The sequence below is a fragment of the Microcella putealis genome (assembly GCF_004216575.1).
Lineage (GTDB): Bacteria > Actinomycetota > Actinomycetes > Actinomycetales > Microbacteriaceae > Microcella > Microcella putealis.
Genome location: NZ_SGWW01000006.1, coordinates 1 through 55,339, shown reverse-complemented (window position 1 = coordinate 55,339; position 55,339 = coordinate 1). Strand labels below are relative to the sequence as shown.

The following is a 55,339-nucleotide window of genomic DNA, read 5'->3' as shown; positions in this document are numbered from 1 at the left end:
CGTCGGGGTAACAGGATTTGAACCTGCGACCTCGTCGTCCCGAACGACGCGCGCTACCAAACTGCGCCATACCCCGTGAGGTCATCGCGGCCGGGGCCGCAACCCGTCAAGCGTACCCGATATCGTCGCCCACCAGCGTCACGACGACGGCCTCGGGCGGGCAGGCGAAGCGCACGGGAGCGTAGATCGAGTGGCCCAAGCCAGCCGACACGTTGAGGTAGGCCGCCCGGTGTGCGTGGTACCAGAGGCTGAGGCCGCGCGCCTGCTCGGCCGGCAGGTCGCAGTTGGTGACGAGGGCCCGGCCGCCGGGCAAGCAGACTTGGCCGCCGTGCGTGTGTCCGGCAAAGATCGCGTCGGCGCCCTGCGTCGTGAAGGTGTCGAGCACGCGGCGATACGGGGCGTGAGTGACGCCGATCGTCACGGCGGGGTCGTCGCTGTCGTCGTCGTCTTGCTCACGCAGGGCGTCGAGTAGCGCTGGCAGGGCGTCGAGCCGGTCCCATCCGCGGTGGGCGTCATTCACGCCGACGAAGTCGAGCGTTGACCCGTTGACGTCGAGCTGCGCGACGTCGTTGTTGAGCGAGCGCCAGCCGAGACGGTCGGCGAGCAGTCGCTCAAGAGCATCGATGTCGAGGCGCTCGACCGCGTCGCCGTCGCCTTTCGACGGGCCGGCGAAGTAGCGGAAGGGGTTCTTCAGCTGCGGCGCGAAGTAGTCGTTCGACCCGTGCACGAAGACGCCGGGCACGCCATCGAACGGCATGAGCGCCTCGGTCAGCGCGGGCAGGGCGTCGCGGTGGCCCATCAGGTCACCGGTCGTGATGATCAGATCGGGCTTCAGTGCGGTGAGCCCCCGCAGCCAGTCGATGCGATCGCGCTGCCACGGGGCGAGGTGCAGGTCGCTGAGGTGCAGGATGCGCACGGGCTCGGCTCCGGGAGAGAGCACCGGCATGAGTTCGGTGCGTACGCGGTACGCGCGCCGTTCGATCGCGACGGCGTACACGGCGGCGGCCGCCGCGAGCGCGATGCTCGCGACGGCCGCCGTGCGCACGGGGTGCGTCATCGACATACGTCTCGCTCGACGGTGATCTCAATGATCGTGTTCCGCGTGGCGTTCTCACCGGCGCCCGGTGTTTGACCGATCACCACACCGGGGCCTCCTCCGCCCGAGTTGCCGGGAGGAGTGGGCGCGTCGTCGTCGTCGCCCGGCGGAATACTGGGGCTCGGGCTGGGAGCCGCGGCTTGACACCTCTCGCTGATGTTGGTGAAGCCAGCTCCTCGCAGAACGTCTCTCGCCTCGTTCGGCGTCAGCCCACCGCTCGAGACGTCGGGCACCGCGATGAGGTTGCCGTTGCTGAGCTGCACCCGCACCGGCGTGCCGAGGCTGACGAAGGCACCGGGTCCTGGCGACTGAGTCGCGATGATTCCGGCAGGAAGGGTTGAGTCGACCTGCGCCTCCTCAACGCGGAAGCGGAAGCCGAGGCCCTCGACGATGCCGCGCGCAACCTCGGGCGTCTGACCGGTCAGGTCGGGCAGGGTCACGCCCTGACCGCGCAGCAAACGCTCGGGCGCCTCCGGAATGGCGTCGCCGCCGTAGGACGCGTTTGCCGCTCCGAACACCGTGCGCGTGATCTCGTGCCGGAGGTTCGAACCGCCCGGAAGCGTCGTGATGTTTCGGGTGCCGACGACGTTACCGACCCATGTGGCGGTGGCAACGCGCGTCGACCCGCCGACCATCCAGGTGTGCAGGGCCTCGTCAGCGGTACCGGTCTTGCCGACGACGGGAACATCGCCGCCGGGGTTCGACGCCCGACCGGTGCCTCGGGTCACGACCTCGCGCATCGCGAACGTTGTCGCCGCCGCAACCTCGGGGTCGATTGCCTGGCGGCACTCGGAGGTCTGTCCCGGCAACTCGCTGCCGTTGCGGTCGACGATACGGTCAACCGCGATTGGCTCGCAGAACAGTCCGCCGCTCTGGATCGCGGCAAAGGCAGCGGCCATCGTCACGGGCGCGATCTCGTTCGTGCCGAGGATCGCCGACGGGTTGGTTTGCAGCGGGCCCCCGTCGGCGCGGTGCACGCCCAGGCTCTCGGCAGCGTCGCGAATGCCGCACTGGTCGAGTTGCTGTGCGATGGCGACGTACGTGGTGTTCACCGAGTTGACCGTGGCGTTGAGCACGTTCATCACGCCGCCGCGACCGTCGGCGAAGTTCTTCGGGTCGTAGGGGCCACCCCACGGGCCGTTACAGCTGTCGACGAAGTCGGCCTGCTGGAACACCCGGGGCGTGCCATCGACGAACTCCTGCAGACCGCGACCCTCTTGCAGCCACTCGATGAGGCCGAAGATCTTGTACGTCGAACCGACACGGAAGCCGATTGATCCGCCGTAGTCGCGGTCGGTGTTGTAGTTCACTGCGGTGAAGCCAATGTCGGTATTGCCGAGCGAGTTGTTGAAGCGCTTGTTCTGCGCCATCGTCAGGATGCGGCCCGTGCCGGCCTGCACCGACGTGGTCGCCGCGCCGATGTTGTACACCGGCACGCCCTCGGCGTTGAGCTCAGCGATGTCGGGCGCGACCGTGTTCCAGACAGCGTCCTGAGCCACGCGCTGCAGCGACAGGTCGAGCGTCGTGTAGACCTGGTAGCCGCCCTGGCGCCACGCCGCCTCGCGCTCCTCCGGCGTCGAGCCGAGCGTCTCGAGCTCGGGGATCAGTCGCGTGACGTAGTCGCACATGAACTGCGAGTAGGCCTCGGCCGCGATACAGCCTGACCGGGGCGCCTGCAGCGTCACGAAGTTCTCATCGACCGGGATAGCGAGCGCCTCATCCCGCTCAGCAGCCGTGATGAAGCCCTCTTCCGCCATCGCGCGGATGATGAAGTCGCGGCGCGTTTGGTTGTTTTCGTAGTTGTCGGGGCTGAGCAGCGATCGGGTACCCGGTCGCTGCACGATCGCGATGAGGCTCGCGGCCTGCGCCACCGACACCTCAGACGCCGACACTCCGAAGTACTGCTGAGCTGCCGCCTCGACGCCGTAGGTGATGCCGCCGAAGCCCGCGATGTTGAGGTACGAGAGCATGATCTCGTCCTTCGTGTACTCCTTTTCCAGAGCAATCGCGAACTTGGCCTCGTTCAGCTTGCGCTCAAGTGTCGACTCTTGCGCCTCGCGCACCGCGTTGTCACGCTCGTCGCCCGGGGGGAACTGCGTAATCGCCTGGTTGATCAGGATGTTCTTGACGAGCTGCTGGGTGAGGGTCGAGCCACCACCCGTGATGTCGCCCTCAGCCACGTTGCCAATCGCGGCACGAATGATTCCCTGCGGGTCGACACCGCCGTGCGTGTAAAAACGGCGGTCCTCCGCCGCGATGGCGGCATTGACAAGGTTCGGGGAAATCTGGTCGTAGGCAACCTCTTCGCGGTTCTCGCTAAAGACGTCGGCGATCTTCGTGAACCCGTCTTCGGGGTTCGCGGTGTTCTGGGCGTACAGCTCGTTGCGCTGCGACAGCGGGTCGATGCGAATGTATTCCGGCAGGCTGTCGAAGATGCCAATCGTGTTGTTGGCGGCCATGCCGGTGACGGCGAGTGCGGGGGTCACCATGACGGTGGCGAGCAATCCGACGATGGCACTGAGGCCGATCATGCCGGCGAACGCCCCCAGTGCGCCGGCGGGCGTGGATTTCTGGGCAGACATAGACTCAAGGCTACGGCAGAGCGCGCTATGACGTCTCTGAACGTGATCCATTATTGACATTTCGAGGAGCCCGCGATGACCCGCTGGGAGTACATCACCACCCCGCTCATGATCCACAACACCACCGCGATCTTGAACACCTGGGGTTCCGAGGGGTGGGAGCTGGTGCAGATCGTCACCGGCCCCGAGGGTGGCCTCGTCGCCTACTTCAAGCGTCCGGTCGCGGGCGAATCCGCCTGATGAGCGCTCTGGATGCTCGCCTCGCCGAGCTCGGAATCACCATTCCTGAGGTGGCCGCCCCCGTCGCCGCCTACGTGCCGGCGACGGTTTCGGGTCAGTGGGTGTTCACGGCCGGCCAGTTGCCTTTCGTGGACGGCAGCCTGCCCGCCACGGGCAAGGTCGGCGCCGAGGTCAGCGCCGAGCGCGCCGCCGAACTCGCTGGCACCGCCGTGCTGAACGCACTCGCCGCCGTGAAGAGCGCGATCGGCTCGCTCGACCGCGTCACCCGCATCGTCAAAGTCACGGGCTTCGTCGCCTCCGACCCCAGCTTCTCGGGCCAGCCCGCCGTCATGAACGGCGCCAGCACGCTGCTCGGCGACATCTTCGGCGACATCGGTGTGCATTCGCGCAGCGCCGTCGGCGTCGCGGTGCTTCCGCTCGATGCGCCGGTCGAAGTTGAGCTGATCGTCGAGTTCGCGTGAGCTCACGCGTCATCCGACGAGAACGGGGCCGGGCATCCACCATTCGGATGCCCGGCCCCGTTTGCGTTGTCGGCGCGCCGTCTACCGGAACGACGCGCTGATCGACGCGACGACGTTCGTGTCGGTCAGAGTGGTCGTGTCGCCGATCTCGCGCCCCTCGGCGATGTCGCGCAGCAGGCGTCGCATGATCTTGCCCGAGCGGGTCTTCGGCAGCTCGGCGACGACGAAGATCTGCCGCGGCCGGGCGATTGCCCCAATCTGCTGGGCGACGTGGGCGCGCAGTTGATCGCTCGCCTCCTCGGGGGTGAGCGAGTCGACGTGGCGCTGCTTGAGGATGACGAACGCGACGACGGCCTGGCCGGTCGTCTCGTCGCTTGCCCCGACGACGGCCGCCTCGGCGACGATGTCGTGCGACACGAGCGCCGACTCGATCTCCATGGTCGACAGGCGGTGGCCCGACACGTTCATGACGTCGTCGACGCGGCCGAGCAGCCACACGTCGCCGTCTTCGTCGAGATGGGCGCCGTCGCCGGCGAAGTACTTGCCCTCGAAGGCCGACCAGTAGGTGTCGACGAAGCGCTGCTCGTCGCCCCAGATGCCGCGCAGCATGCTCGGCCAGGGCTCGGTGATCACGAGCAGGCCGCCGGCCTCCTTGCCGACGTGCACGCCCTGCTCGTCGAGCACGTCGACGCTGATGCCGGGCAGCGGCACCTGCGCCGAACCGGGCTTCGCGGTCGTGATGCCGGGCAGGGCGCTGATCATCATTGCGCCCGTTTCGGTCTGCCACCACGTGTCGACGATGGGGGTGCGGCCGCCGCCGATGACCTGGCGGTACCACATCCACGCCTCAGGGTTGATGGGCTCACCGACGCTGCCGAGCACGCGGAGGGTGGCGAGGTTGTACTGGTTCGGCACCTCGCGCCCGATCTTCATGAACGAGCGAATCGCCGTCGGGGCCGTGTAGAAGAGCGAGACGCCGTACTTTTCGATGATCTCCCACCAGCGCCCGGGGTGCGGGCTGTCGGGGGTTCCCTCGTAGATGACCTGCGTGGCTCCGTTCGCGAGCGGGCCGTAGACCACGTAGCTGTGGCCGGTGATCCAACCCACGTCGGCGGTGCACCAGTACACGTCGCTCTCGGGCTTCAGGTCGAACACGTTCTTGTGGGTGAAGGCCGCCTGGGTCAGGTATCCGCCCGAGGTGTGCAGGATGCCCTTCGGCTTTCCCGTCGTGCCGCTCGTGTACAGGATGAACAGCGGGTTTTCGGCCTCGAACCCCTGCGCTTCGTGCTCGGCCTCGGCGTCGGCCATGAGCTCGTGCCACCACAGGTCGCGGCCATCACTCCAGTCGACCTCGTTCTCGCCGCGGCGAACGACCACGACGTTCTCGACCGATTCCGCGCCGGAGGCGAGCGCCGCATCCACCGCGTTCTTCAGGTTGAAGACGCGCCCCTTGCGGTAGCCGCCGTCAGCGGTGATGACGAGCTTCGCGCCAGCGTCGTCGATGCGCGCCTTCAGGCTTTCTGCCGCGAAGCCGCCGAATACGACCGAGTGGATCGCTCCGAGTCGGGCGATGGCGAGCATCGCGACGATCGCCTCGGGAATCATCGGCATGTAGAGCACGACGCGGTCGCCCTGCGTGACGCCGAGCGAGGCCAGCATGTTGGCGGCCTTCTTCACCTCGGCCGTCAGCTCGGCGTAGGTGATGGTGCGCGTGTCGCCCGGCTCGCCCTCGAAGTAGAGCGCGACGCGGTCGCCGTTGCCCGCCTCCACGTGGCGGTCGAGGCAGTTGTAAGCCACATTGATGCGGCCGTCGTGGAACCAGCGCGCGAAGGGCGGGTTCGACCAGTCGAGGGTCTGGGTGAACGGCGTGTGCCAGTTCAGCAGCTCACTCGCCTGTCGGGCCCAGAACTTCAGGCGGTCGGCGTTCGCCTCGTCGTAGAGCTCGGGCGTCGCGTTGGCCTGGGCCGTGAAGGCCGGCTCGGGAGCGAATCGGCGGTTTTCGTGCAGGAGGCTGTCGATCGATGTCGAGGACATACATCTACTTTCGTCGATGTGCGGACTGGCCTGGTCTGCCGCGACGGTGCGTGAACAGAGGCCATCGTAGGGCCTTCGTCGGGGTGCGCGCATCCGGCGTGACGCGGTGCGTCATAGGCAACACGTGTCCCCCATTCGGGTGTCCGCACTTGAGGGGACGAAATGGGGGGCAAAAATGTCTTGACCAGGGCTCACGCTGTCGTAGACTGAGACCCGTCAGCAGCAAACTGACTTAGCGGCGCGAATGATTCCCCCCAATCTCGTGTCGCTGTGGCGGCGCCCTATCCCCCCCAACGTGGGCGCCGCCCCTGATGTACAGCAACGGCTCCTCCACACGGAGGGGCCGTTGTTGCTTTCCGGGGCGCCGTCGGCGAGGGGCGGATGCGCGCGGTCGGCTCGCCGACACTCGTCGCGTGACCGCTCTTCCCGCTTCGCCGTCGCCGGGGCCCGCGTCGAATGCGGGCCGTGTCGTCCCGTTTGTGCCCGGGTACGCCGGCGACACAGCGGGTCTGAGCCGACGGCGGCGTGAGCTCAACGCCGCCCTGGTCGACGCCCTTGGGCCCCTGGCGCCCCTCGCTGTCGACGCCCGGGTGACCGACATCTTTGTTACCGCCGATGGTCGGGTGCACGTCGACCGCGGCCACGGCGCGGTCACCATCGAGCGGCTGCGGTTCGAGCCCGAGGCGGCGCAGGATCTCGTCGTGCACCTCATCGCTCTCGGGGGTCGGCACATCGACGAAGCGTCGCCCTGCTGCGACGTGCGACTCGGCGACGGGCTGCGCGCACACGGCGTCCTCCCGCCGATCAGTGCGGGCGGCGCGCTGCTGTCGCTGCGCCTTCCGCGCCCCGACATCGGCGCTCTCGATGACCTGGCGCTGCCCGACGACGCGGTGGCGGCACTGCGGCGAGCACTCGCGGCCCGTCAGACGATGCTCATCACAGGCGCGACGGGCAGCGGCAAGACGACCCTGCTCTCGGCCTGGCTGTCGGCCGCCGACCCGGGCGACCGCATCGTCGTACTGGAAGACGTCGCCGAGGCGCGCATCCACCATCCGCACGTCGTCGCGCTGGAGGCGCGCCAGCCGAACCTCGAGGGAGCGGGCGGCGTTGACCTTGCCCGCCTCGTGCGCGAGGCGCTGCGCATGCGCCCCGATCGGCTTGTCGTGGGCGAGTGCCGTGGCGCCGAAGTGCGCGAATTCTTGGCGGCGCTCAATACCGGCCACCGCGGGGGAGCAGGCACCCTGCACGCCAACGGGCTCGCCGACGTGGCGGCCCGGCTCGAAGCGGTCGGCATGCTTGCGGGCCTCGCGCCGACGGCGCTCGCCCGCCAGGCCGTCAGCGGTATCGATCTCATCGCGCACCTCGACCGCACCCCCGACGGCGCGAGGCGGGTCTCGTTTGGGCGTGTCGAGGTGGATGCGCGTGATCGGCTCCGCGCGCATCCGCTTCTCCCCGACGAGGTCGCCGCCCCGTGATGCGTCGAACGGCAGAGCCCGCGGTCGACGACGACGAGCTGCCCCGCACGGTGCACCGCCTGGCGGTGTTGCTCGGCGCGGGTCTCACCCCCGGCTCAGCGTGGCGGCACGCCGCGGAGGCAGCGCCCGCCGGATCGCACGTTCGGGCGACGGCCGCGCATCCGGCCGTCGTCTACGACGTGCCCGCCGCGATGGCGTCCGTCACCGAGCCGAGCACCGCGTGGCGCGCGCTCACATGCGCGTGGCGCGTCGCGTCGATCGTGGGGGCGCCGCTGTCGGGGGTGTTGCGCTCGTTTGCCGACGCGCTACGTGATCGGCGTGCGGCGCAGCGCGAGATCGCCGTGGCTCTGGCGGCGCCCCGGGCGACGGCGCGGCTGGTTCTGTGGCTTCCGGCGGCGGGCATCGTGCTCGCGCTGATCATCGGTGTCGACGTGGTGGCAACCGTGGTGAACCCGATCGGGCTCGTGAGCCTGGGGGCGGGGCTCGCGCTCATCGTCGCGGGGCGCCGGTGGACGGGGCGTCTGCTGGCCGAGGCTGCGCCGCCGCCGCCGACCGCCGGTCTCGGCCACGAACTGCTCGCCGTCGCCGCGGCGGGAGCTCGGCCGCCCGAGGCCGCTCTCGCGCTCGTGATCGCCGAGCTCGAGACTGCCGATTGCGCGCCCAGTGAGGCCGAGCGGGCTGAACTCGCCGGGCTCGTTCAGCTCTCGCGTCGGGCCGGCGCGCCGCTGGGCGACCTGGCGAGGGCCGAGGCGCTCGAGGCCCGGGTGGCGGCCCGCGATGCTGCGCGGCGAACCGCCGAGCGGCTGAGCGTGCGTCTGATGCTGCCGCTCGGAGTGTGCATCCTGCCGGCCTTCCTGCTCATCGGCGTCGTGCCGATTCTGCTCGGCATCATCTCCTCCACACTCGCCGGCTGAGCGAGCGACGGCCCGGATACTCGGGGCCCGTGACGGCGGTGTGGCCCTGCCGCCGACACTGAACCCGTTCGTGCCACCCATCGCGAAGAACCGGAGTCACCATGTCGACCCTCACCCGCCCCCGCACCCTCGCCGCCCGCCTGCGCGCCCGGCGCCTCGCCCCGCTCGCCGACGACCGCGGAGCAGCCACCGCCGAGTACGCCATCGCCACGATGGCAGCCGTCGCGTTTGCGGGCCTGCTGGTCGTCATCATGCAGAGCGACGAGGTGCGCACGATTCTCACCGACATGGTGCGCAACGCCCTCACCTTCGCCGGGTGAGCAGGGTTGACGCTGGCCGCCGCCGCGGCGACCTGGGCGCGGTGAGTGCCGAGCTGGTCGCGGCGGTTCCGGCGGTTCTCGTGCTGCTCGCGCTGTGCCTCGGCGGCCTCACGGCTGCCACGGCTCAGGCGCGAGCGCACGAGGCCGCGACCGTTGCCGCTCGCCTGCTCGCGCGCGGGGCGCCCGACGCCGATGCCCGACACCACGTCAGCCGCGCGCTCGCAGGGGCACACCTCGATGTGGGGCACGACGGCGGCCTGCTGTGCGCAACCGTCACCCACACGCACCGGGTGGTCGGCGTGGCTCTGCCGGTGAGTGCGCGCTCGTGCGCGCTCGACGCTGGCTGGTGAGGGGCGTGCGCGGCACGGGTCGAGGCGACCGCGGCGCCGCAACGCCCCTCGCCGTGGGGCTCATCGCGACCCTGGTGATCTTGGCAACCCTGCTGCTCGGCATCGGTGCGGCGCTTGCCGACGCGAGCCGGCTCGGGCACACCGCCGACAGCGCCGCCCTCGCCGCTGCCGACACCCTGCTGGGGTGGCACGCCGGTGAGCCATGTGCCGTCGCCGAGCGGCTGGCCGAGCGCCACGACGCCCGCGTGGTGGGGTGCACCGTCGACGAGCTGAGCGTCGTCGTGACGGTGACCCGCAGCATCCTGGCGTTGCCCGTCGAGAGGTCAGCGCGGGCCGGTGCGCCCGACCTTCGGTGAGAGGCTCCCGGGAGCACCTGTGTATGGTGACCGTGACCGGGGCGAATCGTCACCGGTCGAGCGACCCGCTTCCGCCACCTCGCTCGCGGCCCACCCCGGCTGCCCGCCGAAGCGTCGGTCGAACCGCACCATCCGCGTATATAAGGAGCACCGTGCCCGGTACGAAAAAGCTCGTGATCGTTGAGTCGCCTGCCAAGGCGAAGACGATTGGGCGATACCTCGGCGACGACTACGAGGTGCAGGCCTCGGTCGGGCACGTGCGCGACCTGATGGAGCCGAAGAACCTGCCGGCCGAGCTGAAGAAGGGCCCGCTCGGCAAATTCGCCATCGACGTCGACAATGACTTCGAGCCGCACTACGTCGTCTCTGACAACAAGAAGCGCACCGTCGCCGACCTCAAGAAGGCCCTCAAGGGCGCCGACGAACTCTGGCTCGCCACCGATGAAGACCGCGAGGGTGAAGCCATCGCCTGGCACCTGCTTGAGGTGCTGAAGCCGAAGGTTCCGGTCAAGCGCATGGTGTTCCACGAGATCACCAAAGAGGCGATCCAGAAGGCCGTCGACGCGACCCGTGACCTCGACACCGCGCTCGTTGACGCGCAAGAAACGCGGCGCATCCTCGACCGCCTGTACGGCTACGAAGTCAGCCCTGTGCTGTGGCGTCGTATCGGCCCGGGACTCAGCGCCGGCCGCGTGCAGTCGGCGGCGACCCGCCTCATCGTCGACCGCGAGCGCGAGCGCATGGCATTTGTCGCGGCCAGCTACTGGGACCTCGACACCACGCTCACGCCCTCGGGCGAGACGACCCCGTTCACGGCGCGGCTGTCGCGCCTCGGCGGCAAGAAGGTCGCCACCGGTCGCGACTTCAACGACCGCGGCGAGCTCACCGCGAAAGACGCGGTGGCGCTCGACGAGACCACCGTGACGCACCTCGCCGAGGCGCTGCGCGCATCCGACATTGGGCTCACGGTCACGAGCGTCGAATCGAAGCCGTACACGCGCCGACCGGCGGCGCCCTTCACGACCTCGACGCTGCAGCAGGAGGCCGGCCGCAAGCTGCGCTTCACCGCCCGGCAGACGATGTCGATCGCCCAGTCGCTGTACGAAAACGGGTACATCACCTACATGCGCACCGACTCGGTGACGCTGTCGCAGCAGGCCGTTGACGCTGCCCGCACGCAGGCGAGCTCGCTGTACGGCGCCGACTCGATTCCCGCAACGCCGCGCGTGTACAGCGGCAAGAGCAAGAACGCGCAAGAGGCGCACGAGGCGGTGCGCCCCGCCGGCGACACCTTCCGCACACCCAGCGAGCTTGAGGGCACGCTGCGCGGCAACGACTGGAAGCTCTACGACCTCATCTGGAAGCGCACCGTCGCCAGCCAGATGGCGGATGCCCGTGGCCAGACCGCGTCGATCGCGATGGCTACCAGCCCGCTCGCCGGTTCGGACGCGCGCGTCGCGGGGCAGGTTGCCGAATTCGCGGCCAGCGGCACCGTCATTACCTTCCGCGGCTTCCTCGCGGCCTACGAAGAGGGTCGCGACGAAGAGCGCAACGCCGATCCGAGCGAGGCGAAAGAGGCGACGCTGCCGCCGCTGACCGAGGGGCAGGCGCTCGCCGTCGTCGAGACCGAGCCGAAGGGCCACGAGACGAGCCCGCCCCCGCGCTACACCGAGGCGAGCCTGGTCAAGGCGCTCGAAGAACGCGGCATCGGCCGCCCCTCGACGTACGCCTCGATCATCTCGGTGATCATCGATCGCGGCTACGTCGTGCCGCGCGGCTCGTCACTCGTGCCCGGCTGGATCGCGTTCAGCGTCGTCAAGCTGCTCGAACAGCACTTTGGCGACCTCGTCGAATACGACTTCACCGCTGAGATGGAGGCCGACCTTGACCGCATCGCCCGCGGCGAGGCCGACCGCACCGACTGGCTGAAGGCGTTTTACTTCGGTGACGACCGCCAGCCGGGTCTGCGCCCCATCGTCGACAACATCGGCGAGATCGACGCCCGCGCCATCAACTCGATGCCCATCACCGACGCGATCACGCTGCGCGTCGGCAAGTATGGCCCCTTCCTCGAGGTCGACGAGGGTGGCGAAGCGCCGCGCCGGGTCAACCTCCCGCAGGACATGGCTCCCGACGAGCTGACGCCGGCCCGCGCTCAAGAGCTGATCGACGCCCCCGTCATCGGCGACCGCGAGCTCGGCCTGCACCCGGTGACCGGCAAGATGGTCGTCGCCAAGGACGGCCGTTTCGGGCCGTACGTGACCGAGGTCGACCCCGCTCCCGAGCCCCAGGTCGACCCCGCAACGGGTGAGGTCGTCGAGGCGCCGGCGCCCGCGAAGGCGCCCGCCCGCGGCAAGAAAGCCGCTGCCGAGAAGCCGCGCACGGCATCCTTGTTTAAAGACATGTCGCCCGAGACGGTTGACCTCGAGACGGCGATTCGCCTGCTCGACCTGCCGCGCACGGTCGGCGACGACCCCGAAAGCGGCGAGCCGATCACGGCGCAGAACGGGCGCTACGGCCCGTACCTCAAGAAGGGCACCGACACGCGCTCGCTCGACAGCGAGGCGCAGATCTTCGACATCGACCTCGCCGGTGCGCTCGAGAAGTTTGCGCAGCCGAAGTACGGCGCACGCAAGGCGTCGAGCGCGCTGAAAGAGTTCGACGCCGACCCGGTCAGCGGCAAGCCGATCAAGCTGAAAGACGGCCGCTTCGGGCCGTACGTCACCGACGGTGAGACGAACGCGACGGTGCCCCGCGGGGAAGACCCGATGGAGGTCGACTTCGAGCGGGCCGTTCAGCTGATCGCCGACAAGCGCGCCAAGGGGCCGGCCAAGAAGCCTGCCGCACGCAAGCCCGCCGCGAAGAAGACGACAACGGCGAAGAAGCCCGCCGCCAAGAAGGCGACGACCGCGAAGAAGCCGGCAGCGAAGAAGCCAGCCACGAAGTCGGCAAGCACGCGCGCGACCGCCGCGAAGAAGACCCCGCCGGCCGCCGAATGACCGAGCGCGGCCTCTTCATCACGTTCGAAGGCGGCGACGGTTCGGGCAAAACCACCCAGTCGGCACAGCTGACCGAGTGGTTGACCGGCCGCGGGCGCACGATTGTGCACGCCCGCGAGCCCGGGGGCACCGAGCTCGGCGTCGAGGTGCGCGAGATCGTCATGCACCGGCGGGGCTACGTCGCGCCGCGCGCCGAGGCGCTGCTCTACGCCGCCGACCGCGCGCACAACATCGCCACCGTCGTGCGCCCCGCGCTCGAACGCGGTGACGTCGTGATTCAAGACCGCTACCTCGATTCGTCGGTCGCCTACCAGGGTGCCGGCCGCGTGCTGTCGACTACCGAGGTGCGCGAGCTGTCGCTGTGGGCCACCGAGCGGCTGCTGCCCGACCTCACGGTGCTGCTCGATCTTGACCCTGCCGTCGGCCGCGAACGCCTCGACGCCAGCCGCACCCGTTACGACCGGCTGGAGGCCGAAGAACTCGACTTCCACACCCGTGTGCGAGACGCGTACCTGGCGCTGGCGGCGGCCGAACCCAAACGCTTCCTGGTGCTCGACGCGAGCCGACCCGTCGACGAGCTGCAGCAGAGCATCCGCGACCGCGTGTCGGAGCTGCTCAGTTAGGGTGACCGCATGACCGCCTGGGACGAGCTCACCGGCCAGGATGACGCCATCGCGCTCCTGCGCGACGCGGCCCGCGAGGGCTCTGAGGCGATGACGCACTCGTGGCTCATCACCGGCCCGCCCGGCTCGGGCCGCTCGAATCTCGCCTACGCGTTCGCGGCAGAGCTGCTCGGCGGCGCCGACGACGCGCGCACGGCCGCCCAGGTCGCCGCGCGCAGCCACCCCGACCTCGCCGTGCTCGCCACCGACCGCGTGATCATCTCGATCGATGAGGTGCGTCACCTCGTCTCACAGAGCCAGTTCTCACCGTCCGTCGCGGCATACCGCGTGATCGTGATCGAAGACGCCGACCGCATGACCGAGCGCACCTCGAACGTGCTGCTGAAGGCGCTCGAAGAGCCGCCCCCGCGCACCGTCTGGATTCTGTGCGCCCCGAACGCGGCCGACCTGATCCCGACGATCCGCTCGCGGGTGCGTACCGTGCGCCTGCGGGTGCCGACCGTCGCCGACGTTGCCGCCCTCCTCGAACGACGCGACGGCGTGCCGACGCCCCTCGCCGAGCGGGCGGCTCGCGAGGCGCAAAGCCACATCGGCATGGCTCACCGCCTCGCCACCGATCAGGATGCTCGCGAGCGTCGCGCGCGCAGCCTCGAGATCGCGCTCGCGGTCGGCTCGGTCTCCCAGGCCGTGCTCGCCGCCGAACGACTCGTCGCGCTCGCGACCGACGATGCGAAGGCGCTGACGATCGAGCGCGACCAGCTCGAACGCGAGGCGGCCCTGCGCTCGCTCGGCATCGAACCCGGCGGCACCGTGCCGCCGGCGTTGCGGGCTCAGATCAAGGCGCTCGAAGAAGACCAGAAGCGGCGCGCAACGCGCTCCGTCCGTGACGGAATCGACCGCGTGCTCGTCGACCTCACCTCTCTATATCGCGACGTGCTGACGCTGCAGCTAGGCGCGGGGGTTGAGCTCGTCAACGAGGCGATCAGGGAGCGCCTCGAGCAGACGGCGCGAGCATCCCGGCCCGAACAGATGCTCGCCGCTCTTGACGCGGTCGCCACGGCCCGCCGCCGGATCGAGGGAAACATGCCGCCGGCGATGGCGCTCGAGGCGATGCTCATCACGGCAAGCGGCAGGGTGCCGGCGTTAGGCTCGCCCGCGTGATTCGCCGTCGCCGCCACCGCCTGCTCGCGCTTCCTGCCACTGCCCTCGCCGCGGTGCTGCTGTTGGGGGCCTGCACCCCGGGTGGCATCGCCGAGCTTTTCGGGCAGGGTGAACAGTCGACCCCGACGGGCGAGCAGGTCGACGAGGCTCTCGCCCCGTACTACGAGCAGCGCGTCAGCTGGACCGACTGCGGGGGCGGCGCCCAGTGCGCCACCGCGCTCGCGCCCCTCGACTGGGATGCGCCGGGCGAGGGCGACGACGTCGAACTGGCGCTGGTGCGCTACTCGGCCACCGGCGACCGCATCGGCTCGCTGTTCGTGAACCCGGGTGGGCCGGGTGCGAGCGGTTTTGACTTCATTCGCGACAGCGTCGACTTTGCAGTCGGGCCCGCCCTGCGCGAGGCGTACGACGTCGTCGGCTGGGATCCGCGCGGGGTCGGCCGGTCGAGCGCGGTGACCTGTTACGAAGACGCCGCCGACATGGACGCCTTCCTGTTCGGGGTGCCCGAGAACGAGGTCGGCACTGCCGGCTGGATCGCCGAAGTGACGGCCGCCGCCGAAGAGTTCTCCGCGGCCTGCGCCGAGAACACCGGTGAGCTGCTCGCCCACGTCGACACCGACTCGACCGTGCGCGATCTCGACCTGTTGCGCGCGGTGCTCGGTGACGAGCAGCTGCACTACCTCGGGTACTCCTACGGCACCGAGATTGGTGCCCGCTACGCCGACGCCTTCCCCGAGCGGGTTGGCCGTCTCGTGCTCGACGGCGCAACCGACCCGTCGCTCGGCGTGCTCGATGTTGTGATCGCCCAGCAGGCCGGCTTTGAGCAGGCCCTGCGTTCGTACCTCGCCGCGTGCCCGGCGCTCGGCGAGTGCCCGTTCCCCGCCGACGTCGACGAGGCGGCTGGCCTCGTGCGTCAGCTCGTTGACCGGCTCGACGAGTCGCCGCTGCCCGCCGCCGACGGGCGGCTGTTCGATGGCGCCGTGCTCTCGACGGCGATTGCGACCGCGCTGTACGACGAAGAGTCGTGGAGCTTCCTCTCGCAGATGTTTGCCGAGCTGCGCGCGGGCGACCCCACGACCGGCTACTTCCTCGCCGACTTCTACTACGGCCGCGAGAACGGCGAGTACCTCGACAACTCGTTCGAGGCGTTCGTCGCGATCAACTGCCTCGACTACCCCGTCGAGACGGACCCCGCCGTGCTCGCCGCCCACAACGAGCGCCTGCTTGAGGTCGCGCCGACCACCGCGACGCCGTCGCCGGTCGGCGACGTGCTCTGCCAGAACTGGCCCCACCAGTTCGAGGGCGCGCTGGGGCCCGTGTCGGGCGAGGGCGCGGCGCCGATTCTGGTCGTCGGCACGACGGGCGACCCGGCAACGCCCTACGAGTGGGCGATCGAGCTCGCCGAGCAGCTCGAGAGCGGGGTGCTCGTGACCTACAACGGTGAAGGGCACATCGCGTACGACGAGGGTGACCCGTGCGTGAGCGATGCGGTCGAGAGCTACCTGCTGACGGGCGAAGTTCCGGCGACCGACCCGCAGTGCAACGCGTAGCGCACCCCGGCGCCGCAGCAGCGGTCGCCGCGTCGTCAGCGCCGCGCGGTTTGGGTTAGACTTCTGCACCGTGCCGGGCTTGCCCGACGCACGCCGCCTTAGCTCAGTCGGCAGAGCGATTCACTCGTAATGAATAGGTCGTGGGTTCGATTCCCACAGGCGGCCCCACTTCTTCTGTTCGCGCATGATCAGCCATCGAGAGGATGCGCATGGTCACCTCGTCGAGCGACGCTACGCGGGCCGTGCGCCGCGTCGTGCTCACGGTTGCCGCGCTGAACGCCGCCTATTTCGTCGTTGAATTGGTCGTGGCGCTGGCGATCAGCTCGGTGTCTCTGCTCGCTGACTCTGTTGACTTCTTCGAGGATGCGGCGATCAACCTGCTCATCGCAGTGGCGCTCGGCTGGTCGCTGCTTGCCCGGGCACGCCTCGGCCGACTGCTCGCCATCGTCATCGTCGTGCCGTCAGTCGTGGCCCTCGTGCAGGCCGTCACGAAAGCGCTAGAGCCCGAAGCGCCCGCCGCCCTGCCGCTCATCATCGCGGCCTCGGGTGGTGCGCTCGTCAACGTGCTCTGCGCCGTTCTGTTGGCCCGGCACCGCAGGGTCGGCGGTTCCCTGGTCAGCGCCGCCTGGCTCGTGGCCCGCAACGATGTGGTGATCAACGTGGCGATTGTCGCGATGGGCCTGATCACCCTGCTGGTGGTCAGCGGCTGGCCCGACCTCATCTTGGGCGTGCTGATTCTCGCGCTGAACGCGTCGGCCGCCGCACACATTTGGCGTGCCGCCCACGACGAAACGCTGGCGGCGCGCGCCAGCCGAGCCGCGCATCCGGCGCCGGAGAACCGCTCGTGACGGCGCATGCCGGTCGCGGCCGCACCCTCGTCGCGGTGGCGGCGACGGTCGCGGCGGGTGTCGGGGTGGCGACTCAGTCGCGCATCAACGGCGAGCTGGGTCAGCGCTTCGACGACGGCTTCACGGCCGCGCTCGTGTCGTTCTCGTCGGGCTGGGTCGTGCTGCTGCTCATCGTGCTCGGCACGGCCCGCGGGCGCGCGGCCGTCGCACGCATTCCCGCGGCCATGCGCGCGGGCGAGTTGCCGTGGTGGATGCTGCTCGGCGGCGCCGGGGGAGCCTTCTTCGTGCTGTCGCAGGGCCTCGTCGCCGGCATTCTTGGCGTCGCCGTCTTCACGGTCGCGATCGTCTCGGGCCAGACCCTGATGGGCATGGTGGCGGATGCGCGGGGTTTCGCGGGCGCGCGGCGGACGCCCCCGACGCCCGCGCGGCTGGCCGGAGCGGCCATGACGGTCGTCGCGGTCGGCGTCGCGGTTGTCGGAGACGGTGCCGCGAGCATCCCGTGGCTGGCCCTCGTACTGCCGCTGTTGGCGGGGCTCGGCATCGGCATTCAGCAGGCGATGAACGGCCGCGTGCGCCAGGTGAGCGGCTCGCCGCTCGCCGCGACCCTCGTCAACTTCACGGTGGGCACGGCCGGGCTCGTCGTGGTAACCGCCGTGCACCTCGCCGTGAGCGGTCTGCCCGCCGCGCCGCCGAGCGAGCTGTACCTCTACGCGGGCGGCATCGTCGGCGTCGTGTTCATCGCGGTGCAGGCGGCGACCGTCGGCCGCATCGGCGTGCTGCTGCTGGGCATGTGCCTCGTGCTCGGGCAGCTGCTCGGAGCGGTCGTCTTCGATTCGGTCGCCACCCTCGGCCCGGCGCTCGCGCCGCAGACCGTCGCCGCCGTTGTGCTCACCGCACTCGGCATTGTCGTGGCCTCGTCCGGCGGCTGGCGGCGAGGGCATTCTCAGCGGGAAACAGGTCCCCGCGGCCCAGCCGAGCCCGACACGCCCGCCGATCAGAAGTAGGCCGAGCGCACCTCGGGCGCCCCGCGCCCGATGAGCGGAAGGGCGCGAGACACCGTGCGGTCGATGCGTTCGATCAGTTCGGGCGCGCTCACCTGGTAGTCGGTGAAGTCACGATCAGCGGCGTAGATGCCGTGCGGCAACGTCAGTGATTGGAAGAAGCTGAACAGTGGCCGCAACTGGTGGTCGATCATGAGTCCGTGCCGGTCGCTGCCTCCGGTCGCGGCCAGCAGTACGGGGGTGCCGGCCAGCGCGTGTTGATCGACGAAGTCGAACACGTGCTTGAACAGCCCCGTGTACGACGCGCGATACACGGGGCTGGCGACGACCAGCAGCTCGGCGGTTTCGATGCGCGTCAGGGCTTCGTCGGCAGCGTCGGACACCCTGTCTCGACTGCGCGCGGCGGCGAGCGCGGGCCCAACCGTGTCGACTTCGATGACGTGCGTCGTGGCAGGGGTGCGCTCGGCAATGGCGTCGACGATGCGGTGGACGAGCGCGGTCGTGCGCGAGGGCGCATGCGTCGAACCCGAGACACCGACAACGGCGAGGGGCTCGCTGCGGTCGGGCACGGATGTCGGGGCGGTGCTGGTGGCGGCAGTCATGCCCGGCACGGTAGGCGCGCGATGGGAACCTCTTCAAGGATGCGCGTCACGCGCCGTCGCGGAAGGTCACGCGGCGTCGCCCGACGTCGCAGAACGACACCCGCGGTCACGAAACGACATGAGGGATGCGCACGATGACGCCCCGACGGCACGATGACCGGCATGACGAACACGGCCTCCACCCCGGAACCCGGCAGCACCGGCGCACGTCGCCGCATTCGCTTCAACGCGTTCGACATGAACTGCGTGGCCCACCAGTCGTCGGGCCTCTGGCGTCACCCGAGCGACCAGTCGCACCGCTACACCGAGCTGTCGTACTGGACCGAGCTCGCCCAGCTTCTTGAGCGCGGCACGTTTGACGGCATCTTCATCGCCGACGTGCTCGGCACCTACGACGTGTACGGCGGCACCAACGAGGCCGCGATTCGGCACGGAGCGCAGGTGCCGGTCAACGATCCGATTCTGCTGGTGTCGGCCATGGCGGCGGTGACCGAGCATCTCGGGTTCGGGGTGACGGCCGGAACCGCGTACGAGCATCCGTACCCCTTTGCTCGGCGCATGACAACGCTCGATCACCTGACGAAGGGCCGCGTCGGCTGGAATGTCGTGACCGGCTACCTGCCGAGCGCCGCCCGCAACATGGGCCACGACGACCAGCGCGAACACGATGACCGTTACGACCATGCCGACGAGTACCTCGAGGTGCTGTACAAGCTGTGGGAGGGCTCATGGGAGGACGACGCCGTCGTGCGCGATCGCGAACGCGGCGTGTACACCGACCCCGAGAAGGTGCACGAGATCGGGCACCACGGCACGCACTTCACGGTGCCGGGCATTCACATCTCTGAGCCGAGCCCGCAGCGCACGCCCGTCATCTACCAGGCGGGGGCGAGCCCGCGCGGCGTCGCGTTCGCGGCGGGCAACGCCGAAGCCATCTTTGTCGCGGCGCCGACGAAGGAGGTTCTGCGCGGAACCGTGACGCGCATCCGGGATGCGCTGGAGGCGGCCGGTCGCGATCGCTACGCCGCGCGCATCTACACGCTGCTGACGATCATCACCGACGCGACGCCGGAGGCGGCGCAGGCGAAGTACCGCGACTACCTGTCGTACGCGAACCCCGAGGGTGCGCTCGTGTTCATGTCGGGGTGGATGGGCATCGACCTGTCGCAGTTCCCGCTCGATGAGCCGGTCGGCAATGTGCCGAGCAACGCGATTCAGTCGGTCGTGTCGAACTTCGCGGCCGCCGCCGAGCACGGCCAAGAGTTCACGGTCGGCGACATCGGCCGGCACAGCGCCATCGGCGGGCTCGGGCCGCTCATCGTGGGCTCAGGCGTCGAGATCGCCGACCAGCTCGAGCAGTGGGTCGACGAGACCGACGTCGACGGGTTCAACCTCGCCTACGCCGTCACCCCCGGCACGTTCGCCGACGTCGTCGAGCACGTCGTGCCAGTGCTGCGCGAGCGGGGACTGTACCCCGACGCGTACGACGAGGGCACCCTGCGCGAGAAGTTGCACGGCCGCGGCGACCGGCTGCCCGCCGAACACCGAGGCGCGGGCTACCGACTCGTGCCGGCCGCCCGCGCGTGAGTGACTAGGCCTGCTCGCCCTCTTCGGGCGCGAAGTTGAGGGCGAGCGAGTTCATGCAGTATCGGTCACCGGTGGGGGTGCCGAAGCCGTCGGGGAACACGTGGCCGAGGTGCGAGCCGCAGTTCGCGCAGCGCACCTCGGTGCGCACCATGCCGAGCGAGGTGTCTTCGATCAGCTCGACCGCGTCGGGGCGCACCGACTCGTAGAAGCTCGGCCAGCCGCAGCCCGAGTCGAACTTCGTGCCGGCCTGGAACAGTTCGGCGTTGCAGGCGCCGCAGGTGTACAGGCCCGATCGGCTCTCGTCGAGCAGTTCGCCTGTCCAGGCCCGCTCGGTGCCGGCCTGCCGCAGCACCTGGTAGCGCTCTTCGCCGAGTTCGGCGCGCCACTCGTCTTCGGTCTTCTCGACGGCGTACTTGCGGGTGCTCTGGTCGCTCATGGGTACCTTCCCCCTCGCGCCGTGGGGCGCCAGGTATCACCCCATTAAACTCGGGGTCGTGCCGGAACCTTCCATCGAACAGAAAACATGGAGTCATATTTCGGCCGACGAGTTCTTCGAGATCGCCTCCCTGCGCACCGAGGTCTTCTACCTCGAGCAGCAGATCGATGAGGCCGAACTCGATGAGCGCGACCGCGAGCCGACCACGCAGCACGTTTGGCTGCGCGACGATCGCGGCGTCGTCAGCTACCTGCGCGTGATCGAGGACGCGCATCCGGAGCCCTCGAACGGAGGCGCCCGCCGCCTGATCGGTCGCGTCGTCACGCGAGCGGATGCGCGTGGCCGCGGGCTCGCGCTGCGTCTCGTCGAGCACGTGATCGCCCAGTTCGGCGACGAGCCGCTCGCCCTGCACTCGCAGAGCTACATTCAGCCGCTGTACGCCCGCGCCGGCTTCGAGCCGGTGGGCGAGGAGTACATGGAGGCCGGGATTCCGCACGTCACGATGGTGCGGCGGGCCGGTCGATGAGGATGCGCGGGCGCGCGCCGGCCGCTGTCGTCGCGGCCGCGCTTGTCGCCGGGGGAGCGATGGGTAGTGCGCCCGTCGGATTGGCCGCATTGGCCGCGGCGGCCGTTGCGCCAGGCGACGCGCCAGGCGCCTGCGCGATCACCGACGCCGAGCTCGTGTGGGGCTTCAAAGAGTCGTTCCGGGCGTACATCAGCGGCTCGATCGCGAACGGCGAGTGGGAGGCGCTCGATGGCGCGCGCTACGAGACCCCCGTCTTCACCTTCGCCGGCGGCGCGGGCACGGCCGAGGAGGCGAGCGGCGAGGCCGAGATCGCGTTCGCGGGTGCGATGCGTTTCACGGGGCACGATGGCGTGCTCGACACGCTGATCGCCAACCCTCGCATCGTCGTGACGGGCCCAGGCAACGCGAGCCTCGTCGCCGATGTGACGGGCACACGCCAAGACTTCGAGGAAGTCGAGGCGTTTGACGTGCGTTTCGTCGAGCTCGATCTGGCCGCGGCCGAGGCGGCACTACGGCAGGCGGGGCAGGTGACCCTGACGGGCATCCCGGCGCAGTTGACCGAGGAGGGCGCTGACGCCTTCGGCACGTATCCCGCGGGCGAGCCGTTCGACGCCGTCGACGTGAGCTATGCGCTCGCCGACGACTGTGCCGTGGCTCCCGGCGTCGACCGAGCCGCGCTCGACCCGGCGGTCATCATCGCGCTCGCGGGCACCGGGCTGCTGGCGGTGGTCGGCGTCATCGCGGCCGTGGCCACGCGGCCGCGCCGAGGCGTCGATTCGACGCCCGCTCAGTCGGCCCCGTAGATCGCCCGAGCGAGGGCGTCGATCGCGAGCGGCGTGCGCGGCCCGAAGCTCAACACCTCGCCGTCGGCCATGTCGACAAAGCGCCGATTCTGCCCGGCCTCCGTCAGCGCGATCGCGGGCTTCTCGGCGAGCAGTCCGTCGACGCCGCCGACGCTCTCGAGCCCCGACGACATGACGAGAATCAGGTCGGGGTTCGCGGCGATCAGCGCCTCGTCGGTCATGGGGCGGAGCCCCGTCCACCCGATCTCACCGGCGACGTCGACCCCACCGAGCGCCTCAATCAGCTCGTCGGCTCCCGACTCCTCACCGAAGAGGTAGTAGACGCCGCTCGCGCCGCGCAGATACAAAAACAGGATGCGCACGCGCTCGTCGGGCGCGCTCGGCGCGATCGCGGCGACCTCGGCCACCGTGGCGGCGAGCTCGGCGTCGAGCTCGGTGGCGAGCAACTCGCCCGCCTCGGCGGCGCCGAATACGGCGGCAACGTCGCGCGCGAGCTGCGCCGGCGCATCGAGCCCCGGTTCGACGTCGACGTACACGACGGTGATTCCGGCCTCGCGAAGTTGGACGAGCACGTCGGTTGGCCCGACCGTGCCGTCCGTGATGATGAGGTCCGGGCGCAGCGCGAGGATCGCCTCGCTCGAGACGGCGTGCCCCGAGCTGGTGACGAGTGGAAGCTCGTCGGTGCCGGGGAAGGTCGTCGACACGTCGCGGCCGACGAGCCGGTCGCCGAAGCCGAGCGCCCACGTGGTCGCCGCGATCGAGCCCGCTATGTCGAGCGCGAGCACGCGGTCGGTGGCCTCGACCGTGACCTCGCGGTCGCCGTCGAGGTCGCGCGAGGTGACGGTGACCGGAAGCGTCTGCGCGGGGTCCTCCGCGACCGGGGTGATCGCCGCATCCGCGATCAGGGCGGTCGCCTCGGCGCCGTCGGTTCGCGGGTTGTCGAGCAGTGCAATCTCGGCGAGCGGCGGGCGGGGCCCGGCCACCTCAGGAGCGCCCGATGCGCCGGTGGGTGGGGCCGTGCATCCGGCCACCACGGCGACGATGCCGACGGCGGCGATCGCGGCGAGGCGCAGGCGGGCGGCGCGAAAAAGCATGGGGCTCCACGGAAGAAATAGCGGCGCGACGCAGCGCGCTGTCACGACGGTCTCAGGCTAGCCGCGCTGTCTGGCTGGCACCCGCGAGCCGCCGGGGCGGCCGCCTCAGCAGGCCTAACATGAGGGGGTGGCACAGCACCCGGATGACCCCGCGATGAGCGATCGCGTGCGCCGAGTGCTCGAGTTCGAACGCGAGTGGTGGGGCCACTCGCCGGCGAAAGAGCGCAGTATTCGCGGCGAGTTCGGCTGGAGCCCGGCCCGCTACTATCAGGTGCTGAACACCGTGGTTGACGACCCGATCGCCCTCGAGCACGACCCCGTGCTGGTGGGTCGGCTGCGCGAGGTGCGCGAGAGCCGCGCCGAGCGGCGTCGCACGCGGCGTCCGTCCGCCGCCGCCTCCTAACCCGAGAAAGCCCGCATGCCCGACTTCCCGCCCGACCGTTTCGACGAGGTGCCCGCCGTGGCCGGGCGCGTCGGAGCCCACCGAGCACCGCGCACTCGGGCGTCGGCCTGGCGGCTCGTGGGGGTGTCGGCTCTCATGAGCGGTCTGCTGGTGGTCGGCGGGCTCGTCGCGCTCGCGGTCATCGATGACCGCCTGCAACTCGACATTCCCGCGCTCACCGGCCCGCCGCCCGCCGAGCCCACCGAACCCGCTGCCCCCGACGTGCCCCCGATCACTGACCCGGCCGAGACCGCGCTGCCGGAAGGGTTCACGATCACGATCCTCGATGGCACCGCATCGGTCGGCCGTGGGCCGCAGGCGCAAGAGGCTCTGGATGCGCGCGGCTGGCCCGTCGGAACGGTCACCCAGACGGCCGAAACCGACATCGCCGAGACGGTTGTCTACTACGCGACCCCCGAGCTTGAGGGCGTCGCCCGCGGCATGGTCGAGCTGTTGGGCGGCATCGCCGACATCGAGCTGTCAGACGCCTTCCCCGGTGCGCCGATCACCATCGTGCTCGGCAGCGACTACGAGCTCGCGAACGCGTCCTGAGCACTGTTCGGTCTCGCACACAGCGCGCGTCACGGCGCCAGCGCGCGGGTGCCGAGGGTTAGGGTTCTCGCCATGCGCAGTACTCTTCGTCGACGCTCGGCGGCCCTTGCCCTGTCGGCCGTTCTGATCGCCGGTCTCGCCGCCTGCACGCCCGAGGCGGCCCCCGTCGATTCGGCATCGCCGAGCCCAACGGCAGAGCCGGATGAGCCGACGTACGAGTCGACTTATGAGGCGCCGCCCGCGACCGTCATCGCGCCGCTCACGGGTGAGGTCGTGCCGGACGGGTCACTCGATCGCCCGGTGTTGTCGGCGAAGATCGACAACGCGCCGCTCGCCCGGCCCCAGGTGGGCCTCGACCGGGCCGACATCGTGCACGTCGAGCTGGTCGAGGGTGGGTCGGTTCGCTACGCCGCGTCGTGGCACAGCGACCTGCCCGAGGAGGTGGGGCCCGTGCGCTCCGTGCGACCGATGGACCCGGACATCGTGTCGCCCTTCGGCGGCATTCTCGTGTACTCGGGCGCACAGCAGCGCTTCATCGACGCGATGCGCAACACCCCGGTGCGCAACATCATCTTCGACTACGGCGACGACGCCGACCTCGTCTACCGAGGGCTTCCCCGCCCCGCCCCGCACAACGTCATCGCGCGCGTCTCACAGCTCGTTGACCGTTATGCCGGCGACGCCGCGCCGCAGCAGCCGTATCTGTTTGCCGACCGCGTCGAGAACGCGACCGCCGTGCGCGACGGAAGCCCGGCATTCGCCCTCAATCTGCGATACGGCCAGATCGGCCAGTCGGGCTGGCAGTGGAGCGCGGCCGACAACGCGTGGTTGCGCCTGCAGGGCGGCACGCCCGACGTGGCTGCGAGCGGCGCACGTCTCAGCGCGACAAACGTGGTGGTGTTGCGCGTGCGCGTCGAAGTGATTCAGTCGATCCCGACGACGTTCCTTGCGGGAGAGTCAGGAACGGGCTTCGTCGCCTCAGGCGGGAAGACGATCCCGGTCACGTGGTCGAAGGCGGGCCAGGCCGACCCGATCCGCATCCTTGACGCTCAGGGTGTCGCCGTGCGCCTCGCCCCCGGCAACACGTGGGTCGAGCTGGTGCCGACCAGCGGCGACGCGAGCATCACCGCCGGCTGATCTTCCCTCCCTCGCTGGCTTGCACTCGCAGGTCGAGAGTGCCAAAATCAGTTAGCACTCACTCTCTGCGAGTGCCAGAGCTACCGTACGTACTGCGTCCGGGAGGGACGAAAGACACACATGGCTAAAATCATTGCTTTTGACGAAGAGGCCCGTCGCGGCCTGGAGCGCGGCCTGAACACCCTGGCTGACGCCGTGAAGGTGACGCTCGGCCCGCGTGGTCGCAACGTCGTCCTCGAGAAGAAGTGGGGCGCCCCCACGATCACCAACGACGGCGTCTCGATCGCGAAAGAGATCGAGCTCGACGAGCCCTTCGAGAAGATCGGCGCCGAGCTCGTCAAGGAGGTCGCGAAGAAGACCGACGACGTCGCCGGTGACGGCACCACGACCTCGGTCGTTCTCGCCCAGGCGCTCGTGCGCGAGGGCCTGCGCAACGTCGCCGCGGGCGCCGACCCCATCAGCCTCAAGCGCGGCATCGAGAAGGCCACCAAGGCCGTTTCGGACGAGCTGCTGAAGAGCGCCAAAGAGGTCGAGACGAAGGAAGAGATCGCCGCCACGGCGAGCATCTCGGCCGCCGACCCCGAGATCGGCGCGCTGATCGCCGAGGCCATCGACAAGGTGGGCAAGGAAGGCGTCGTCACGGTCGAGGAGTCGAACACCTTCGGCACCGAGCTCGAGCTGACCGAGGGTATGCGCTTCGACAAGGGTTACCTGTCGGCGTACTTCGTCACCGACCCCGAGCGCCAGGAAGCGGTCTTCGAAGACCCGTACATCCTCATCGTCAACGGCAAGATCTCGGCCATCAAGGACCTGCTCCCCGTGGTCGACAAGGTGATCCAGAGCGGCAAGCAGCTGCTCATCATCGCCGAAGACGTCGAGGGCGAGGCTCTCGCGACGCTCGTCGTCAACAAGATCCGCGGCATCTTCAAGTCGGTCGCCGTCAAGGCCCCCGGCTTCGGTGACCGCCGCAAGGCCATGCTGCAGGACATCGCGATCCTCACCGGTGGTCAGGTCATCAGCGAGGAGGTCGGTCTCAAGCTCGAGAACGCCACCCTCGACCTGCTCGGCCGCGCCCGCAAGGTCGTCATCACGAAGGACGAGACCACGATCGTTGAGGGTGCCGGCGACGCCGACGCCATTGCCGGTCGCGTCAAGCAGATTCGTGCCGAGATCGAGAACACCGACTCGGACTACGACCGCGAGAAGCTGCAGGAGCGCCTGGCGAAGCTCGCCGGTGGCGTTGCCGTCATCAAGGCGGGTGCCGCGACCGAGGTTGAGCTGAAGGAGCGCAAGCACCGCATCGAAGACGCCGTGCGCAACGCGAAGGCCGCCGTCGAGGAGGGCATCGTCGCCGGTGGTGGCGTCGCCCTCATCCAGGCCGGCAAGCTCGCCTTCGAGTCGGATGTTCTCAGCGGCCTCGTCGGTGACGAGGCGACCGGTGCGAACATCGTGAAGGTCGCGATCGACGCTCCGCTGAAGCAGATCGCCCTCAACGCGGGGCTCGAGCCCGGTGTGGTCGCCGACAAGGTGCGCCACCTGCCCGTTGGTCACGGCCTCAACGCCGCGACCGGCGAGTACGTCGACATGCTCGGTGCCGGCATCGCCGACCCGGTGAAGGTGACCCGCTCGGCGCTGCTCAACGCTGCGTCGATCGCCGGCCTCTTCCTCACCACGGAGGCCGTCGTCGCCGACAAGCCGGAGAAGAACCCGGCCCCGATGGGTGACCCCTCGGGCGGCATGGACTTCTAAGCACCGCACACAGCAGCACCAAACGGGGCGGTTCCCTTCGGGGAGCCGCCCCGTTTCGTTGTGCGCGGTGAATCAGCGAGCGAACATCGCCGCGGCCTGCTGCTCGATCTCGGCGTACTGACGGCCGGCCTGCCCGAGCGCGTGGTTGAGGGCGGCGAGGTTCTGCTCAAGGCGCGAGTAGGTGGCCATCCACTCGGCGACCAGGGTCTGAAAGGCGCTCGCGGCGCCGCCCTGCCAGCTGCCCTGCAGCGCGTTCAGCTGGCTCGTCAGGCCCGCACACTCAGCCTGCAGTCGGCCGATCGTCGCGGTGGTCGTCGAGGTGGCGCTGAGCAGTGCGTCGGCGTCGACCTGGTATCGGGTCATGGGGGTTCTCCTCCCGTCGGGCGCGCCCGCTGCGCGCCGCTGCGGAGGACCGTACGGCCGGGTGAATCGGCGTTCGCGCCTTAGACCTCGAAGGTGTCGTCGTCCCGACGCGCAGGCGCGGTGGGGAGGAGGGGCAGCGATACCCGGAAGGTCGCCCCGCCACCCGGAGTGTCGAGCACATCAACACGACCGCCGTGGTTCTGCACGATCGACGAGACGATGGCGAGGCCCAGCCCTGACCCTCCCGTGTCGCGGTTGCGTGACGAGTCGGCGCGGAAGAAGCGATCGAAGATCTTCTCCTTAAGCTGCGCCGGGATTCCCTCGCCGTGGTCGACCACCGCAATGGTCGCAAGCCCTGCCGCCTCATCGGCGCCGACGGCGAGTTCGATCGGGCTCCCCGCGGGGGTGAATCGCAGTGCGTTGCCGATGAGGTTCGTGACGACCTGGCGCAGCTTGTTTTCGTCGCCCTCAACCACGGCACTCACCGGGGGCAGGTCAGGCACCTCGAGTCTGCCGATAATCTCGGGCGCGTTGGCTGACGCCGCGGCGCTCCGGCGCTTCGGGCGCAGCCGCGCGAGCGCGGCACTGGCCCGGCGGCGCGTGGTCGCGGGCGAATCGGCCACGTCATCGTCGCCTGGCATCGCAAGACTGGGGGATGCGCGGCGGTCGTCGACGACGACCGTCACGTCGCGGTCGGGCGAGCCCGCCATGGCGTCGAGCGCTGCGTCGCGGGCGAGCGGTACGAGGTCAACCGGTGACTTCTCAAGCGGCCGCTGCTCGTCGAGGCGGGCGAGTTCGAGCAGGTCGGAGACGAGGGAGCTCATGCGCATCGCCTCTTTCTCGATGCGCTCCATGGCCTGCGCGACGTCTTCTTCTTTTTGGATCGCGCCCATGCGGTACAGCTCGGCATAGCCGCGAAGCGAGACGAGCGGGGTGCGCAATTCGTGACTCGCGTCGCCGACGAAGCGGCGCATCCGGGAGATGGTTTCGGCGCGGTCGGCGAACGCGCGATCGATGCGCGAAAGCATCGTGTTGAGCGAGCGGTTGAGTCGGCCCACCTCGGTGTTCGGGGTGGCGCCCGACAGGCGCTGGCTGAAGTCTCCGCCGGCGAATCGCGCGGCGGTGGCCTCGACCTCGCGCAGCGGTCGGAAGGTGGTCGTCACGAGCAGGCGCGTGATGGCGGCGGAGAGGATCACGACGACGAGACCGAAGCCGAGGAAGATCGAGGCGAACGACCCGATCACGCTGTTGGTGTTGCTGAGATCGGCGCCGATAACGAGAGTCGCTTGTGCGCGACTTCCCGGATCGCCCTCGGTGACGACGGTCAGCGGGAACGTCGTCACGCGCCATTGCGTGGTGCGGTTTTCGCTCGTCAGCGTCACGCCGCCGTCGAGGGTTGCGACATATTGAAGCGTCAGTCGCGAGACATCGGGCGCCTGTTCGCGTCCACCCGAGCCGACGTTGTCGTCAATGATCGTGCCGTCGGCGGCGACCGCGCCGAAGTAGAACGGCGACGAGAAGATCGACGGGGTCAACGTGGAGAAGTCGTCGAATTGGTCGGCAGAGAACTGGGCCCGCTCACCGTCCGGGGTCGTCAAGAGCTCAGTCACCTCGTCGGCAGCGGTCGCGATCGCGCGGTCGACCTCGTCGACGAGCGTGCGCTGCAGGGTGGTGAGGGTTCCGGTGCCGACGACGAGCAATCCGAAGGTCACGACGAGCACCGTGACTCCGGTGATCTTCGAGCGGAGGGAGATTCCCTCCCACCACTGGCTCAACTGCTCATGCATGAGGGTCGGCGCTCACTGCGGCCGCTCCCGCCACTACTTCGACGCTTTGAGCATGTACCCGAAGCCGCGCTTGGTCTGAATCAGCGGCTCGTCCGTATGCTGGTCGAGCTTGCGGCGCAGGTACGAGATGTAACTCTCGACGATGCCGGCGTCGCCGTTGAAGTCGTACTCCCACACGTGGTCGAGGATCTGTGCCTTCGACAGCACGCGGTTGGGGTTCAGCATGAGGTAGCGCAGCAGCTTGAACTCGGTGGGGCTGAGCTCGATGACGACGTCGCCGACGGTCACCTCGTGCGTGTCCTGGTCCATCGTGAGTTCGCCAGCACGGATGATCGCGTCGTCTTCTTCTTGCATCGTGCGGCGAAGAATCGCCTTGATGCGCGCGACAATTTCGTCGAGGCTGAACGGCTTGGTGACGTAGTCGTCGCCGCCGACGGTGAGACCCATGATCTTGTCATCGGTGTCGTCTTTCGCCGTCAGGAAAAGGATGGGGCTCGTGTATCCGCTCGAGCGCAGACGCTTGGTAACGCCGAAGCCGTTGATGTCGGGCAGCATCACGTCGAGGATGATGAGGTCGGGCTCTTCTTCCAGCACGGCCGAGATGGCCTGGGCGCCGTTGCTCACCGCGCGAACGGCGAAACCGGCGAACCGCAGACTCGTCGTCAGCAGGTCGCGAATGTTGGGCTCGTCGTCGACGATGAGAATTTTGGGTCCGTCAGCCATGCGGCCAGTATCTGCGCGTGCACTGAGGGTTTCCTGAACGCCGCGCCGATGGTTTCGGAACGGAGCAACTGATTCGCGGCGGAACACGCTGTGAGCGACCCGCGTGCCGATGTCGGTTCGCCCTTCTACAGTCCCGTCATGGACATCGTTCTCATTCCCGGATTCTGGCTCGACGCGGATTCGTGGAACACGGTGACGCCCCCGCTCATCGCCGCCGGCCATCGCGTGCACCCGCTCACGCTTCCCGGCAAGGAAGCCGAGCCCGCGCCGCACGCTGGCATCGGGCTGCAGGACCACATTGACGCCGTGCTGACGGTGCTCGACGGGCTCGATCGAGGCGGTGCGGCCCCGGTCGCGCTTGTGGGGCACAGTGGGGGAGTGGCGATCGCGTGGGGCGTGGCAGACGCCCGGCCCGAGCTCGTCGCCCACCTGGTGTTCGTCGACTCGTTCCCCCTGGGCAACGGCAGCGTGGTCAACGACGAGCTGCCGGTGCGCGGCGACTCGGTGCCGCTGCCGGCGTGGGAGGTCTTCGAGGAGGCCGATCTGCGCGACCTTGACGATGCGCTGCGATCACACTTTGCGCAGATCGCCGTCGCCGAACCAGCGGGAGTGGCCCGTGATCCGCTTCGACTGTCGAATGAGGCGCGGTACAGCATCCCCGCCACGATCATTGCGTGCGAGTTTCCCGCCTCGGATCTGCAGGGCGCCATCAGCGCGGGTGCAGCGTGGGCTGGCGAGCTGGCCCGTCTCGAGGCACTGCAGTTCGTCGAACTCCCGACGGGGCACTGGCCGCAACTGACGAAGCCGGGCGAACTGGCCGAGGCGATACTGCGCGCCCTCGACGGAAACGACGCGGGCTAGGGGCTCGCCTGCCTATGCCGCGTCGTCGAGGCGGTGCGCGTCGAGAATCTCGTAGCTGTAGCCCTGCTCGGCCAAGAACCGCTGCCGGTTCTGCGCGAAATCCTGGTCGACGGTGTCGCGTGCAACGAGGGTGTAGAAGCTCGCAGGGATTCCGCTCTGCTTGGGCCGCAGCAGGCGGCCGAGGCGCTGCGCCTCCTCCTGTCGCGAGCCGAATGAGCCCGACACCTGGATCGCGACCGTGGCCTCGGGCAGGTCGACCGAAAAGTTGGCGACCTTCGAGACGACGAGAACCGGGGTCGTGCCGTCGCGGAATTCCTGGAAAAGCCGTTCACGTTCATCCACCGGCGTCGCGCCGGTCAGTTGCGGCACGCCCAGCTCGTCGGCAAGCTCGTCGATCTGGTCGAGATACTGCCCAATGATCAGGATGCGCTCGTCCGCGTGCCGCTCGACGAGCCGCTTCACGACGTCGCGCTTCGCCGGGGCGGTCGCCGCGAGGCGGTAGCGCTGGTCGTCGGCGCTCGCCGCGTACTCGAGACGCTCATCCGGCGGGAGGTCGACGCGCACCTCGTAGCAGGAGGCGGGGGAGATGTAGCCCTGCTGCTCGATCTGCTTCCAGGGGGCATCAAAGCGCTTGGGGCCGATCAGGCTGAACACGTCGCCCTCGCGGCCGTCTTCGCGCACGAGCGTCGCGGTGAGGCCGAGGCGGCGCCGCGCCTGCAACTCGGCGGTGAGCTTGAACACGGGAGCGGGCAGCAGGTGTACCTCGTCGTAGACGATGAGACCCCAGTCGAGCGCGTCAAGCAGTGCCAGGTGCGCGTACTCGCCCTTCCGCTTGGCGGTGAGAATTTGGTACGTCGCGATCGTGACCGGCTTCACCTCTTTCACCTGCCCCGAGTACTCGCCAATCTCGTCGGCGGTAAGGGTGGTGCGGCGCAGCAACTCGTCGCGCCACTGTCGCGCCGAGACGGTGTTGGTTACGAGGATCAGCGTGGTCGTCGCCGCCGAGGCCATGGCGCCCGCCCCGACGAGGGTCTTGCCGGCGCCACAGGGCAACACGACGACGCCCGAACCGCCGACGAAGAACTGGTCGATCGCCTGCTGCTGGTACGGGCGCAGCCCCCACTCGGTGGTGTCGAGGTCGATGGGGTGCGGGGTGCCGGGCGTGTAACCGGCGAGGTCGTCAGCGGGCCAGCCGATCTTCACCAGCTCTTGCTTGACCTGACCGCGGGCCCACGCCTGCAGGCGGTAGGCGTGCTCGTCGAGGCGGCCCTCGAGCAGCGGCGCGATGCGCTTGTTCGACGCAATTTCGGTGAGCACGGCCCGATCGGTCGAGCGCAGAACGAGGCCCTCGTCATCGCGCTCGACGACGAGCCGGCCGTAGCGCCCGACCGTCTCGGCGATGTCGATCGACACCGACTGCGGCACCGGAAACTTGGAGTACTTCTCGAGCACGGCCAGCATCTCGTCGGCATCGTGGCCGGCGGCGCGAGCGTTCCAGAGGCCCAGCCGCGTGATCCGGTAGGTGTGCACGTGCTCGGGTGCGCGCTCAAGTTCGGCGAAGACCGACAGCGCGTGACGGGCGTCGTCGGCGTGCGGATTCGCGACCTCGAGCAGCACGGTTCGGTCGCTCTGAACGATGAGCGGGCCGTCAGGATTCATAACGGGTCAGTCTAGGTGCGCGGGCTGAGAGCTCCGCGCGGAGGGCGGGCGTCAGGCGTCGGGAACGTCGAGCGCCGTGATGCTCGCGATCGGCAGGGTGCGCTCGACGTCGGCCGCCAGGTCGCGCCCGCGCACGCGCCCCGCAGCGATGCCGCTCGGCTCGAGCTCGAAGGTGCGCTCGCTGCCGTCGGGCAGGCGCACGGTCGCGCGCACAGGCAGTTTTGCGCGCAGGGCGAGTTCCCACTGCCGCGCCACCCACGCGTCGCCGCCCGCTGCGTCGGCGCTCGAGGTGGCGCCGTGCAGGCGTCGCGCGGCCTCCACGACGGGGTCGGGGGCGGGGCCCGACGCGGGAGGTCGACTCGGGCTGCGTCCGCGTGAGCTGCGCGCGGGGCGCGACGCGACGATCGGATGCTCGCCCTCCTCCGGCGCCGCCGGGTAACGCCCGTCAATGAGCGCCCCCAACACGATGCCGGGGTCAAGGCGGCTGACCAGCCGGTGCAGGCCCGTGCGCGTGAGGTTCAGCGGGCCGAGGGTCGGGTCGACCGCGAGGGCGTCGATGAGCACCGTGTCGTCGCTGCGGATGCTCGTCGTCGCGGCGAGATCCGTCGCCTCGTCGACCAACAGCATCCCGACCCTGATGGCGCCGTAGCGGCGCGCCGTCTCGTCGATCAGATAGGCGACCGGCTGCGGAACGCCGGTCAACGACAGCTCAGTGAGGAAGGCGACGAGAGCCTCTGGCGTGTGGCCTGCAGCGATGGCGCGGCTCACACTGTCAGCGCTCAGCCGGTAGCGGCCCGCAAGGCCCGCGGCCTCGACATCGGCCATCGTGCGCAGCGTTTCGTCGAGGTCGGCGGCGAGGGGGCCGGGCGACACCACGGTGAGGTCGTGCTGCAGGTACACCTGGCGCACGTCGGGCGGAACGAGGGGCGCCAAGCTTGCGGTGGCCGCCGCACCGCCGTCGCGCAGCGCCGCGGCACCGACGGTCGTCACCCGGCCATCGACCGTGATGCCGAGCACCTCCGACTGGCGGGCGAGGGCGGCAAAGCGGGCGCGCAAGGCCTGGTCGGCCGCGGGATACAACCAGTCAATGAACTCGGCCGAGCGGTCGCCCGCACCCGCCGCGGCGCGGCCACCGACCGCCTCACGCAGGGCGTCGGGCAGCGCGTGGCGCCACGCGTCGGCGAGGGCCGCCCACCGGTCAAGGACGGTGCGGCTGCGCCACTCCGACGCGGCGTCGGTGGCGATGAGGTGCTCGCGCGTGTCGGCAACAAGACCGAGCGCCCGCGCCAGCGCGAGATGGTCGTCGAGACGATCGTCGGGAATCGCCGCCGCGGCCGCCACGCGACGCGCGTCGGGCAGCGAAACCCCGCCCCGTGCCAGCAGTCGGGCCGGCTCGGCCCCGAGCGCCCGCGTCAACTCGGCGATGCGCACCGCCGCGCTGAACGCGTTCTCTGCCGACTGCCGGTCAAGCCGCGCAATCTCATCGACGTCCACGGGTCGCAGCGGGCTCGGCGCTGCCACATCGCGCAGCGCGCCCGCCGACGGCAGCCCGCGCCCCGGCCAGCGCGCAAGCGCCGCCGAGACCGGTGCGGGCACGGTGAGCTGGGTGACCGCCTCAGGAGCGATGCCGTCGCCGTCGGCGATGGCGAGCATCCGATCAAGCGGCGTACGCAGGGCGTCGACAACGGCTTCCGGAGGCGCATCAAGCGCGGCAGCGAGCTCAGCGATCGCGATGCCGCGCCCCTCCGGATCGCGTTCACCCGCCGTCGCCAACGCGGCGAGGGATGCGCGGGGCAGGTCGGCGAGCGCCTGCTCGATCGCGCCGTCATCGAGCAGCGCCTCGGCCAGATCGAACAGGTCTGCAAGCGGGGCGGGCGAGACCCGGCGCGCACGAATCAGCGCGGCGAGGTCTGCCTCGTCGAACTGTCGCAGGCGAGCCGCGAGAGCGATGGACGCGGGGCTAGCCGCCGGCATGCTTCGCGGCGCGCGACCGCCGCACCGCGCTCACAATGAGCAGGGCGACGATGAGGCCGAAACCGATCGGCAAGCTGATGAGCGGAAGCATGGTGACCCACGCCCAGATGCCCGAGGTGAAGTCACGCGGGTCAAGACCCGCCGAAACGCCCGACATCAGGGCGACAAAGCAGGCGAGGCTCACGACGATGACGACGGCGACCGCGTACGCGAGCACGCGTTCGACGCGGTTGCTCATGACGATCGACTCCTCCGGCATGGCGTAAGGATATGCCCGGGCGCTGAGCGGGGCCTACCCCCGCTCCAGGGGGCAGTGCCAGGCGGGTATCCTTCAGCAGACGCTTCACGACACGTCAGGAGTACGCGCATGCCCACCGGCAAGGTCAAGTTCTACGACCAAGACAAAGGTTTCGGCTTCATCGCCAGCGATGAGGGCGACGAGGTCTTCCTGCACGCCTCCGCGCTGCCCGCGGGAGCGACCGTCAAGCCGGGAACGCGGCTCGAGTTCGGCATTGCCGACGGAAAGCGCGGCGCTCAGGCGCTGTCGGTGCGCATTCTCGACCAGAAGCCCACGCTCACGGCGATCAACCGCAAGCCGGCCGACGAGATGGCGATCATCGTCGAAGACCTCATCACGCTGCTCGACGGCGTCGGCGGCAAGCTCCGCGCGGGTCGGTACCCCGACCGCGAGCAGGGTCGCAAGGTGGCCGCCGTGCTGCGTAAGGTCGCGGACGACCTGGATGCCTGACGCACCCGGTAAGGACACCCTCGAGGCGCTCGGTCGTTCGGCGCTCGCCGAGGTCACGCCCGAGCGCACGGTCGGCCAACTGCGCGAGGTCGACACGTCGACCGATGGCGTGGTGACGCTGACCTACTCGACGACGATGGGTGGCTACCCGGGCTGGGTTTGGACGGTCGCGGTCAGCACCATCGACCCGGCGAATCCCAGCGTGCTCGAGACCGAGCTCATGCCGGGCGACGGCGCGCTGCTCGCACCCGACTGGGTGCCGTGGGCCGACCGGCTTGACGAGTACATCGCGCAGCAGGCTGAGCTCGCCGCCGCGGGCGCCGACGACGAGTCGGATGACGACGCGGACGACGACGATTCAGACGACGACGATGCCGACGAGCACGACCTGCACGACGACCACGACGCTGACGTGTTCGACGGCGTCGACATCGACGCGCACGCCGACGAGGGTGTCAGCGTCGACGCGGACGACTGACGACGATCACGCCCAGAACGCCGAGGCCCACGCCGATCGCGATGGTCGCGGTCGCAAACGCCGGGTCGCGCAGCATGCCCATAGTCGCGGCAATCGCCACGCCGATCGCGACGATGAGCCACAAGCCCATGCCCACAACGTAGGCCTGCCGGTCGTTCGTCGCGAGCGGCTCGGGCTGCGGCCGGCGCTCGTCGTGCGGCACCCAGAGGCGCATCGGCGTTAGCCCGCCACCCGCTCGAGCACGTAGTCGATGCTGCGAATGAGTTGACGTACGTCGTCGGGGTCGATCGCGACGAAGGTGGCAATGCGCAGCTGGTTGCGTCCGAGCTTGCGGTACGGCTCGGTGTCGACGATGCCGTTCGCGCGCAGGGTCGCGGCGACGGCGGCCGCGTCGACGCTGTCATCGAAATCGATGGTGACGACCACGGGCGAGCGGTCTGCGGGGTCGGCGACGAACGGGGTCGCCAGCGGGTGGCTGTCGGCCCAGTCGTACAGCACCCCGCTCGAGGTGGCTGCGCGCTCGCCGCACCAGGCGAGTCCACCCGATGCGTTCATCCAGCGCAGCTGCTCGTCCAGCAGCACGAGAGTCGCGAGGGCCGGGGTGTTCAGCGTCTGGTCGAGGCGCGAGTTGTCGATCGCGGCGGTCAGCGAGAGGAACGGCGGGATCCACCGCTCCGACGCGCCGATGCGTTCGGCCCGTTCAATCGCGGCGGGGCTCATGAGCGCGATCCACAGCCCGCCGTCTCCCGCAAAATTCTTCTGCGGTGCGAAGTAGTAGACGTCGGTCTCGGTGATGTCGATGTCGATGCCGCCCGCGGCGCTGGTCGCGTCGACGGCGGTCAGCGCGCCGTCGCTGTTCGGGATGCGCGTGACCGGCACCGCGACGCCGGTCGACGTTTCGTTGTGCGGGTATGCGTAGAGGTCAACCCCGTCGACCGCCTCGAGCGTGCCCCGCGTGCCGGCCGCGGTCTTCACGACGTGCGGCGACTCGAGCCACGGAGCCGAGGCGGAGGCGACGAACTTGCTGCCAAACTCGCCGAAGTCGAGGTGCGCACTACGGCGCTCAATCAGGCCGGCGGCGGCGACGTCCCAGAATGCGGTTGAGCCGCCGTTGCCCAGCACAACCTCGTAGCCGTCGGGCAGGCGGAACAGTTCGCCGAGACCGGCGCGAACGCTGCCGACGAGCGACTTGACCGGCTTTTGCCGGTGCGAGGTGCCGAGAAGCGAGGCAGCGTTCGCGATCGCGTCGAGCTGCGCGGGGCGCACTTTCGACGGCCCGCAGCCGAATCGTCCATCGGTGGGCAGGAGCTCGGCGGGGATGACGATGTCGGCCATGCCTGAATCCTACGAGCGATTAGGCTGGACGGGTGCGCCGCGAGGCGACGCGAAGAAGGGGAGGCGCTGGGTATGACCGATCTCGTCGACACGACGGAGATGTACCTGCGCACGATCCTCGACCTCGAAGAAGAGGGCATTGTCCCCATGCGAGCGCGTATCTCTGAACGCATTGGGCACTCGGGCCCCACCGTCTCGCAGACCGTTGCCCGTATGGAACGCGACGGGCTCGTGAGCGTCGAAGGTGACCGCCACCTCGCGCTCACCGTTGAGGGTCGCACTAAGGCGACAGCCGTGATGCGCAAGCACCGCCTCGCCGAGCGTCTGCTGCACGACATCATCGGCCTCGAGTGGTCGCTCGTGCACGACGAAGCCTGCCGCTGGGAGCACGTCATGAGTGAGCAGGTCGAGCGGCGCATCATCGCGATGCTCGACAACCCGAGTGAGTCGCCATACGGCAACCCGATTCCGGGGCTCGAAGAATTTGGCTTGCCCGAGGCAGAGCCGTTCCTCGACGGAGTCCTTCCCCTGCCGCACGCGCTGGCGGCCGGCACGCGGCACTGCAGTATTCGGCGCCTGGCCGAGCCCGTGCAGTTCGACCCCGACGTGCTGCACCAGCTGCACGAGGCGGGCGTGATGCCGGGGGCCGAGGCGATCATCCGACCCGGTGACGGCGGGTACATCTCGGTCGAGGTGACGGGCCGCGCCGAGGCGATTGAGCTGCCGCCCGAGGTCGCGCAGCACATCTACGTTTCAGACTGAGGATTAACCACTACATGTGGTGTGGGCGGTTCGAGTTGTAACCGTTCCGTGACCTCACGTACACTCGCGAGGTCGCCGCCCACACCCAGGGCATGGCGGCTCCGACGCAGGACGCCCGCACGCCCGTCTCCTGCCCGGACCGTGGAATACACGAAACAGTGACGGGCCGCACCAAGGAGCGGCGAGGCGCAGGAGGTTACCTCTTGATCCAAGGCACCCCCGGTGAGACCGAGCGCGACGCAGCGCCCGCAGACCCCACCGCCCTTCGTCGTCGCGACCTCCGCACCGCTCGCACCGGGCTCGTTGTGCGCCCGCCCGTGGCTCCGCTCGCCGTCGCCACCGCTCCGGCCGTCGCCGCGGCACCGCGCCCCGGAATCAAGCGCACCGCCGTCAACATGGCCGTCATCACGGTGGCGACCGGTCTCATTGCCACCATGGCACTGCCGGGCACCGCGCTGCTGAGCGACCCCGCCGCGAACGCCGAAAACGCGATCACCGCCGGCAACGCTGAAGCACTCGCCCAGCTCAAGTCGACCGAATCGCAGTCGGTCGCCATCGACGGCCAGCTGGCCGCCACCGCCGCCCTGCGCGACGACTTCAGCGCGACGACGATGGAAGAGCTCGTCGCCGCGCGCGCCGCCGAAGAGCGCCAAGCGCGCATTGCCGAAGCTGCCGCGGCTGCTGCGGCGGCTCCGCGCGCCTCCGGCCCGAGCGTGTCTGACTTCCTCGCCAACCCGCCGTACCCGACGGTCAGCCCCGACCAGATCATCCAGGTCGCCATGCAGTACCAAGGGGTTCCGTACCTGTTCGGCGGAACGACGCCCGCCGGCTTCGACTGCTCGGGCTTCGTGCAGTACGTGTACGCGCAGTTCGGTATCGCCCTTCCGCGCACGGTGCCCCAGCAGGACGCCGCGGGCACGCGCATCTCGAAGGCAGACGCTCTGCCGGGCGACCTCGTCATCATGCCCGGCCACAACGGCATTTACGCCGGCAACGGCATGATCATCGACGCACCTCGCGCCGGAAAGACCGTCAGCCTGCGCCCGATCTGGACCGACAACTACTGGATCGTTCGCGTCGGCATCTAGCCCGCCGTGACGCGCCGCGGGGCGCTCGTCGCCCCGCGTTCATCTTCGTGGGTTAGCCTGAGGCTCATCGGCGCCGTACGGCACCGGATGAGGAGCGACCATGCGAGGGCAACGCGACATCCAAACCGTGGATGCGCGCGCGATCTTTCGCATAGTCAGCGGCGTCAGCGCGGCCCTGCCCTGTCAGGCTCGCGCGCACACCAGCACTGTCGTCTAACGGCAGTGCTTTTTTTGTGCCCGCACGCGGGCGCAAGAAAACGGCAGACACCGCACTTCGCAGCCGGAGCCGGCGTCGATGAGTGACCGCCCGCAGGCCATGCGGGCCCAGTCGACAGGAGAAGCCGTGCGCACACTCGTCTTGAACGCCGGGTACGAACCCCTCGCCGTGGTGTCGTTCCGCCGAGCCCTCGTGCTCGTGATGAACGGGAAGGCGACGATCCTTGCCGCCGACGGCGAGCATCCGGTTTTCGGCATCACCGATGCCTTCGACCGGCCGAGCGTGATTGTGCTGCGGCGCTACGTAAAGATTCCGCACACGCGTTCGGTGCCGCTCACGCGCCGCGGCGTACTGCGGCGCGACGGCAACCGCTGCGCGTACTGCGCATCGTTCGCCTCGACGATCGACCACGTGCAGCCACGCTCGCGCGGCGGCGCCGACTCGTGGGAGAACCTGGTCGCCTGCTGCCTGCGCTGCAACAACGTGAAGGGCGACCGCACGCCCGCCGAAATGGGCTGGCGGTTGCGCGTCACGCCGAAAGCCCCGCACGGAACCGCGTGGCTCGTGCGGGGCATCGAACGCCCTCAGCCGCAGTGGGACGAGTACCTCGCCCCGGCCGTGGCGGCCTAGGGTCTAGCCAGCGAACGCGGCGTCGTACAGCGCGCGCAGTTCGGGGGTGTCTTCTCCGGTGACGCCGCAGCCCGTCATGGCGCCGTTGAGCGCGCCGACCAGGTAGTCGTTGCCCTCGACAAACGGCACGCCCGAGAAGTCGGACGACGTCGCGTCGACCTGGGTCACCGTGACGCGGTCGGCGACCTCGCCAGCGAGGGTTTCGGTCACGTCCAGGGTGACGGTGTCGCCCTCGACGGCGATGACGGTGGCGGCGAACGCCTGCTCCTGCGCGGCGATGGTCGCCGGCTCCAGCGCGAGGCAGCCGCCGCTGGCGACGTCGCCGCCGGTCGGCGGGGCGAGGGCCTCGACGCTCGGCTCAGTGCCGCCGAGTGCGAGCGGCGCGACGATCGCGGCGGCGATCGCGAGGGCCGCCGCGACGCCGGCCAAAGGCATCCAGCGGGGGATGCGCGGGCGGGCGTTGTCGGTGTCGGCGCCAGCGGGCGCGGTGTGGGTGGTGTTGGACATGAGCTGCTCCATCTCTCGGTTGAGCCCCTCGGGGCCGAGGGCGGGGAGCCGGCGGGCCGGGTCGGCCGAGCGCAGCTGTGCGCGCAGTTCGCTGTCGTCGTCAGTCATTCGTTGTTCTCCCTTCCTCGTGCCGTACATGTCCGGGTGGCGGTGCAGATTTCTCGAGCTCGGCCTTCAGGCGCGCCTTCGCGCGGTGCAGGCGAATGGCGGCGGCGTTTGCCGAGATGTCGAGCACGACGGCGATCTGCGGGCTCTCGAGTTCTTCCCACGCCCAGAGGCGTAGCACCTCGGCGTCGTCGGCCCGCAGTCTGGTCAGCGCTGTGGTGACGGCGGCCGCGCGGGGGTCGTCGTCGGGGTCCTCCGCGCCGAGCGGGGCAGCAGCGGCCGGGGGCGGGTCGATCGCGATAATGCGGCCGACGAGCCGCCCGCGTCGACGCTCGGCGCGCTGCGCGTTCTGCAGACACTGCCGCGCCACGACGAACGCCCACGGCACGGCGTTTTCCGGCTCGGCCGGAACGTCGTCGAGCCGTCGCCAGCACACGAGCAGCACGTCCCCGAACACGTCGTCGGCGGTCGCCGCGTCGGTGCGGCGGTGCAGGTAGCGGCGCACCGGCTCGCCGACCAGCGCGACCAGCTCGCGCATGCGGTGCTCGCGCGCGGTGTCGGTCACGGTTCCCACACTGCGCCATGTCCGGATGCGTGCTCCCGATTTCACCTCGGCGCGCCGGACGCCGAAATGCCCGTTGGGAACGGCCGACGAACTCGCGGGAAGCCCGACGCGACCCGAACGAGGGGTAGTGCGAGCAGAACTCAGACTCTACGCTCGGCATGGTGAGCGATCCGCTGAGTGACGAATCCGTCGAGCGCGTCGCCAATCTTCACGGAGTCCTCGCTCTTCGGTCCCGCGCGCCGGGCTACGCCGTCGCGCAGAAGTGCCTCGAGGTCCAGGCAGCGGCCGAAGCGCACGATCCGGCCCTTCGCACCGAGCATCGCACCGTGCTCGCGCCCGACGCGAGATCGTGGTTCATCGGGGCCCAGGGCGAGCGACACGTCGGCACGATCCTGTCAAAGTTGGGCCCTGAGTGGCTCGTGTTGCACGCCGTACCGATCGGCGCGGGAACGAAAGACGTCGACCACCTCGTCGTCGGGCCGCCCGGCGTCTTCGCCATCAACACGAAGCATCACCGCGACGCGCGCGTGTGGGTGGGCGATCACGTCTTGCGGCTCAACAACTCGAACACGCAGCATCTGCGCGCGGCGAGATCGGATGCGCGGGACGCGTCGCGGAGGCTCACTGCGGCGGCGGGTTATCCCGTCTCGGTGACGTCGGTGCTGGCTCTCGTCGGCGAGCAGTCGATCGTTGATGGTCGGCGGGGTCCTCGACACGACCCCATCGTCGTTTCATCTCGCGGCCTGCTCGCCTGGCTCACACAGCTGCCGCGACGATTGTCGGACGCCGAGCTCGGGCACCTTCGCCTCGTGAGTGAAGAGCCCATCACGTGGCACATCGATCGTTCCGCGGCGAACACGTTGCGGGTCATGCAGCGCTTCGATCGCTTGGAGGCCGAGGTCTACAAACAGGGCCCCGTGGTGCTCGCGCCGACGTCGAAGGCCAGGGCCATGCCGTCCCGGCGGACCCCCGCTGGAGGGCGCCGCCCCGCGGGGCGCAGTCGTCGTCAGTCGGGTCGACCCGCCGGTGTCGGCTTGCTCAAGTTCCTTGTCGGTCTCGCGGTGTTGTTCACCGCGCCGCTCTGGATGCCCGTGGTTGGCGCCGTCGTCGGCACCGTCGTCACCGGCATGCTCATGAACGTGCTCACGCCATAGCGCCCTGCGGGCTGAGCGGTTAGCGGCCTCCGCCGCCCCCGCCTCCACCCCCACCGCCGGCGAAGCCGCCGCCGAACGAGCCGCCAATCATGCTGCCGGTGCCGCTCGACGACCACTCGCTGGTCGCCGGGTCGGTCATGGTCTTCTGGAAACCGTTCAGAGCCGTGACGAACAGCGCGACCTGGAAGCCCTCGGGGCCGACGAAGAAGTCGGGGGTCTCGCCGGCGGCGGATGCGCGCACGGCGAGTTCGCGCATCCATTGGTCTTCGACGCCCCAGAGCACCGCCCAGGGCAGCAGCTTTTCGTACAGCTTCACAAGTTGGTGGCCGTCGCCGACGTCGATGCGCTCGGCGCCCTGCGGGCTCTGCAGCGCGCGCAGGCGATCTTCTTCGGCGACGGTCAGGTAGAGCCGCATGCCCTCGAGGTGGTCGGTCAGTTCGCGCCCGCGCTCGGTGAGCTGCAGGGGTCGCACGGCGAGCACCGTGGTGATGATCGAGCCCGAAAAGCCGAGCGCGGCGGCGATGGCGAGCAGCGGTGAGACCTGGCCGTAGATCTCGTCGGAGGCGATGAGCGCGGTGATTGCGATGATGAAGAGGGTCCAGGAGAGGGCGGCAATCACGGCGCCCGTTCCCTGCCGTGGCGCGCGGCGCTTCCAGCCCTGCTCGGTGACCGCGCGGCTCGCCTCGGCTGCGATGCCGTTGAGCGCGCTGGTCAGTGCGGCGTCGTACTCGCCGTACGGCGTCAGCGCGCCCTGCTCGCGGTCGGCGCCGAACAGGGCCGTCAAGACGGCGCGGTCGAGGTCGTCGGCGCCGGTGTCGGAGCGGTACTGCAGCGTGTACGGGGCGCTGGATGCGGTCGCCTGGTAGGCGAGGATGCGGATGTTCTTGCGCACGGCCAGCCGAACGAGCGTCGCCGGAATACCGGTCGCCGGGCGCTTCACGAGGTGCGCCGCCTGCAGGATGTCGATTCCGCGCGGCTCGCTGTACTGCGGAATGATCGCGAACCGGCTCTGCGCGCCCCTCGGCGCCCGGATGCGCACCACGATTCCGGCGACGAGGGCCGCGATCGAGGCGAGGCCGACTGCGGCGCTCGCACCGAGCATCCACGTCGGAAGCGGCAGGGGGATGATGGGCTCGCCCAGCGGCGGCTCGGTCGGTTCGGGGGTGGCGAACGTTCCGGCGGTGAAGCCGACGGCCAGGCTCAGCGTTTCGCCGGGGCCGAGGTCGGTGGCGCTCGCCGTGATCGGGTTCGCGGCAGCGTCGATCGGGCACTGCTCGGTCGAGCCCTGCGGGCCGACGTAGCAGGCGGCGTTGCCCGTGAGGGCCGCGGCGACGTCGTCAGTGAGGGTCAGGGTGACGCTGACGCGCCCGAACGGCTGGTCCCAGCCGGTGCCGTTCACATCCCAGTACAGCTCGTCGCTGCCCGTGTTCTCGAACGAGCGCACGACGTTCTCGAGCGTGTAGCTGATGACGTAGGTCTGCACGCCGCGCACGAAGTCGTCGGTGCCGAGCGCGAGCTCGAGAAACTCGCCCGCGTCCTCCGCCTCGAATGGCACGGATGCGCCACTCGCGTCGGTCACGCTCGTCACCTCGGGCGACAGCGGCACCCCGTCGTAGTCGGTCGGGATGGCGCGGATGATGCCGCGGTACTGATCAAAGTCGGGGAACCGGGCGACGATCGTCTCGACCACCTCGAGGCGGGAGGTGCCGTCGGCGTCGCGGCTCAGTGTGTAGTCGGCGTCGAACGAATCGAAGGTGAAGTTGCTCGTGTCGGCGTGCGCCGGCGGGGCGCTCGCCGTGGCGGCGAGGGCGAGAGGCGCGGCGACGAGCGCGAGGCCCATAAGCGCGGCGGCGAAGCGGGCGAAGACGGCGGTGGCGGATGCTCGGGGGCGCACCCGCTCGACACTAGCAACACTACGAATCGTCAGATTTGAGGCTGTGGAGCGTCAGCTTTTCAGCATGCCGCGCAGCGCCTCAGTGAGCCGGCGGGTGGTGTCGATCGAGACGGATGCGTGCGGCTCGGCGACGTCGAAGCCGTGGTACGCGCCGGGCACGGTGACGATCTCGCACGCGACCCCGGCGGCGGCCAGGCGTTCGGCGAAGGCGTGGTCTTCGTCGCGGAAGAGGTCGAGGGTGCCGACGGCGATCCAGGTGGGTGGGAACCCGCTGAGGTGGTCGCGCCGCGCAGGAACGGCGTCGGCGGGCGGAGTGCTGGCCTGCGCGCCCAGGTAGAGGCCCCAGCCGAGGCGGTTGCTCGCACCGTTCCAGAGGCGCAGGTACGGCGGGTCGGGCTGCGTGGGGTCGGCCGCCGTGCGGTCGTCGAGCATCGGGTACATCAGTGCCTGCCCGGCGAGCGTGATGCGACCGGCGTCGACGGTGCGCGCGGTGAGGGCGGCCGCGAGCCCGCCTCCCGCGCTCTCGCCCGTCACGGCGACGCGGGTGCTGTCGACGCGGTGGTGCTCGGCGAGCCAGGCGAGTGCGGCCTCGCAGTCGTCGAGCGGGGCGGGGTAGGGGTGCTCGGGCGGCAGCCGGTAGTCGACGCTCGCGACGACGGCGCCGAGCGTGTCGGCGAGGCGCCGGTTGGCGCGGTCGCCCGAGCGAGCTGAGCCGATGATGAGCCCGCCGCCGTGGATGTGCAGCACGGCGGGCAGGTGCGGCCCGGCCGCGCCGCTCGGCCAGTGCACCCGCAGTCGCGCGCCCGACGGCAGCGTGACGAGCTCGCCCTTACGCGGTGCGCGTCCGGCCCCGACGCTCCCCATCGCCCGCACCAGCCGGCGGTTGCCCGCCGTGACCGCCGTGCGCGGCAGAAAGCGGGCGAGCCGCAGGTCTGGGTGGAAAGGGGAGGCGTCGGTGCCGGTGGCCATTCCGTCACTGTACGGGCGCGCGAACGCGGATGCGCATCCTGATTTTTTGAATCGGCTCTACAGCGGCTTGCCGCCCGTCACCGGCAGGATCGCGCCCGAGGTGTAGCTCGCCGCGTCGGAGGCGAGGTAGACGTAGGCGGGCGCGAGTTCGGCGGGTTGGCCGGCGCGACCGAGCGGGGTGTCTTGGCCGAACTCGGCGAGCTTGTCGGCGGGCCAGTCGGTGGCGGGAATCAGCGGCGTCCAGATGGGGCCGGGCGCGACCGCGTTGACGCGAATGCCCGCCTCGCCGAGGTCTTGCGCGAGCGCCTTCGTGAACGCCACCTGCGCGGCCTTCGTCATCGCGTAGTCGATGAGGCCGGGGGAGGGGTCGAACGCCTGGATGGACGTGGTCGTGATGATGGACGCCCCGGCGTGCAGGTGGGGGCGTGCCGCCGACGTGAGCCAGAGCATCGAGTACAGGTTTGTGCGCATGACGCGATCCCACTCGGCGGTGGAGATGGTCTCGATGCCGTCGCGGTCCTGCTGGTAGGCCGCGTTCAGCACGAGGATGTCGAGGCCGCCGAACGTGTCGACTGTCTGGGCGACGGCGTCGCGGCAGAAGTCTTCGTCTTGCACGTCTCCCGCGATGGTGATCGCGCGGCGGCCGGCGTCGGCCACGAGCTCGGCCGTGGCGATCGCGTCGCGCTCTTCTTCGGGGAGGTGGATGAGGGCGACGTCGGCGCCTTCGCGCGCGTAGGCGATGGCGACCGCGCGGCCGATGCCGGAGTCACCGCCCGAGATGAGGGCGCACCGACCCTCGAGTTGGCCGGAGCCGCGGTAGGTCTTCTCGCCGTGGTCGGGCTGCGGACTCATCTGGTGCGTGAGACCGGGCTGGCTGTGCTGCGTGTTGCCCTCGAACTCGTCGGGGTGGGCGGCGCGGGGGTCGGTTGTATCAGCCATGGTGGCAACTCCTCTCGATCGGAAACCGCCACGATTCCAGCGCCCCGTGCATCCCGGCAAGGCATTCCCACGCGGCGCTCAGGCAGTCCATCGCGCCTAGACTGGTGGCGCCTGCCTCTGTAGCTCAATGGAAGAGCAGCTCCGTCCTAAGGAGAGGGTTGGGGGTTCGAGTCCCTCCAGGGGCACCGACCGGAATAGCGACCGGTATAGCGACCGGGAGTCGGAAACCGACCAGCGCGTCTTCACGATCGTGCTTGCAGCGCGACCGGGCTTTGATTCGACCTGCGGCACGCTTACATGTTCAGCTACGGATAGACGATTTGCGACCGCAAGCGCTGCTTGGCTTGCGCCAGCCCCAGAGATGTTATCGTGCCTCTATCCACACGGGTGCCCATGCATGGGCTGAGATCAGGCTGACGCGGCCTGCGACCGTTGAACCTGTCCGGGTAATGCCGGCGAAGGAAGTAGGACTCCACGCATGGAACCTGTCAGCCCATCTCACACGCTCGGGTATCTACACGATGACGAGCACGGCATTCGTGTCCCGGTGACGCAGATCGCGCTTGAACCGTCACCGAACGGTCAGGTGAACGAGCCGTTCACCGTGTATCGCACCGAGGGGCCGGGGAGTGATCCGGTGCGAGGCTTGCCCCCCTTCCGCGCGAAGTGGATTGAGGCACGTGGTGACACGGAGGCTTACTCCGGGCGGGAGCGGAATCTGCATGACGACGGGCGTGCGGCGCTCCGCAGGGGTGCTGCATCCGCCGAGTGGGAGGGCGACAAGCCCGTAACTCGCCGGTCGCTGCCGGGCAAGACGGTCACTCAGATGTTTTACGCAAGGAAGGGCGTGATCACTCCGGAGATGCGTTTCGTCGCTCTTCGCGAGAACTGTGACGTGGAGCTGGTGCGCTCTGAGGTCGCTGCCGGGCGGGCGATCATTCCCAACAGCATCAACCATCCGGAGTCCGAGCCGATGATCATCGGCAAAGCGTTCCTGGTGAAGATCAACGCAAATATCGGCAATTCAGCGGTGACCAGCTCGATTGCCGAAGAGGTAGACAAACTGCAGTGGGCGGCCCAGTGGGGTGCAGACACGGTCATGGATCTATCGACCGGTGATGACATTCACACGACCCGGGAGTGGATCATCCGCAACTCCCCGGTGCCCATCGGCACCGTACCGATCTACCAGGCCCTCGAAAAGGTCAATGGTGAAGCAAACGCGCTCACCTGGGAGATCTACCGGGACACGGTGATCGAGCAGTGCGAGCAGGGTGTGGACTACATGACCGTCCATGCCGGAGTCTTGCTCCGGTACGTGCCATTGACCGCGGAGCGGGTGACGGGAATTGTCTCTCGTGGTGGGTCGATCATGGCTGGGTGGTGTCTGGCGCACCATCAGGAAAACTTCCTCTACACCCACTTTGATGAGCTCTGCGAGATCTTCGCTCGCTACGACGTCGCGTTTTCCCTCGGTGACGGGCTGCGCCCTGGATCAACTGCCGATGCGAACGACGCCGCCCAGTTCGCGGAACTCGACACCCTCGCGGAACTTACGAAACGGGCATGGAAATACGACGTCCAGGTGATGGTGGAAGGCCCAGGCCATATTCCGTTCCATCTGGTTCGGGAGAACGTCGAACGTCAGCAGGAGTTGTGCGATGGCGCCCCGTTCTACACGCTCGGCCCCCTCGTCACGGACGTTGCCCCCGGATATGACCACATTACCTCCGCGATCGGAGCAACCGAGATCGCACGGTACGGGACCGCGATGCTCTGCTATGTAACCCCGAAAGAACATCTGGGACTACCGAACAAGGACGACGTCAAAACGGGTGTGATCACGTACAAGATCGCCGCTCATGCCGCCGACCTAGCGAAAGGTCACCCCGGCGCACACGAACGCGACGACGCGCTGTCCAAAGCACGCTTCGAGTTCCGGTGGCGGGACCAGTTCGCACTGTCCCTTGACCCGGTCACGGCCGAGGCATTCCACGACGAGACGCTCCCGGCGGAGCCGGCGAAGACGGCCCACTTCTGTTCGATGTGTGGACCGAAGTTCTGCTCGATGCGGATCTCACAAGACATCCGCGATCAGTTCGGTGGCCTGTCCGAGCAGCAGATTGTGGCGGGCATGGAGGAGAAGTCAGCAGCGTTCCGTGAATCTGGTGGCAAGGTCTATCTTCCGGAACCGGTCGTCGGCGCACCTGACACACCGTGACTGATCGACTCGGTCTCGTCGATGTATCCGATCTTCTGAAGGCCCGTCGAACTTCTCTGGTCAGCACGAGCGAACCGATGTCGAACGTGAACGAGCACGCCTCTCGCCTGCTACTCAGGGCCACGCCGCGAGTGCTCAGCATTGCCGGTACCGATCCGACAGGGGGCGCCGGTATTCAGGCTGACCTCAAGAGCATCGCCGCGAATGGTGGGTACGGAATGGCCGTCGTGACCGCTCTCGTTGCACAGAATACGCACGGCGTTTTAGCGGTGCACACACCGTCCGTGGAGTTTCTGCGGCAGCAACTCGACGCCGTGAGTCATGACGTGCAAATCGACGCCGTCAAGATCGGAATGCTCGCCGAACTTGCCGTCATTGATGAGGTGCGCTCCTGGCTGCAGGCCACACGCCCTCCGCTGGTGGTGCTCGACCCTGTAATGGTGTCGACCAGCGGGGACCGACTCCTGGCGGCATCGGCCGAGCAGGCCCTACGCAACCTCGTATCGCTCGTTGATCTGGTGACGCCCAACCTGCCAGAACTCGCCGTGCTCCTCCAGGAGGAACCGGCCGCAAATTGGGCGGAAGCGCTCGAGCAAGGCAAGCGACTCTCGACGGCGACCGGCGTCACAGTATTAGTGAAGGGCGGCCATCTCACTGGTGCAGACTGCCCGGATGCTCTGGTCAACTCACACGGGCTGCTTGCCGAGACTGTGGTGGAGTTCGTTTCGCCCCGTGTGGTTACAAACAATACGCACGGTACAGGTTGCTCACTCTCTTCTGCCATGGCGACTGTGCAGGCGCAGACCGGTGATTGGGCCGCGTCGCTCTCTCGTGTGAAGGAGTGGCTGAACGACGCGCTGGCTCACGCGCATTCGCTCGAGGTGGGCAGCGGCAATGGTCCGATCCACCATTTCCATCAGCTGTTCGCCGATCGGGCACCCCGTGGCCGAGAGTTCAGCGAGTCCCTATGGGCGGGAATCACCTCGATCCGTTCGAGGATCTTTGAGTTGCCCTTTATCGTTGCCCTCGGTAACGGCACCCTCGACGGCGTCGACTTCGCCTACTACCTCGCCCAGGATGCGGTTTGCCTCAACACGTACTCCCATGTGCTCACCCGCGCGAGCAGGCTGGCACCGACTGAAGAAGAGCAACGCTTCTGGGCAAACTCCGCCCAGCTATGCCTCGAAGTCGAGGCTGAGCTTCATCGAAGCTGGGTAGGCGATCACCCGCAGCCAGCGCCCGGCCTTGTCACGAAGGGGTATCTCGACCACCTGCTGGCGGTGGGCGTGCAGGGCAGCTACGCGGTAGTCGTCGTAGCGCTTCTTCCCAGATTCTGGCTAAATGCCGAATTGGGGGAGCGGCTCCAAGCCGAAATCCTTGCGCAGGGTCGTGCCGAGGCGCACCCGTACGCGGCCTGGCTCGAAACGTACTCCAACCAGGCGTTCGTTGACTCGGCTCGCCGCGCTGTCGCTTTCGTCGATGCGGCTGCGGCAGCGGCGTCGTCAGGGGAGAGGCAGAACATGAAAGCAGTGTTTGAGCAGTCATCGCAATTCGAGCTGGACTTCTTCGACTCACCACGCCTACACGCGAGGCTCTGAGATGGGATGTTCAGGCCAGCTGAGGAAGCCTGTCGAGCAGGCGCCTCGCCGCATCGGCCGGATCGTCCGCTTCGGTGATCGCCCGCACGACCACCACACGGCTGGCCCCGGCGTCAACAACCTCGTCGATGTGGTCGAGGTCGATGCCGCCGATGGCGAACCACGGCGGCGGGCCGAGCTTGCTGTCGCTGCGGGCGGCCGCATGGCGCACCAAGTCGAGCCCTACCGGTGCCCGCCCCGGTTTTGTCGGCGTTGGCCATACCGGGCCCACACAGAAGTAGTCGAGGGCTTCTGCCGACATCGCCGCATCGACTTGCCCGGGCGTGTGGCTCGACAACCCGATTATTGTGTCGTCGCCGAGAAGCCGCCGGGCCGAGTCCACCGGCAGGTCGCTCTGGCCGACATGGAACACCGGCGTGTGCGTAAGCATCGCGATATCGGCGCGATCGTTCACGGCCCACAGTCGCCCGTGTCGTTCGGCTGTGTCGCGCAGAATTTCGAGGAGTTCGAGTTCGTGGCGGGCCTCGAGTGTTTTATCTCTCAACTGGATGATGTCGACTCCACCACCGAACGCCGCGTCAATGAATTCGGCGAAGTCGCCCTTGTTCTTCCTGGCGTCAGTGCACAGGTAGAGGCGGCCAAGGTTCTTCGTCACGCCTTCAACCATAGGGTGTGCCTGTTTGCCCGCCATCGGGGCGAGGAGAACTCTGTGCGCCGCGGCGCGCGGTCGGCTCGGAGCCGTGGGCTACGCCAGAGAGACCGATCGGGCTCGAGAGTTTTCGTTGTTCGAGCTCTTGCGACAGCGCGGCATCCTGGGGATACGGCACGATGAGTGGCACAACCGATGGGCGCACGGTCGACGTGGCAGTGATCGGGGCGGGCATCGTCGGCCTGGGAATTGCGTGGGCCGCAGCGCTCTCGGGTCGCACGGTCGCCGTCATCGACGCGGCTCCCGCACGTGGTGCGACGTTTGCTGCAGCTGGCATGCTGGCCGCTGTAAGCGAATTGCTCTTTCCGGAAGAAGATCTTCTCGAGCTGACCCTGACCTCAGCCGCCCTCTATCCCTCATTTGTTGAATCGCTCGGGGTAGATGCCGCGACGGTCGGATACCGTGAGACCGGTACCCTCGTGGTCGGCGTCGATGCAGCAGACCGCCACACTCTGGCCGACTTAAGGGGGCTGCAGGTCGCACACGGCTTGAATGCCAGCCCGCTGCTCGTTCGTGAAGCAAGGGAAATCGAGCCCTTACTCAGCGCCCACATCTCGGCCGCTTACCGCGTCGCGCAAGACCACCAGGTCGACCCTCGGCTACTCGCCGCCCGCCTTCAGTCTGCGCTTGCCAAGCTCGCCAGGCGGAGCGGTTGGGTCCACCAGCCAGCGATAAGGCAGAATGCGGTGCGCCTGCTGCACGAGAAGCCGAGCGACTCGCATTCGCGCGTGACTGGGGTCGCCCTTCACGACGGATCTACGGTGGCCGCGAATGAGGTCGTCGTGGCGAACGGTCTGGCAGCCGGTGCGTTGGGTGGTCTGCCAGGCGGGCTTGAATTGCCGCTGAGGCCCGTCCTCGGAGACATCCTGCGGCTGCGAATTCCCAGCCCCCTCCAGCCGTTCCTGACAGAGACTATCCGCGGGTTGGTCCGCGGTAATTCTGTGTATCTGGTGCCGCGGTCAGATGGGACATTGGTGCTCGGCGCCACCCAGCGCGAGCACGGCACCGACGTCGCGCCGATCGGCGGTGTCTACCAGCTTCTCCGTGACGCCCAGGCCCTCGTCCCCGCCATTGCGGAGTTGGAGCTGCTTGAGGTGACCACCCGCGCTCGGCCGGGTACGCCAGACAACGCCCCGCTACTCGGTCGCGTGTCGTCCGGGGCGAGAGGCGCCGACATCCCCGGTCTGATCATCGCGACCGGCTTTTTCAGGCACGGGGTGCTCTTGACGCCCATTGCCGCACAGATCTGTGTCGAGATGTTCGACAACCCAGGCGACCCTCGTTGGCACCGGTTCCGCCCCGACCGTTTCTCGCCGCACTCTCTGAAGGAGCACACCCGTGCATAAACGCGACACCACCACGATCATCCTGAACGGCGCGGCTCACCCGCTGGAAGACGGCCAGACCGTCGCAGAACTTGTGAGCAAGCAGACCGGTCGGCAGATCACCGCCGCTGGGCACGCGGCCGACGGCCGACGGCTGGGCATCGCGGTCGCGCGCAATGCGGAAATCGTGCCGCGGGGCCAGTGGGGCACAACCGTAGTCATGGCCGACGATGTCATCGAGATCGTCACAGCGGCACAAGGAGGCTAAGTATGAGCGTCACGACATCAACACACCGCGACTCACTGATTATCGACGGAGTCACATTGAACTCACGTCTCATCATGGGAACGGGCGGCGCGTCGAACCTAGCCGGCCTCGGGGAAGCGTTGTTGGCCTCGGGAACGGAACTCACCACCGTGGCCATGCGTCGTCATAGCGCGAGTACGGCCGGGTCGCTGTTCCAATTGCTTGTCGACCACGACATCCGGGTGTTGCCAAACACTGCCGGTTGTTTCACTGCCCGCGAAGCAGTAATTACGGCCGAACTCGCACGGGAGGCCCTCGAGACGAACTGGATCAAGCTCGAGGTGATCGCCGACGAGCACACGTTGCTGCCCGACGCGGTCGAGCTAGTCGACGCCACCGAGCAACTCGTCGCACGCGGCTTCACTGTTTTCGCTTATACCAACGACGACCCGGTCCTGGCCTTGCGGCTCGAACAGCTCGGCGCCGCGGCAGTGATGCCGCTCGGCTCGCCTATAGGCACCGGACTAGGTATTCTCAACCGCCACAACATTGAACTGATCGTGTCCCGTGCCCAAGTGCCTGTGGTGCTCGACGCGGGAATCGGCACCGCATCGGATGCCGCGCTCGCCATGGAACTCGGCTGCGACGCTGTGCTGCTGGCCACGGCCGTGACGCGGGCCCAGGATCCCGTGAAGATGGCAGAGTCATTCCGGCACGCTGTCATCGCCGGTCGGCTCGCATTGCAAGCCGGACGTATCCCCAAAAGGCAGCATGCGCAGGCCTCGTCGGCGATAGACGGGCGCCCCGACCTGTGAACGCGCGTAACGCCACACCTCTCCCACCACTGGTCGAACCGGCAGCCGAGCTCACTCCTGCAGAGGCGGAACGCTACTCACGGCACGTGATCATTCCCGAGATTGGGTCTCTCGGCCAGCGTCGGCTCAAAAATGCTCGGGTTCTCGTCATCGGCGCGGGCGGCCTCGGCTCGCCAGTGCTGCTCTATCTGGCCGCCGCAGGGGTCGGCACGATCGGGATCGTCGACGACGACCTGGTCGATGCAAGCAACCTACAGCGGCAGATCATTCACGATGTCTCGAGTGTGGGAGGGTCGAAGCTCGCATCTGCCGCGAGGGCTCTAGGCGAACTCGACCCCGCCGTGACTGTGCGATGCCATGAGTTGCGGCTTGATTCAAGCACGGCGCTTGCGCTGTTCGCCGATTACGACCTAATCATCGACGGCTCTGACAACTTCGCAACCCGCTACCTCGTGAACGACGCGGCTGCGCTCCTCGGTAAGCCATATGTCTGGGGGTCGGTCTACCGCTTCGAAGGTCAGGTGAGCGTGTTCTGGGAGCGTCACGGGCCGACCTATCGTGACTTGTTCCCCGAAGCTCCGCCCGCAGGCGCCTCACTTAGTTGCGGCGAGGGCGGAGTCCTTGGCATGCTCTGCGGAGTCATTGGTTCGATGATGGTCGCAGAAGCCGTGAAACTCATCACTGGTGTCGGGCGCACCCTGCTCGGACGGGTTCTTCTCTTTGACTCCCAGAATGCCACCTGGCGGGAGCTCACAGTACGAAAAGACGAATCGATCGCGCCAATAACCGAGCTGATCGACTACGAACTGTTCTGTGGGGTCGCTGCGGTACCGGCGTCAACCGATGACGAAATCGGGGTACACGAGCTTGTGGCACTCCTCCTGACGCGAGGGGAAATCGGTGACGCCAACTTCGAACTCATCGATGTGCGTGAGAGGGGCGAGCACGACCTCGTGGCAATTCCCGGGTCACGGCTGATTACTCTGGATCGCATTGTCTCTGGAGAGGTGCTCTCCGAGCTGCCACGCGATCGCGATCTGGTTCTTTACTGCAAGGCAGGAACGCGTTCGGCAATCGCGCTGGCGGAACTCAGGAGTCAGGGGTATACCCGCATGAAGCACTTATCCGGTGGGGTTCTCGCTTGGCTTCACGAGACCGAGTCGATGCGCCATCAGTACTAGGCCGTGTTGATCAAGTCTGTCTTGATCCAGACGAGGGTGGCGGCGAGGGCGATTCCGGCCCGGTAGGCGCGTGCGGTCTTGTCGGAGCGCATCGCGATGCCGCGCCACTGCTTGAGCCGGTTGAAGCACCGCTCGACGGTGTTTCGCTGCCGATAGGCGGCCGGGTCGAACCCGGGCGGACGCCCGCCCCGCGATCCCCTTCGGAGGCGGCCAGCGGCATGGTCGGCCTTCTCCGGGATTGTGGCCGGGATGCCGCGCGCGGCGAGGTAGCGCCGGTTCGCCCGCGACGGGTAGCCCTTGTCCGCGAGCACCCGGTCGGGTCGGGTGCGCGGCCGGCCCGGGCCGGTCCTGGCCACGGCGATCAGGTCGAGCACCGCGGCCATCATCGTGGTGTCGTTCACGTTGCCGGCCGTGACCAGCACCGCCAGCGGACGCCCCCGCCCGTCCGCGGCAAGGTGGACTTTCGTGGTCAGACCCCCGCGGGACCGGCCTATTGCGTGATCAGGCGGCTCCGTACCGGCCGGATTCTTGTAGTTCGACAAAGCGGCTCTTCGTCATGAAGCGGGGGTGAGTGGTTCGGGCGTGCCGGTGGCGGGATAGGCGGCGGGGCCTTCCAGGATGGAAGTTCCTACGCTCCCCACCTGGAAGGCCCCTCGTGTCCCACCCTAGATCGGGGTGCGCATCGTGCGCGCCTGCTTGCGCCGTGTTCGCCGTTGACGGGTTCCATGTCACCGCGATCGAGGATCGCGGCGGCGTGATCGTCCTCGAGGTGCAGACCGATCCGGTGACGGTGGGCTGTCCGGCCTGCGGGGTGCTGGCCGAGGGTCGCGGGCGACGCCTGCATCGGCTGGCGGACGCTCCGGCGTTCGGGTTGCCGGTGCAAGTGCGTTGGTCCAAGCGGCTCTGGCGGTGCATTCAAGCGCAGTGTCCGGTGCGATCGTTCTCCGAGACGCATCCGTTCGCGCAGCCAAGGGCGCGGCTGACGGCGCGAGCGGTCGGCTGGGCGACCGGCATGCTGCGCACCGACGATACGACCGTGGCCGCGCTGGCGCGTCGGCTCGGGGTCGGCTGGCATACGCTCTGGCGGGCGATCCAGCATCACGCCCAGGAGGCGATCGGTGATGTTGCCCGGCTCGGAGGCGTCACCTCGCTCGGGGTCGATGAGCACATCTGGAAACCGTCCTGTCGAGGCGCTGACAGGGCGGTGACTTCGATGGTTGATCTGACTCGCGACGAGCACGGGCGGGTGCGGGCGAGGCTGCTGGATGTCGTGCCCGGCCGATCCGGCACCGCCTACGCGGCATGGCTACGCAGCACGCCCGAGGCCTTCGCGCCCGCGATCGAGCACGCAGCGCTGGATCCGTTCCGCGGTTACGCGAACGCGATCCGCGATGAGCTACCCGAGGCCGTGGCAGTGCTGGACGCGTTCCACGTTGTCCGACTGGGCGCGAAAGCGCTGGACGAGTGTCGGCAGCGCGTGCAGCAGGAAACTCTGGGCCATCGGGGCAGGAAGGACGATCCGCTCTACCGGATCCGGGCGCTGCTGC

55 protein-coding genes, 3 tRNA genes and 1 riboswitch are annotated in these 55,339 nt (G+C 68.7%); of the genes, 36 read left to right on the top strand and 22 right to left on the bottom strand.

Annotation, left to right across the window (positions count from 1 at the left end):
• Positions 1 to 2: 2 nt before the first annotated feature.
• The 3 genes from EV141_RS12040 to EV141_RS12030 form a co-directional block, all read right to left on the bottom strand.
• Positions 3 to 76, bottom strand: a tRNA-Pro gene (locus tag EV141_RS12040).
• 30 nt (positions 77 to 106) lie between these two features.
• The gene (locus EV141_RS12035) at positions 107 to 1,057 is read right to left on the bottom strand and encodes a metallophosphoesterase (protein WP_241969263.1); all 951 of its coding nucleotides are present in this window, start codon (positions 1,055 to 1,057) and stop codon (positions 107 to 109) included.
• Entirely contained in the window at positions 1,054 to 3,678 is a 2,625-nt protein-coding gene (locus EV141_RS12030) for a transglycosylase domain-containing protein (RefSeq protein WP_185740097.1), read from the bottom strand. Before EV141_RS12030 ends, EV141_RS12035 begins: the two co-directional genes overlap by 4 nt.
• 75 nt (positions 3,679 to 3,753) lie before the next feature.
• Here EV141_RS12030 and EV141_RS12380 point away from each other — a divergent pair, with 75 nt between their 5' ends.
• Together EV141_RS12380 and EV141_RS12025 are read left to right on the top strand one after the other, a co-directional pair.
• A complete protein-coding gene (locus EV141_RS12380; RefSeq protein WP_185740096.1) occupies positions 3,754 to 3,918 on the top strand; it encodes a Sp36 family protein in 165 nt (54 codons plus the stop codon).
• The gene (locus tag EV141_RS12025) at positions 3,918 to 4,379 is read left to right on the top strand and encodes a RidA family protein (protein WP_130486213.1); all 462 of its coding nucleotides are present in this window, start codon (positions 3,918 to 3,920) and stop codon (positions 4,377 to 4,379) included. Before EV141_RS12380 ends, EV141_RS12025 begins: the two co-directional genes overlap by 1 nt.
• Before the next feature lie 81 nt (positions 4,380 to 4,460).
• On the opposite strand, the gene acs is transcribed toward EV141_RS12025, so the two are convergent.
• Complete coding sequence (acs, locus tag EV141_RS12020) at positions 4,461 to 6,413, bottom strand: acetate--CoA ligase (protein ID WP_130486212.1); 1,953 nt, start codon at positions 6,411 to 6,413, stop codon at positions 4,461 to 4,463.
• Between the two features lie 413 nt (positions 6,414 to 6,826).
• Here acs and EV141_RS12015 point away from each other — a divergent pair, with 413 nt between their 5' ends.
• The 12 genes from EV141_RS12015 to EV141_RS11965 all read left to right on the top strand — a co-directional run bounded on the left by EV141_RS12015 (position 6,827) and on the right by EV141_RS11965 (position 18,013).
• Positions 6,827 to 7,888 carry a TadA family conjugal transfer-associated ATPase gene (locus EV141_RS12015; protein WP_241969262.1) on the top strand — a complete coding sequence of 354 codons (1,062 nt, stop codon included), beginning with the start codon at positions 6,827 to 6,829 and terminating at the stop codon, positions 7,886 to 7,888.
• On the top strand, positions 7,888 to 8,802 hold the full coding sequence (locus EV141_RS12010; RefSeq protein ID WP_130486210.1) for a type II secretion system F family protein: 915 nt from the start codon (positions 7,888 to 7,890) through the stop codon (positions 8,800 to 8,802). Before EV141_RS12015 ends, EV141_RS12010 begins: the two co-directional genes overlap by 1 nt.
• 101 nt (positions 8,803 to 8,903) lie before the next feature.
• On the top strand, positions 8,904 to 9,122 hold the full coding sequence (locus tag EV141_RS12005) for a DUF4244 domain-containing protein (protein ID WP_130486209.1): 219 nt from the start codon (positions 8,904 to 8,906) through the stop codon (positions 9,120 to 9,122).
• On the top strand, positions 9,119 to 9,472 hold the full coding sequence (locus tag EV141_RS12275) for a TadE family type IV pilus minor pilin (protein WP_157985558.1): 354 nt from the start codon (positions 9,119 to 9,121) through the stop codon (positions 9,470 to 9,472). Before EV141_RS12005 ends, EV141_RS12275 begins: the two co-directional genes overlap by 4 nt.
• Positions 9,469 to 9,828 carry an Rv3654c family TadE-like protein gene (locus EV141_RS12270; RefSeq protein WP_157985557.1) on the top strand — a complete coding sequence of 120 codons (360 nt, stop codon included), beginning with the start codon at positions 9,469 to 9,471 and terminating at the stop codon, positions 9,826 to 9,828. The genes EV141_RS12275 and EV141_RS12270 overlap by 4 nt, the downstream gene beginning before the upstream one ends.
• A 152-nt stretch (positions 9,829 to 9,980) precedes the next feature.
• On the top strand, positions 9,981 to 12,827 hold the full coding sequence (gene topA / locus EV141_RS11995) for a type I DNA topoisomerase (RefSeq protein ID WP_130486207.1): 2,847 nt from the start codon (positions 9,981 to 9,983) through the stop codon (positions 12,825 to 12,827).
• Positions 12,824 to 13,450 carry a dTMP kinase gene (gene tmk / locus EV141_RS11990; protein WP_130486206.1) on the top strand — a complete coding sequence of 209 codons (627 nt, stop codon included), beginning with the start codon at positions 12,824 to 12,826 and terminating at the stop codon, positions 13,448 to 13,450. Before topA ends, tmk begins: the two co-directional genes overlap by 4 nt.
• 9 nt (positions 13,451 to 13,459) lie before the next feature.
• Positions 13,460 to 14,611 (top strand): DNA polymerase III subunit delta', encoded by a 1,152-nt coding sequence (locus EV141_RS11985; protein WP_130486205.1) that lies wholly within the window; start codon positions 13,460 to 13,462, stop codon positions 14,609 to 14,611.
• Complete coding sequence (locus EV141_RS11980) at positions 14,608 to 16,161, top strand: alpha/beta hydrolase (protein ID WP_130486204.1); 1,554 nt, start codon at positions 14,608 to 14,610, stop codon at positions 16,159 to 16,161. Before EV141_RS11985 ends, EV141_RS11980 begins: the two co-directional genes overlap by 4 nt.
• 92 nt (positions 16,162 to 16,253) lie before the next feature.
• Positions 16,254 to 16,329 (top strand) — tRNA-Thr (locus EV141_RS11975).
• 41 nt (positions 16,330 to 16,370) lie between these two features.
• Positions 16,371 to 17,009 carry a cation diffusion facilitator family transporter gene (locus EV141_RS11970; RefSeq protein WP_185740095.1) on the top strand — a complete coding sequence of 213 codons (639 nt, stop codon included), beginning with the start codon at positions 16,371 to 16,373 and terminating at the stop codon, positions 17,007 to 17,009.
• On the top strand, positions 17,006 to 18,013 hold the full coding sequence (locus tag EV141_RS11965) for a DMT family transporter (protein ID WP_198675549.1): 1,008 nt from the start codon (positions 17,006 to 17,008) through the stop codon (positions 18,011 to 18,013). Before EV141_RS11970 ends, EV141_RS11965 begins: the two co-directional genes overlap by 4 nt.
• Here EV141_RS11965 and msuE read toward each other — a convergent pair.
• Positions 18,004 to 18,612 carry an FMN reductase gene (msuE, locus tag EV141_RS11960; RefSeq protein ID WP_130486202.1) on the bottom strand — a complete coding sequence of 203 codons (609 nt, stop codon included), beginning with the start codon at positions 18,610 to 18,612 and terminating at the stop codon, positions 18,004 to 18,006. The genes EV141_RS11965 and msuE overlap by 10 nt on opposite strands.
• Positions 18,613 to 18,774: 162 nt before the next feature.
• Between msuE and EV141_RS11955 the strand changes: the two genes are divergently transcribed.
• Positions 18,775 to 20,199 (top strand): LLM class flavin-dependent oxidoreductase, encoded by a 1,425-nt coding sequence (locus EV141_RS11955; protein ID WP_185740094.1) that lies wholly within the window; start codon positions 18,775 to 18,777, stop codon positions 20,197 to 20,199.
• A gap of 4 nt (positions 20,200 to 20,203) precedes the next feature.
• Here the strand turns inward: EV141_RS11955 and msrB are convergent, their stop codons facing one another.
• Entirely contained in the window at positions 20,204 to 20,635 is a 432-nt protein-coding gene (gene msrB / locus EV141_RS11950; RefSeq protein ID WP_130486200.1) for a peptide-methionine (R)-S-oxide reductase MsrB, read from the bottom strand.
• A gap of 58 nt (positions 20,636 to 20,693) precedes the next feature.
• Here msrB and EV141_RS11945 point away from each other — a divergent pair, with 58 nt between their 5' ends.
• Together EV141_RS11945 and EV141_RS11940 are read left to right on the top strand one after the other, a co-directional pair.
• A complete protein-coding gene (locus EV141_RS11945) occupies positions 20,694 to 21,161 on the top strand; it encodes a GNAT family N-acetyltransferase (protein ID WP_198675548.1) in 468 nt (155 codons plus the stop codon).
• A gap of 2 nt (positions 21,162 to 21,163) precedes the next feature.
• Entirely contained in the window at positions 21,164 to 21,964 is an 801-nt protein-coding gene (locus tag EV141_RS11940) for an HtaA domain-containing protein (protein WP_157985556.1), read from the top strand.
• Here EV141_RS11940 and EV141_RS11935 read toward each other — a convergent pair.
• Positions 21,949 to 23,103: a heme/hemin ABC transporter substrate-binding protein gene (locus EV141_RS11935; RefSeq protein ID WP_241969261.1), complete on the bottom strand. Its 1,155-nt coding sequence runs from the start codon at positions 23,101 to 23,103 to the stop codon at positions 21,949 to 21,951. The genes EV141_RS11940 and EV141_RS11935 overlap by 16 nt on opposite strands.
• Positions 23,104 to 23,185: 82 nt before the next feature.
• On the opposite strand from EV141_RS11935, the gene EV141_RS11930 reads away from it, so the two are divergent.
• The 4 genes from EV141_RS11930 to groL all read left to right on the top strand — a co-directional run bounded on the left by EV141_RS11930 (position 23,186) and on the right by groL (position 26,938).
• Positions 23,186 to 23,461, top strand: coding sequence for a DUF3263 domain-containing protein (locus EV141_RS11930; RefSeq protein ID WP_241969260.1), 276 nt, complete (start codon positions 23,186 to 23,188; stop codon positions 23,459 to 23,461).
• A 15-nt stretch (positions 23,462 to 23,476) separates the two neighbouring features.
• Entirely contained in the window at positions 23,477 to 24,052 is a 576-nt protein-coding gene (locus EV141_RS11925) for a LytR C-terminal domain-containing protein (protein WP_130486198.1), read from the top strand.
• A gap of 72 nt (positions 24,053 to 24,124) precedes the next feature.
• Positions 24,125 to 25,189: a DUF3048 domain-containing protein gene (locus EV141_RS11920; RefSeq protein ID WP_130486197.1), complete on the top strand. Its 1,065-nt coding sequence runs from the start codon at positions 24,125 to 24,127 to the stop codon at positions 25,187 to 25,189.
• Between the two features lie 120 nt (positions 25,190 to 25,309).
• Positions 25,310 to 26,938 (top strand): chaperonin GroEL, encoded by a 1,629-nt coding sequence (groL, locus tag EV141_RS11915; protein WP_130486196.1) that lies wholly within the window; start codon positions 25,310 to 25,312, stop codon positions 26,936 to 26,938.
• A 72-nt stretch (positions 26,939 to 27,010) separates the two neighbouring features.
• Here the strand turns inward: groL and EV141_RS11910 are convergent, their stop codons facing one another.
• The 3 genes from EV141_RS11910 to EV141_RS11900 form a co-directional block, all read right to left on the bottom strand.
• Positions 27,011 to 27,301 carry a WXG100 family type VII secretion target gene (locus tag EV141_RS11910; protein WP_130486195.1) on the bottom strand — a complete coding sequence of 97 codons (291 nt, stop codon included), beginning with the start codon at positions 27,299 to 27,301 and terminating at the stop codon, positions 27,011 to 27,013.
• Positions 27,302 to 27,381: 80 nt separating this feature from the next.
• Positions 27,382 to 29,088, bottom strand: coding sequence for a sensor histidine kinase (locus EV141_RS11905; protein ID WP_130486194.1), 1,707 nt, complete (start codon positions 29,086 to 29,088; stop codon positions 27,382 to 27,384).
• A gap of 33 nt (positions 29,089 to 29,121) precedes the next feature.
• The gene (locus EV141_RS11900; RefSeq protein WP_130486193.1) at positions 29,122 to 29,811 is read right to left on the bottom strand and encodes a response regulator transcription factor; all 690 of its coding nucleotides are present in this window, start codon (positions 29,809 to 29,811) and stop codon (positions 29,122 to 29,124) included.
• A gap of 138 nt (positions 29,812 to 29,949) precedes the next feature.
• On the opposite strand from EV141_RS11900, the gene EV141_RS11895 reads away from it, so the two are divergent.
• On the top strand, positions 29,950 to 30,672 hold the full coding sequence (locus EV141_RS11895) for an alpha/beta fold hydrolase (protein ID WP_130486192.1): 723 nt from the start codon (positions 29,950 to 29,952) through the stop codon (positions 30,670 to 30,672).
• 12 nt (positions 30,673 to 30,684) lie between these two features.
• On the opposite strand, the gene EV141_RS11890 is transcribed toward EV141_RS11895, so the two are convergent.
• The 3 genes from EV141_RS11890 to EV141_RS11880 are packed head-to-tail and all read right to left on the bottom strand — an operon-like array spanning position 30,685 to position 34,564.
• Positions 30,685 to 32,331, bottom strand: coding sequence for a DNA repair helicase XPB (locus EV141_RS11890; protein ID WP_130486191.1), 1,647 nt, complete (start codon positions 32,329 to 32,331; stop codon positions 30,685 to 30,687).
• A gap of 51 nt (positions 32,332 to 32,382) precedes the next feature.
• A complete protein-coding gene (locus tag EV141_RS11885; protein ID WP_130486190.1) occupies positions 32,383 to 34,305 on the bottom strand; it encodes a helicase-associated domain-containing protein in 1,923 nt (640 codons plus the stop codon).
• The gene (locus EV141_RS11880; RefSeq protein ID WP_130486189.1) at positions 34,292 to 34,564 is read right to left on the bottom strand and encodes a hypothetical protein; all 273 of its coding nucleotides are present in this window, start codon (positions 34,562 to 34,564) and stop codon (positions 34,292 to 34,294) included. The genes EV141_RS11885 and EV141_RS11880 overlap by 14 nt, the downstream gene beginning before the upstream one ends.
• A 108-nt stretch (positions 34,565 to 34,672) precedes the next feature.
• Between EV141_RS11880 and EV141_RS11875 the strand changes: the two genes are divergently transcribed.
• Positions 34,673 to 35,053, top strand: coding sequence for a cold-shock protein (locus EV141_RS11875; protein WP_130486188.1), 381 nt, complete (start codon positions 34,673 to 34,675; stop codon positions 35,051 to 35,053).
• Complete coding sequence (locus EV141_RS11870; RefSeq protein WP_130486187.1) at positions 35,046 to 35,531, top strand: DUF3027 domain-containing protein; 486 nt, start codon at positions 35,046 to 35,048, stop codon at positions 35,529 to 35,531. Before EV141_RS11875 ends, EV141_RS11870 begins: the two co-directional genes overlap by 8 nt.
• Here the strand turns inward: EV141_RS11870 and EV141_RS11865 are convergent.
• Positions 35,509 to 35,745 (bottom strand): hypothetical protein, encoded by a 237-nt coding sequence (locus tag EV141_RS11865; RefSeq protein ID WP_130486186.1) that lies wholly within the window; start codon positions 35,743 to 35,745, stop codon positions 35,509 to 35,511. The genes EV141_RS11870 and EV141_RS11865 overlap by 23 nt on opposite strands.
• A gap of 5 nt (positions 35,746 to 35,750) precedes the next feature.
• Positions 35,751 to 36,866, bottom strand: coding sequence for a phosphoserine transaminase (serC, locus tag EV141_RS11860; RefSeq protein ID WP_130486185.1), 1,116 nt, complete (start codon positions 36,864 to 36,866; stop codon positions 35,751 to 35,753).
• A gap of 72 nt (positions 36,867 to 36,938) precedes the next feature.
• Here serC and EV141_RS11855 point away from each other — a divergent pair, with 72 nt between their 5' ends.
• From EV141_RS11855 to EV141_RS11845, 3 genes are all read left to right on the top strand, one after another.
• Positions 36,939 to 37,628: an iron-dependent transcriptional repressor DtxR gene (locus EV141_RS11855; RefSeq protein WP_130486184.1), complete on the top strand. Its 690-nt coding sequence runs from the start codon at positions 36,939 to 36,941 to the stop codon at positions 37,626 to 37,628.
• 158 nt (positions 37,629 to 37,786) lie between these two features.
• Positions 37,787 to 38,716, top strand: a complete 930-nt coding sequence (locus EV141_RS11850) for a C40 family peptidase (protein ID WP_241969259.1) — start codon at positions 37,787 to 37,789, stop codon at positions 38,714 to 38,716.
• 343 nt (positions 38,717 to 39,059) lie between these two features.
• Positions 39,060 to 39,563, top strand: coding sequence for an HNH endonuclease (locus EV141_RS11845; RefSeq protein ID WP_130486245.1), 504 nt, complete (start codon positions 39,060 to 39,062; stop codon positions 39,561 to 39,563).
• 3 nt (positions 39,564 to 39,566) lie between these two features.
• Here the strand turns inward: EV141_RS11845 and EV141_RS11840 are convergent, their stop codons facing one another.
• Positions 39,567 to 40,178 carry a hypothetical protein gene (locus EV141_RS11840; RefSeq protein ID WP_130486183.1) on the bottom strand — a complete coding sequence of 204 codons (612 nt, stop codon included), beginning with the start codon at positions 40,176 to 40,178 and terminating at the stop codon, positions 39,567 to 39,569.
• Positions 40,171 to 40,740, bottom strand: a complete 570-nt coding sequence (locus EV141_RS11835) for an RNA polymerase sigma factor (protein WP_130486182.1) — start codon at positions 40,738 to 40,740, stop codon at positions 40,171 to 40,173. Before EV141_RS11835 ends, EV141_RS11840 begins: the two co-directional genes overlap by 8 nt.
• 161 nt (positions 40,741 to 40,901) lie before the next feature.
• Between EV141_RS11835 and EV141_RS11830 the strand changes: the two genes are divergently transcribed.
• Positions 40,902 to 41,894 (top strand): nuclease-related domain-containing protein, encoded by a 993-nt coding sequence (locus EV141_RS11830; protein WP_157985555.1) that lies wholly within the window; start codon positions 40,902 to 40,904, stop codon positions 41,892 to 41,894.
• A 19-nt stretch (positions 41,895 to 41,913) separates the two neighbouring features.
• Here EV141_RS11830 and EV141_RS11825 read toward each other — a convergent pair whose 3' ends face one another.
• From EV141_RS11825 to EV141_RS11815, 3 genes are read right to left on the bottom strand one after another with little or no spacing between them, the layout of a single operon-like run.
• Complete coding sequence (locus tag EV141_RS11825) at positions 41,914 to 43,788, bottom strand: DUF2207 domain-containing protein (protein ID WP_130486180.1); 1,875 nt, start codon at positions 43,786 to 43,788, stop codon at positions 41,914 to 41,916.
• 51 nt (positions 43,789 to 43,839) lie between these two features.
• A complete protein-coding gene (locus EV141_RS11820; RefSeq protein WP_130486179.1) occupies positions 43,840 to 44,757 on the bottom strand; it encodes an alpha/beta hydrolase in 918 nt (305 codons plus the stop codon).
• Positions 44,758 to 44,814: 57 nt separating this feature from the next.
• Positions 44,815 to 45,696, bottom strand: a complete 882-nt coding sequence (locus tag EV141_RS11815; protein WP_130486178.1) for an SDR family oxidoreductase — start codon at positions 45,694 to 45,696, stop codon at positions 44,815 to 44,817.
• Between the two features lie 113 nt (positions 45,697 to 45,809).
• Between EV141_RS11815 and EV141_RS11810 the strand changes: the two genes are divergently transcribed.
• From EV141_RS11810 to thiD, 3 genes are all read left to right on the top strand, one after another.
• Positions 45,810 to 45,881: transfer RNA gene (locus EV141_RS11810), tRNA-Arg, on the top strand.
• Between the two features lie 188 nt (positions 45,882 to 46,069).
• Positions 46,070 to 46,177: riboswitch (TPP riboswitch) on the top strand.
• A complete protein-coding gene (gene thiC / locus EV141_RS11805) occupies positions 46,175 to 47,917 on the top strand; it encodes a phosphomethylpyrimidine synthase ThiC (RefSeq protein WP_130486177.1) in 1,743 nt (580 codons plus the stop codon). (Overlaps the previous riboswitch by 3 nt.)
• Positions 47,918 to 47,994: 77 nt before the next feature.
• The gene (gene thiD, locus EV141_RS11800; protein WP_130486244.1) at positions 47,995 to 49,515 is read left to right on the top strand and encodes a bifunctional hydroxymethylpyrimidine kinase/phosphomethylpyrimidine kinase; all 1,521 of its coding nucleotides are present in this window, start codon (positions 47,995 to 47,997) and stop codon (positions 49,513 to 49,515) included.
• A gap of 10 nt (positions 49,516 to 49,525) precedes the next feature.
• Here thiD and thiE read toward each other — a convergent pair whose 3' ends face one another.
• Positions 49,526 to 50,182, bottom strand: a complete 657-nt coding sequence (gene thiE, locus EV141_RS11795; protein ID WP_130486243.1) for a thiamine phosphate synthase — start codon at positions 50,180 to 50,182, stop codon at positions 49,526 to 49,528.
• Positions 50,183 to 50,343: 161 nt separating this feature from the next.
• On the opposite strand from thiE, the gene thiO reads away from it, so the two are divergent.
• From thiO to moeB, 4 genes are read left to right on the top strand one after another with little or no spacing between them, the layout of a single operon-like run.
• Positions 50,344 to 51,570 carry a glycine oxidase ThiO gene (gene thiO, locus EV141_RS11790; protein ID WP_130486176.1) on the top strand — a complete coding sequence of 409 codons (1,227 nt, stop codon included), beginning with the start codon at positions 50,344 to 50,346 and terminating at the stop codon, positions 51,568 to 51,570.
• Positions 51,563 to 51,817: a sulfur carrier protein ThiS gene (gene thiS / locus EV141_RS11785; protein WP_241969257.1), complete on the top strand. Its 255-nt coding sequence runs from the start codon at positions 51,563 to 51,565 to the stop codon at positions 51,815 to 51,817. The genes thiO and thiS overlap by 8 nt, the downstream gene beginning before the upstream one ends.
• A gap of 2 nt (positions 51,818 to 51,819) precedes the next feature.
• Positions 51,820 to 52,611, top strand: a complete 792-nt coding sequence (locus tag EV141_RS11780) for a thiazole synthase (protein ID WP_130283566.1) — start codon at positions 51,820 to 51,822, stop codon at positions 52,609 to 52,611.
• Complete coding sequence (gene moeB / locus EV141_RS11775) at positions 52,608 to 53,792, top strand: molybdopterin-synthase adenylyltransferase MoeB (RefSeq protein WP_130486175.1); 1,185 nt, start codon at positions 52,608 to 52,610, stop codon at positions 53,790 to 53,792. Before EV141_RS11780 ends, moeB begins: the two co-directional genes overlap by 4 nt.
• Here moeB and EV141_RS11770 read toward each other — a convergent pair.
• The gene (locus tag EV141_RS11770) at positions 53,789 to 54,334 is read right to left on the bottom strand and encodes an IS5 family transposase (protein WP_130486174.1); all 546 of its coding nucleotides are present in this window, start codon (positions 54,332 to 54,334) and stop codon (positions 53,789 to 53,791) included. The genes moeB and EV141_RS11770 overlap by 4 nt on opposite strands.
• 161 nt (positions 54,335 to 54,495) lie before the next feature.
• On the opposite strand from EV141_RS11770, the gene EV141_RS11765 reads away from it, so the two are divergent.
• Positions 54,496 to 55,339, top strand: an 844-nt coding sequence (locus EV141_RS11765; protein WP_198675547.1) for an ISL3 family transposase, incomplete at its 3' end; no start/stop codon positions are given.

What these genes read in the sequence shown, in the direction of transcription:
- EV141_RS12035 (WP_241969263.1), bottom strand. Translation starts at nt 1,057, where the DNA reads ATGACGCACCCCGTGCGCACGGCGGCCGTCGCGAGCATCGCGCTCGCG.
- EV141_RS12030 (WP_185740097.1), bottom strand. Translation starts at nt 3,678, where the DNA reads ATGTCTGCCCAGAAATCCACGCCCGCCGGCGCACTGGGGGCGTTCGCC.
- EV141_RS12380 (WP_185740096.1), top strand. Translation starts at nt 3,754, where the DNA reads ATGACCCGCTGGGAGTACATCACCACCCCGCTCATGATCCACAACACC.
- EV141_RS12025 (WP_130486213.1), top strand. Translation starts at nt 3,918, where the DNA reads ATGAGCGCTCTGGATGCTCGCCTCGCCGAGCTCGGAATCACCATTCCT.
- acs (WP_130486212.1), bottom strand. Translation starts at nt 6,413, where the DNA reads ATGTCCTCGACATCGATCGACAGCCTCCTGCACGAAAACCGCCGATTC.
- EV141_RS12010 (WP_130486210.1), top strand. Translation starts at nt 7,888, where the DNA reads ATGCGTCGAACGGCAGAGCCCGCGGTCGACGACGACGAGCTGCCCCGC.
- EV141_RS12005 (WP_130486209.1), top strand. Translation starts at nt 8,904, where the DNA reads ATGTCGACCCTCACCCGCCCCCGCACCCTCGCCGCCCGCCTGCGCGCC.
- tmk (WP_130486206.1), top strand. Translation starts at nt 12,824, where the DNA reads ATGACCGAGCGCGGCCTCTTCATCACGTTCGAAGGCGGCGACGGTTCG.
- EV141_RS11985 (WP_130486205.1), top strand. Translation starts at nt 13,460, where the DNA reads ATGACCGCCTGGGACGAGCTCACCGGCCAGGATGACGCCATCGCGCTC.
- EV141_RS11970 (WP_185740095.1), top strand. Translation starts at nt 16,371, where the DNA reads ATGGTCACCTCGTCGAGCGACGCTACGCGGGCCGTGCGCCGCGTCGTG.
- msuE (WP_130486202.1), bottom strand. Translation starts at nt 18,612, where the DNA reads ATGACTGCCGCCACCAGCACCGCCCCGACATCCGTGCCCGACCGCAGC.
- EV141_RS11955 (WP_185740094.1), top strand. Translation starts at nt 18,775, where the DNA reads ATGACGAACACGGCCTCCACCCCGGAACCCGGCAGCACCGGCGCACGT.
- msrB (WP_130486200.1), bottom strand. Translation starts at nt 20,635, where the DNA reads ATGAGCGACCAGAGCACCCGCAAGTACGCCGTCGAGAAGACCGAAGAC.
- EV141_RS11940 (WP_157985556.1), top strand. Translation starts at nt 21,164, where the DNA reads ATGCGCGGGCGCGCGCCGGCCGCTGTCGTCGCGGCCGCGCTTGTCGCC.
- EV141_RS11925 (WP_130486198.1), top strand. Translation starts at nt 23,477, where the DNA reads ATGCCCGACTTCCCGCCCGACCGTTTCGACGAGGTGCCCGCCGTGGCC.
- EV141_RS11920 (WP_130486197.1), top strand. Translation starts at nt 24,125, where the DNA reads ATGCGCAGTACTCTTCGTCGACGCTCGGCGGCCCTTGCCCTGTCGGCC.
- groL (WP_130486196.1), top strand. Translation starts at nt 25,310, where the DNA reads ATGGCTAAAATCATTGCTTTTGACGAAGAGGCCCGTCGCGGCCTGGAG.
- EV141_RS11910 (WP_130486195.1), bottom strand. Translation starts at nt 27,301, where the DNA reads ATGACCCGATACCAGGTCGACGCCGACGCACTGCTCAGCGCCACCTCG.
- EV141_RS11905 (WP_130486194.1), bottom strand. Translation starts at nt 29,088, where the DNA reads ATGCATGAGCAGTTGAGCCAGTGGTGGGAGGGAATCTCCCTCCGCTCG.
- EV141_RS11900 (WP_130486193.1), bottom strand. Translation starts at nt 29,811, where the DNA reads ATGGCTGACGGACCCAAAATTCTCATCGTCGACGACGAGCCCAACATT.
- EV141_RS11895 (WP_130486192.1), top strand. Translation starts at nt 29,950, where the DNA reads ATGGACATCGTTCTCATTCCCGGATTCTGGCTCGACGCGGATTCGTGG.
- EV141_RS11890 (WP_130486191.1), bottom strand. Translation starts at nt 32,331, where the DNA reads ATGAATCCTGACGGCCCGCTCATCGTTCAGAGCGACCGAACCGTGCTG.
- EV141_RS11885 (WP_130486190.1), bottom strand. Translation starts at nt 34,305, where the DNA reads ATGCCGGCGGCTAGCCCCGCGTCCATCGCTCTCGCGGCTCGCCTGCGA.
- EV141_RS11880 (WP_130486189.1), bottom strand. Translation starts at nt 34,564, where the DNA reads ATGCCGGAGGAGTCGATCGTCATGAGCAACCGCGTCGAACGCGTGCTC.
- EV141_RS11875 (WP_130486188.1), top strand. Translation starts at nt 34,673, where the DNA reads ATGCCCACCGGCAAGGTCAAGTTCTACGACCAAGACAAAGGTTTCGGC.
- EV141_RS11870 (WP_130486187.1), top strand. Translation starts at nt 35,046, where the DNA reads ATGCCTGACGCACCCGGTAAGGACACCCTCGAGGCGCTCGGTCGTTCG.
- EV141_RS11865 (WP_130486186.1), bottom strand. Translation starts at nt 35,745, where the DNA reads ATGCGCCTCTGGGTGCCGCACGACGAGCGCCGGCCGCAGCCCGAGCCG.
- serC (WP_130486185.1), bottom strand. Translation starts at nt 36,866, where the DNA reads ATGGCCGACATCGTCATCCCCGCCGAGCTCCTGCCCACCGATGGACGA.
- EV141_RS11855 (WP_130486184.1), top strand. Translation starts at nt 36,939, where the DNA reads ATGACCGATCTCGTCGACACGACGGAGATGTACCTGCGCACGATCCTC.
- EV141_RS11840 (WP_130486183.1), bottom strand. Translation starts at nt 40,178, where the DNA reads ATGACTGACGACGACAGCGAACTGCGCGCACAGCTGCGCTCGGCCGAC.
- EV141_RS11820 (WP_130486179.1), bottom strand. Translation starts at nt 44,757, where the DNA reads ATGGCCACCGGCACCGACGCCTCCCCTTTCCACCCAGACCTGCGGCTC.
- EV141_RS11815 (WP_130486178.1), bottom strand. Translation starts at nt 45,696, where the DNA reads ATGGCTGATACAACCGACCCCCGCGCCGCCCACCCCGACGAGTTCGAG.
- thiC (WP_130486177.1), top strand. Translation starts at nt 46,175, where the DNA reads ATGGAACCTGTCAGCCCATCTCACACGCTCGGGTATCTACACGATGAC.
- thiD (WP_130486244.1), top strand. Translation starts at nt 47,995, where the DNA reads ATGTCGAACGTGAACGAGCACGCCTCTCGCCTGCTACTCAGGGCCACG.
- thiE (WP_130486243.1), bottom strand. Translation starts at nt 50,182, where the DNA reads ATGGTTGAAGGCGTGACGAAGAACCTTGGCCGCCTCTACCTGTGCACT.
- thiO (WP_130486176.1), top strand. Translation starts at nt 50,344, where the DNA reads ATGAGTGGCACAACCGATGGGCGCACGGTCGACGTGGCAGTGATCGGG.
- EV141_RS11780 (WP_130283566.1), top strand. Translation starts at nt 51,820, where the DNA reads ATGAGCGTCACGACATCAACACACCGCGACTCACTGATTATCGACGGA.